Annotated in this window: 53 protein-coding genes and 1 riboswitch (1 of these 54 running past the window's edge); of the genes, 16 read left to right on the plus strand and 37 right to left on the minus strand. The window is 46.8% G+C overall.

The window, feature by feature from the left end; genetic code table 11:
- Positions 1-493: 493 nt before the first annotated feature.
- The 4 genes from HFE01_RS20500 to HFE01_RS20515 form a co-directional block, all read right to left on the minus strand.
- Positions 494-1,864, minus strand: coding sequence for an NCS2 family permease (locus tag HFE01_RS20500; protein WP_016819288.1), 1,371 nt, complete (start codon positions 1,862-1,864; stop codon positions 494-496).
- A 220-nt stretch (positions 1,865-2,084) separates the two neighbouring features.
- A complete protein-coding gene (locus HFE01_RS20505) occupies positions 2,085-2,474 on the minus strand; it encodes a hypothetical protein (RefSeq protein WP_044788118.1) in 390 nt (129 codons plus the stop codon).
- A 37-nt stretch (positions 2,475-2,511) separates the two neighbouring features.
- Positions 2,512-2,985: a MarR family winged helix-turn-helix transcriptional regulator gene (locus HFE01_RS20510; RefSeq protein ID WP_044788119.1), complete on the minus strand. Its 474-nt coding sequence runs from the start codon at positions 2,983-2,985 to the stop codon at positions 2,512-2,514.
- A gap of 186 nt (positions 2,986-3,171) precedes the next feature.
- A complete protein-coding gene (locus HFE01_RS20515) occupies positions 3,172-4,017 on the minus strand; it encodes a LysR family transcriptional regulator (protein ID WP_044788120.1) in 846 nt (281 codons plus the stop codon).
- Positions 4,018-4,146: 129 nt separating this feature from the next.
- Between HFE01_RS20515 and HFE01_RS20520 the strand changes: the two genes are divergently transcribed.
- On the plus strand, positions 4,147-5,277 hold the full coding sequence (locus HFE01_RS20520) for a Gfo/Idh/MocA family protein (RefSeq protein ID WP_151255797.1): 1,131 nt from the start codon (positions 4,147-4,149) through the stop codon (positions 5,275-5,277).
- A 98-nt stretch (positions 5,278-5,375) separates the two neighbouring features.
- Here the strand turns inward: HFE01_RS20520 and HFE01_RS20525 are convergent, their stop codons facing one another.
- Positions 5,376-5,993 (minus strand): Type 1 glutamine amidotransferase-like domain-containing protein, encoded by a 618-nt coding sequence (locus tag HFE01_RS20525; RefSeq protein WP_044788122.1) that lies wholly within the window; start codon positions 5,991-5,993, stop codon positions 5,376-5,378.
- Between the two features lie 469 nt (positions 5,994-6,462).
- Positions 6,463-8,001, minus strand: a complete 1,539-nt coding sequence (gene guaA, locus HFE01_RS20530) for a glutamine-hydrolyzing GMP synthase (RefSeq protein ID WP_016819303.1) — start codon at positions 7,999-8,001, stop codon at positions 6,463-6,465.
- Between the two features lie 145 nt (positions 8,002-8,146).
- Here guaA and HFE01_RS20535 point away from each other — a divergent pair, with 145 nt between their 5' ends.
- The 6 genes from HFE01_RS20535 to HFE01_RS20560 all read left to right on the plus strand — a co-directional run bounded on the left by HFE01_RS20535 (position 8,147) and on the right by HFE01_RS20560 (position 14,580).
- The gene (locus HFE01_RS20535) at positions 8,147-8,803 is read left to right on the plus strand and encodes a DedA family protein (RefSeq protein WP_016819304.1); all 657 of its coding nucleotides are present in this window, start codon (positions 8,147-8,149) and stop codon (positions 8,801-8,803) included.
- Positions 8,804-9,319: 516 nt separating this feature from the next.
- Positions 9,320-10,861 carry a spore germination protein gene (locus HFE01_RS20540; protein ID WP_167438664.1) on the plus strand — a complete coding sequence of 514 codons (1,542 nt, stop codon included), beginning with the start codon at positions 9,320-9,322 and terminating at the stop codon, positions 10,859-10,861.
- Positions 10,858-12,066 carry a Ger(x)C family spore germination protein gene (locus HFE01_RS20545; RefSeq protein ID WP_167438663.1) on the plus strand — a complete coding sequence of 403 codons (1,209 nt, stop codon included), beginning with the start codon at positions 10,858-10,860 and terminating at the stop codon, positions 12,064-12,066. Before HFE01_RS20540 ends, HFE01_RS20545 begins: the two co-directional genes overlap by 4 nt.
- Before the next feature lie 5 nt (positions 12,067-12,071).
- Positions 12,072-13,181, plus strand: coding sequence for a GerAB/ArcD/ProY family transporter (locus HFE01_RS20550; RefSeq protein WP_019686158.1), 1,110 nt, complete (start codon positions 12,072-12,074; stop codon positions 13,179-13,181).
- Positions 13,182-13,212: 31 nt separating this feature from the next.
- On the plus strand, positions 13,213-13,449 hold the full coding sequence (locus tag HFE01_RS20555; protein ID WP_016819308.1) for a hypothetical protein: 237 nt from the start codon (positions 13,213-13,215) through the stop codon (positions 13,447-13,449).
- Positions 13,450-13,464: 15 nt separating this feature from the next.
- Positions 13,465-14,580: a GerAB/ArcD/ProY family transporter gene (locus HFE01_RS20560; protein ID WP_031462880.1), complete on the plus strand. Its 1,116-nt coding sequence runs from the start codon at positions 13,465-13,467 to the stop codon at positions 14,578-14,580.
- 63 nt (positions 14,581-14,643) lie between these two features.
- Here the strand turns inward: HFE01_RS20560 and bcp are convergent, their stop codons facing one another.
- The 4 genes from bcp to HFE01_RS20580 are packed head-to-tail and all read right to left on the minus strand — an operon-like array spanning position 14,644 to position 17,783.
- On the minus strand, positions 14,644-15,120 hold the full coding sequence (bcp, locus tag HFE01_RS20565; protein WP_167438662.1) for a thioredoxin-dependent thiol peroxidase: 477 nt from the start codon (positions 15,118-15,120) through the stop codon (positions 14,644-14,646).
- Positions 15,121-15,162: 42 nt separating this feature from the next.
- Positions 15,163-15,951, minus strand: a complete 789-nt coding sequence (locus HFE01_RS20570) for an ABC transporter permease (protein WP_019686156.1) — start codon at positions 15,949-15,951, stop codon at positions 15,163-15,165.
- Between the two features lie 4 nt (positions 15,952-15,955).
- Positions 15,956-16,750: an ABC transporter permease gene (locus HFE01_RS20575; protein WP_016819311.1), complete on the minus strand. Its 795-nt coding sequence runs from the start codon at positions 16,748-16,750 to the stop codon at positions 15,956-15,958.
- Complete coding sequence (locus HFE01_RS20580; protein WP_016819312.1) at positions 16,743-17,783, minus strand: ABC transporter ATP-binding protein; 1,041 nt, start codon at positions 17,781-17,783, stop codon at positions 16,743-16,745. The genes HFE01_RS20575 and HFE01_RS20580 overlap by 8 nt, the downstream gene beginning before the upstream one ends.
- Positions 17,784-17,886: 103 nt before the next feature.
- Between HFE01_RS20580 and HFE01_RS20585 the strand changes: the two genes are divergently transcribed.
- The 3 genes from HFE01_RS20585 to HFE01_RS20595 all read left to right on the plus strand — a co-directional run bounded on the left by HFE01_RS20585 (position 17,887) and on the right by HFE01_RS20595 (position 21,565).
- Positions 17,887-19,008 (plus strand): LCP family protein, encoded by a 1,122-nt coding sequence (locus tag HFE01_RS20585; RefSeq protein ID WP_167438661.1) that lies wholly within the window; start codon positions 17,887-17,889, stop codon positions 19,006-19,008.
- 82 nt (positions 19,009-19,090) lie between these two features.
- Complete coding sequence (locus HFE01_RS20590) at positions 19,091-20,407, plus strand: glutamate-1-semialdehyde 2,1-aminomutase (protein ID WP_279287982.1); 1,317 nt, start codon at positions 19,091-19,093, stop codon at positions 20,405-20,407.
- A 207-nt stretch (positions 20,408-20,614) separates the two neighbouring features.
- Complete coding sequence (locus tag HFE01_RS20595) at positions 20,615-21,565, plus strand: DMT family transporter (protein ID WP_167438660.1); 951 nt, start codon at positions 20,615-20,617, stop codon at positions 21,563-21,565.
- 102 nt (positions 21,566-21,667) lie between these two features.
- Here the strand turns inward: HFE01_RS20595 and HFE01_RS20600 are convergent, their stop codons facing one another.
- The 14 genes from HFE01_RS20600 to HFE01_RS20665 all read right to left on the minus strand — a co-directional run bounded on the left by HFE01_RS20600 (position 21,668) and on the right by HFE01_RS20665 (position 36,347).
- Positions 21,668-22,069, minus strand: coding sequence for a sensory rhodopsin transducer (locus tag HFE01_RS20600; RefSeq protein ID WP_044788128.1), 402 nt, complete (start codon positions 22,067-22,069; stop codon positions 21,668-21,670).
- A 52-nt stretch (positions 22,070-22,121) separates the two neighbouring features.
- Entirely contained in the window at positions 22,122-23,156 is a 1,035-nt protein-coding gene (locus HFE01_RS20605) for a glycoside hydrolase family 88/105 protein (protein WP_167438668.1), read from the minus strand.
- Between the two features lie 73 nt (positions 23,157-23,229).
- Positions 23,230-24,342, minus strand: coding sequence for a rhamnogalacturonan acetylesterase (locus HFE01_RS20610; protein ID WP_167438659.1), 1,113 nt, complete (start codon positions 24,340-24,342; stop codon positions 23,230-23,232).
- A gap of 116 nt (positions 24,343-24,458) precedes the next feature.
- Positions 24,459-25,298: a carbohydrate ABC transporter permease gene (locus tag HFE01_RS20615; protein ID WP_013369435.1), complete on the minus strand. Its 840-nt coding sequence runs from the start codon at positions 25,296-25,298 to the stop codon at positions 24,459-24,461.
- A gap of 5 nt (positions 25,299-25,303) precedes the next feature.
- Complete coding sequence (locus HFE01_RS20620; protein ID WP_016819319.1) at positions 25,304-26,212, minus strand: carbohydrate ABC transporter permease; 909 nt, start codon at positions 26,210-26,212, stop codon at positions 25,304-25,306.
- A 190-nt stretch (positions 26,213-26,402) separates the two neighbouring features.
- Positions 26,403-27,695 carry an ABC transporter substrate-binding protein gene (locus HFE01_RS20625; RefSeq protein WP_016819320.1) on the minus strand — a complete coding sequence of 431 codons (1,293 nt, stop codon included), beginning with the start codon at positions 27,693-27,695 and terminating at the stop codon, positions 26,403-26,405.
- Positions 27,696-27,869: 174 nt separating this feature from the next.
- On the minus strand, positions 27,870-29,429 hold the full coding sequence (locus HFE01_RS20630) for a response regulator transcription factor (RefSeq protein ID WP_167438658.1): 1,560 nt from the start codon (positions 29,427-29,429) through the stop codon (positions 27,870-27,872).
- On the minus strand, positions 29,407-31,137 hold the full coding sequence (locus HFE01_RS20635) for a sensor histidine kinase (RefSeq protein ID WP_243208228.1): 1,731 nt from the start codon (positions 31,135-31,137) through the stop codon (positions 29,407-29,409). Before HFE01_RS20635 ends, HFE01_RS20630 begins: the two co-directional genes overlap by 23 nt.
- 171 nt (positions 31,138-31,308) lie before the next feature.
- Positions 31,309-31,545, minus strand: coding sequence for a hypothetical protein (locus tag HFE01_RS20640; RefSeq protein ID WP_167438657.1), 237 nt, complete (start codon positions 31,543-31,545; stop codon positions 31,309-31,311).
- 37 nt (positions 31,546-31,582) lie between these two features.
- Positions 31,583-32,449, minus strand: a complete 867-nt coding sequence (locus tag HFE01_RS20645; protein WP_167438656.1) for an inositol monophosphatase family protein — start codon at positions 32,447-32,449, stop codon at positions 31,583-31,585.
- Between the two features lie 173 nt (positions 32,450-32,622).
- A complete protein-coding gene (uvsE, locus tag HFE01_RS20650) occupies positions 32,623-33,624 on the minus strand; it encodes a UV DNA damage repair endonuclease UvsE (protein ID WP_167438655.1) in 1,002 nt (333 codons plus the stop codon).
- A 139-nt stretch (positions 33,625-33,763) separates the two neighbouring features.
- Complete coding sequence (locus HFE01_RS20655; RefSeq protein WP_016819326.1) at positions 33,764-34,087, minus strand: hypothetical protein; 324 nt, start codon at positions 34,085-34,087, stop codon at positions 33,764-33,766.
- A 102-nt stretch (positions 34,088-34,189) separates the two neighbouring features.
- Positions 34,190-35,278, minus strand: coding sequence for a D-alanine--D-alanine ligase (locus HFE01_RS20660; RefSeq protein ID WP_019686144.1), 1,089 nt, complete (start codon positions 35,276-35,278; stop codon positions 34,190-34,192).
- A 73-nt stretch (positions 35,279-35,351) separates the two neighbouring features.
- Positions 35,352-36,347 (minus strand): amidase domain-containing protein, encoded by a 996-nt coding sequence (locus HFE01_RS20665; protein ID WP_117290617.1) that lies wholly within the window; start codon positions 36,345-36,347, stop codon positions 35,352-35,354.
- Positions 36,348-36,768: 421 nt separating this feature from the next.
- Between HFE01_RS20665 and acnA the strand changes: the two genes are divergently transcribed.
- Positions 36,769-39,480, plus strand: coding sequence for an aconitate hydratase AcnA (gene acnA / locus HFE01_RS20670; RefSeq protein WP_167438654.1), 2,712 nt, complete (start codon positions 36,769-36,771; stop codon positions 39,478-39,480).
- Positions 39,481-39,545: 65 nt separating this feature from the next.
- Here the strand turns inward: acnA and HFE01_RS20675 are convergent, their stop codons facing one another.
- Both HFE01_RS20675 and HFE01_RS20680 read right to left on the minus strand, forming a co-directional pair.
- On the minus strand, positions 39,546-39,902 hold the full coding sequence (locus tag HFE01_RS20675; protein ID WP_016819330.1) for a DUF1648 domain-containing protein: 357 nt from the start codon (positions 39,900-39,902) through the stop codon (positions 39,546-39,548).
- 197 nt (positions 39,903-40,099) lie between these two features.
- Positions 40,100-40,936 carry a YitT family protein gene (locus HFE01_RS20680; protein ID WP_167438653.1) on the minus strand — a complete coding sequence of 279 codons (837 nt, stop codon included), beginning with the start codon at positions 40,934-40,936 and terminating at the stop codon, positions 40,100-40,102.
- 506 nt (positions 40,937-41,442) lie between these two features.
- On the opposite strand from HFE01_RS20680, the gene HFE01_RS20685 reads away from it, so the two are divergent.
- Entirely contained in the window at positions 41,443-41,595 is a 153-nt protein-coding gene (locus tag HFE01_RS20685; protein ID WP_010348453.1) for a hypothetical protein, read from the plus strand.
- A gap of 207 nt (positions 41,596-41,802) precedes the next feature.
- Here HFE01_RS20685 and thiC read toward each other — a convergent pair whose 3' ends face one another.
- Complete coding sequence (gene thiC, locus HFE01_RS20690; RefSeq protein ID WP_243208226.1) at positions 41,803-43,647, minus strand: phosphomethylpyrimidine synthase ThiC; 1,845 nt, start codon at positions 43,645-43,647, stop codon at positions 41,803-41,805.
- Positions 43,648-43,834: 187 nt separating this feature from the next.
- A riboswitch (TPP riboswitch) is annotated at positions 43,835-43,946 on the minus strand.
- Positions 43,947-44,063: 117 nt separating this feature from the next.
- Entirely contained in the window at positions 44,064-44,807 is a 744-nt protein-coding gene (locus tag HFE01_RS20695; RefSeq protein WP_167438652.1) for an IclR family transcriptional regulator, read from the minus strand.
- Between the two features lie 298 nt (positions 44,808-45,105).
- Here HFE01_RS20695 and HFE01_RS20700 point away from each other — a divergent pair, with 298 nt between their 5' ends.
- Both HFE01_RS20700 and HFE01_RS20705 read left to right on the plus strand, forming a co-directional pair.
- Entirely contained in the window at positions 45,106-46,143 is a 1,038-nt protein-coding gene (locus tag HFE01_RS20700; protein ID WP_017428436.1) for an alpha/beta hydrolase, read from the plus strand.
- Positions 46,144-46,395: 252 nt separating this feature from the next.
- A complete protein-coding gene (locus tag HFE01_RS20705; RefSeq protein WP_167438651.1) occupies positions 46,396-47,775 on the plus strand; it encodes a Fe-Mn family superoxide dismutase in 1,380 nt (459 codons plus the stop codon).
- Positions 47,776-47,786: 11 nt separating this feature from the next.
- On the opposite strand, the gene HFE01_RS20710 is transcribed toward HFE01_RS20705, so the two are convergent.
- The 7 genes from HFE01_RS20710 to HFE01_RS20740 form a co-directional block, all read right to left on the minus strand.
- On the minus strand, positions 47,787-48,632 hold the full coding sequence (locus HFE01_RS20710; protein ID WP_102999207.1) for a lipoate--protein ligase family protein: 846 nt from the start codon (positions 48,630-48,632) through the stop codon (positions 47,787-47,789).
- 198 nt (positions 48,633-48,830) lie between these two features.
- Positions 48,831-49,424 (minus strand): GTP cyclohydrolase I FolE, encoded by a 594-nt coding sequence (gene folE, locus HFE01_RS20715; protein WP_013369415.1) that lies wholly within the window; start codon positions 49,422-49,424, stop codon positions 48,831-48,833.
- A 54-nt stretch (positions 49,425-49,478) separates the two neighbouring features.
- Complete coding sequence (locus HFE01_RS20720) at positions 49,479-49,733, minus strand: YneF family protein (protein ID WP_013369414.1); 255 nt, start codon at positions 49,731-49,733, stop codon at positions 49,479-49,481.
- A gap of 105 nt (positions 49,734-49,838) precedes the next feature.
- The gene (gene queG / locus HFE01_RS20725) at positions 49,839-51,572 is read right to left on the minus strand and encodes a tRNA epoxyqueuosine(34) reductase QueG (RefSeq protein WP_038978261.1); all 1,734 of its coding nucleotides are present in this window, start codon (positions 51,570-51,572) and stop codon (positions 49,839-49,841) included.
- Positions 51,573-51,668: 96 nt separating this feature from the next.
- Positions 51,669-52,106 (minus strand): ribonuclease HI, encoded by a 438-nt coding sequence (gene rnhA / locus HFE01_RS20730; protein ID WP_016819337.1) that lies wholly within the window; start codon positions 52,104-52,106, stop codon positions 51,669-51,671.
- A gap of 93 nt (positions 52,107-52,199) precedes the next feature.
- Positions 52,200-52,784, minus strand: coding sequence for a signal peptidase I (gene lepB, locus HFE01_RS20735; RefSeq protein ID WP_016819338.1), 585 nt, complete (start codon positions 52,782-52,784; stop codon positions 52,200-52,202).
- Between the two features lie 119 nt (positions 52,785-52,903).
- Positions 52,904-53,329: a GNAT family N-acetyltransferase gene (locus HFE01_RS20740; protein WP_013369410.1), complete on the minus strand. Its 426-nt coding sequence runs from the start codon at positions 53,327-53,329 to the stop codon at positions 52,904-52,906.
- Positions 53,330-53,849: 520 nt separating this feature from the next.
- Between HFE01_RS20740 and HFE01_RS20745 the strand changes: the two genes are divergently transcribed.
- A complete protein-coding gene (locus HFE01_RS20745) occupies positions 53,850-54,464 on the plus strand; it encodes a superoxide dismutase (RefSeq protein WP_107734919.1) in 615 nt (204 codons plus the stop codon).
- A gap of 137 nt (positions 54,465-54,601) precedes the next feature.
- Entirely contained in the window at positions 54,602-55,090 is a 489-nt protein-coding gene (locus tag HFE01_RS20750; RefSeq protein ID WP_017428441.1) for a DinB family protein, read from the plus strand.
- 85 nt (positions 55,091-55,175) lie between these two features.
- On the opposite strand, the gene HFE01_RS20755 is transcribed toward HFE01_RS20750, so the two are convergent.
- A complete protein-coding gene (locus HFE01_RS20755; protein WP_107734920.1) occupies positions 55,176-56,615 on the minus strand; it encodes a PTS transporter subunit EIIC in 1,440 nt (479 codons plus the stop codon).
- A gap of 24 nt (positions 56,616-56,639) precedes the next feature.
- Positions 56,640-57,671, minus strand: partial view of an alpha-galactosidase gene (locus HFE01_RS20760; RefSeq protein ID WP_016819342.1) — the 3' end only. Its footprint extends 1,161 nt past the window's final position; 1,032 of the gene's 2,193 nt are visible here — the last part of the coding sequence; its start codon lies off the right edge, out of view; the stop codon is at positions 56,640-56,642.

The raw sequence follows: 57,671 nt of genomic DNA on the forward strand, positions 1-57,671 counted from the left end.
GAAGAACCAAAGATGAAACAATATAGAAAGAGCGATTAGCTCATTTTGAAACTGACGAGATAAAATATCTCTTTGTTGCTTTCATTTCATACAGCCAGATGGCATGTACCAAAATTTCAGCATTGGATTTTATAAATAAAATCCGTACTCACTCGTTGTTCAGTTTTCAAAGATCAAACTTTATTTCGAATCAGCTTTTCGCTTCATCAACTCTTATATCCTACCACATACCAACCAACTTTGCAAGTTTTTTTTCAAAAGTCTCTTTTGAAACATTCGCTCACAACCTTGTGTTTCTTGGCCGGAATTAGAATATACCATATGTAATTTTAGTTTGCAAGTATTATGTATATAAATTTTCACAACACATATTTATTAATCGTTTTCTTTCATATATTAACTCTTTTGTTTTTACTCGTGCTTAACTATAAAAAAAGAACCTCCTCCCTTTTAAACCAACAGGAAAGAGGTTCTGTATTTTATATCTACTGAATTATTCGGAGCCCATAAAGGCAAAGCGGATTACTACAATTATAGCAAGCACCCACATAAGCCAGTGAATTTTAACTTTATTGCTGGTAAACAGATTACTGAACACAGCCAGCACAACGTAAGACAGAATACCAGCAGAAATACCATTCGCAATTCCACCTGTAAAAGGCATCAAAACAATAGTCAGAAACGCTGGGAATGCCAACAGGAAGTTATCCCAGTCAATATTACGAACCTGACTCATCATCAACACCCCAACGATAATCAGAGCCGGAGCAGTAGCCGCAGAGGGCACAACCAGTGCCAGCGGCGCAATAAAGAGGGCCAACAAGAACAGAACGCCTGTCGTTACAGCAGTGAGACCTGTACGACCACCTTCTTCTACCCCTGCGGAGCTTTCTACAAATGCTGTAATTGTACTTGTACCCAATACCGCACCAGTACTTACGCCAACAGCATCTACCAGCATCGCTTTACCGATAATTTTCTCGCCTTTTTTCTTATCTTTCATTATGCCTGCACGTGTAGCTGTACCTACCAACGTACCGAACGTATCAAACAACTCTACAAATGTGAAGATGAAAATAATATCAAACAAACCAATATGCAAAGCTGCCTTCAGGTCTAGCTGACCTACTGCCAAATTGCTGAAATTTGGAATCCAGTGGCCTGTTGTCAAGCTACTCAGATTCGTTACACCCATCGGAATACCGATTAATGTAGTAGCTACGATTCCAATCAGCAATGCGCCTTTGACCCGAACGACCATCAACGCTGCGATAATGAGCAACCCGATTAGCGCCAGCAGCGCATCCTTTTGATGTACCAGGCTACCCAGAACCAAATTAAAAGCATGACCCGGAACCGGTTGACCAACATCTGTCCCTGGAACAATACTCACCATAACCAGATTACAAAGCTTGAAGCCAACAATTGTGATAAACAAGCCGATACCAACTGTAATAGCGGTTTTTAAATTTTCCGGAACTGCAACAAGCAGCATCTGTCTAACCCGGGTAACAGTTAAAATCAGAAAGACGATACCGGATATAAATACAGCGCCAAGTGCCGCTTGCCAAGTAATCATCCCATTAGAACTCAAGACTACAGTCATAAAATAAGCATTCAAGCCCATCCCTGGTGCCATACCGATCGGCACATTTACAAACAAGCCCATCAGAATGGTTACTAAACCTGCACCTACTGCTGTCGCAAAGAAAACAGCTTCACTAGGCATCCCCGCTCCAGTTGGTCCCAAAAAGGTATTGTTGACCACCAGGATATAAGCCATGGTCATAAAAGTAGTGATCCCCGCAATAATCTCGGTGCGGACGTTCGTGCCATGTTCCTTTAATTTAAAGAAACGCTCCATGAGTCGTAATTCCTCCTACGCAAAGCATACTCGTATTGTTGTCGTTCAATTGCCGTAATATTCGCCTTCATATACGCTATATTACATCCGTTATTTTAGGCTCTCGCCTACGGCTTGTCAACAGAAAAAACGAATGTTACAAATTGAACACATATGTATTGTTCGGAAAATAGATAACCCGCAAGCTATTATACAGCTGGCGGGTTATTATTTAGGATAATCAGATATTTTTATACTTATCAAAGGCATCCGCTGTATCTGGTATATTTTCCAGATAAACGATCTTCCCTTCTGCATTTAGTCGGGCTTTGTCCACTCCAGTAAGTGTATAAACTTCGCCTGTTACTTTTTTACCGCACACTGCCCATTTAGTTTGATAGGTATCAGCTTCTTCGGAAACAAGCTTCCACCCCTCATACATATGCTTGATTTCGAGCGTCCCCTCGAAGAACATGTTCAAAAAGCTTTTCCAACTGTTCATTCCTTGTTTTCGATTACCATTCAATACAAACTCAATCTTCTCGGAAAAAAGGCTGATTAATCGTTCTCTGCTCGTCTCATCATCTTTTGCTAAATCATAGTAGTGAAAATAGTCTTCTAAAATCTTCATCGAGTGGCCTCCGAAATCATTTTGTCCTCGCATATTTTTACATATTCTTCACATTGCTAGACATACGCTGTAGTGAATCTGTTAAAGCCACAATTTCCTCGTCTTGAAAATTGTAGAGAAGTTGTTCCTGAAAGGCTTGTCTTTGCTCTGTCAAAACTTGCAGCTCTTGAATCCCTAATTCGGTTAAACGTATATAAGTTACACGCTTATCCTGCTCTTTTTTACTGCGTAAAATCAGACCTTCCTCTTCCAGCCTTTTTAGATGCCGGGTCACTGCTGCACCATCCAGAACGAGCAGATGTTGAAGCTCCAGCTGACTTAATTCCTGACGATGGTCAATATGATACAAAATTTCGACCTTGGTAAAGCTGGTTTTTAACTGTGCTTCAAAAGCGTTATTCATTTCTTTACACAAAAGATGCATGCGATAAAATAACTGGCTTTTTTCAGAGCAATGTTCGATGACTACCTCGCCTCCTTTTGATACTTGACCCATCAATTGATATATCAAGTATTATACACCCTCACTATAAATAAACAAGCCATGAGACAAGTCTACATATACAAAAAAGTTGGGGCTATGGCTTTTCTCCATCACGCAATTCATATCCAAACGTAATGCTATCGTCCAAAAATACAGCATGGTAGCCTTGGTATTTGCCTTGATTAATTGGCATTTGATGTCTCTCCTATTCTATTAGATCGTATTATTGATTTCGATAAATTTATGTTCAATTGCTGTCATTTTGTGATTGGGACGAGATATTAAATATGTATCCATATAGCCAAAAACCGGAGGAACGGGTAGATAGGATGCTACTTTAAATTGCCGGGCCAGCTTTTTGGACATAAGGGTAATTCCCATTCCCATCAGAGCGAATTCCACCATCGTATCAAATATTCCAACCTCGACAACCTCGCCATGGGTCAATTGCATGTCCTGATACATCTTCTCTAAATGCGTGAGGTACAGGCAGCTATCCGACAATATGATAATAGAAGCTCCTTGTAGTACTTGCTGGAGATCCGAACCTTCGTGTATACCCTTCCCCACCAGCACCAGCTCTTCACGACATATTTTTTGATAATGAATATACGGGTTGGTAGGATATCCTGTAACAAAAGCAATATCAAGCTCTCCGTCGAGGATGAATTGTTCCATTTCTGGGGTGGTTCCCGTTTTTAATGTCACCGAAACCTGCGGATACATCTCATATACCTTCGTTAGCGCCCTTGTTGTTTCGCCTGCTACAATGGACTGCATCGTGCCGACGCGCAGTTTTTCCTCCTGGGGTCTCATTTTCATCTCCGTGTCTTGCCATAGCAGCAAAATTTGCTTGTACTGAGCGTATAAAATTTCGCCTGCGGGTGTCAGTTCCATACCACGAGGCTTTCTGTAAAATAACGCTGTGCCATAATAGGTCTCCAGCTTCTTTATTTTTGCCGTCATATTCGATTGCAGATGATTCAGCTTCTGGGCAGCTTCTGTTAGACTTCTAAGCTCTGCCACCGAAACGAATGCCTGCATATTTTGAATATCCACCGCTTTACCTCCCATCAAATAAAATGATATCTACATCATTAACAAGCATTATTCTTTATGAGTTAAATGTATTATATTGGGCTTAAGCGTTATTTTCTACTCACATTTTAAAATTAGGAGGGATGGCACATGGTTAAACAGAAGATTCGTGCAGGTATCATAGGAGGTTCGATGAATAACAAATGGGCCAGCCAAACGCATATTCCTGCTTTGCTCAAGCACCCGAGCTTAGATATCACGGCCATCGGCACTTCCCGTATGGAGAGTGCACGAAAAAGTGCAGAGGACGTAGGGGCAACATTAGCTTTTGACGATGCCAAAAAGCTCGCAGCTTCCGAGGATGTGGACATGGTCGTGGTGAGCGTAAAAGTTCCCCATCATTATGAGGCGGTGATGGCGGCTATTCAAGAGGGAAAGCATATTTTTTGTGAGTGGCCTCTGGGGGCCAACACTGCGGAAGCTACTGAAATGGCTAAGGCGGCGGAACTGGCGGGCATCCATCATACCGTCGGCTTGCAGGCACGTCAGGATTTTGAGGTGCAAATGATGAGAAAGCTGGTAGAAGACGGAACAATTGGTGAAATAGTATCCTGTCATATGCAAGTAGCTACTCCCGGCAAAGGAGGACGAACAGATCAGGATACGGCTTATCTGCTGAATAGAGCCAGTGGTGCCAACCTATTGACCATTAACGGAGGGCATTCCCTGGATGCGCTGCAATACCTCGTTGGCGAATTCCGTGAGCTATCGGCCATCACATCCTCCCGTTATAATGAGGCCATTATTCATGAAACGGGCGAAGTCATTTCCAAGGATACTGCCGATCAGATTCTGATTCACGGACTAATGGAAAATGGAGCACCGACATCCGTTCACATTCAAGGTGGAGTGAATTCTAAGTTTGAGCTAGAGATTCAGGGGAAAAAGGGCATTTTGCGTTTGTCACAGAATCCTTCGCTTGGGCATATTCAATTTGGGAATCTGACGCTTGAAAAACTGATATATGATCCAAGTAATGAGCAGAGTCATGCGCCTAACGGTGATTTTGAAACAATCAGTATAGCTCATGAACCTGATAGTACCCTGGATTTCCCAAAAGAAGGGGTAACCCTGAATGTAGCCAAAGCTCATCATGTATTTGCCAGGGATATTTTGACGGACACCCGTCTCGCCCCCGATTTCAACCATGCCTTAAAACTACATCAGTTACTGGACCGCATCGAGGAATCGGCTGCAACCGGGAAAAAGATCGTATGGTAAGTTAGAATTAAAAAAAAGAACCTTCAATACCAAGATAGATGTGGATTGAAGGTTCTTTAAAATATTTATTAGTTGAAATTCTCCTTTATTTAAGGAAGTCATGCATTCTCGACTTTTATACTATCACCTTCAACCAAAATAACCTCTTCGTTGCTGATTGGATATAAATTTAATTGGCTGCCATATTCCTCTATGATGTTCTCCACCGCTTTTTTAAACGGGATGTTCGTATGGTGAGGGACTGGATAGAACTCAATTGTCCCAAGTGCAGCAAAGGAATCCAAAGCAGGCGCCTCCTGCACATTGTCCATAAGTCGGGCATATTCGATATTAGGTGATAAAATCATCGAACCTGCCGATTCGCCTATATACAACTTCCCTGCATTAACTTCCTCAGCAATGATTTTGTCAGCTCCGGTTCTTCTTAACTCTTGAAGTAAATAAAATGTGTTGCCTCCGGTCATATAAATATAGTCATTTCCTCTAATTTTACTCTCTATTTCATTCCATGTTGCTGTGCTGATTTCGATTTCATCCACGATTAATCCTAAATTCTCTAATGCTTTTTTCCCTGTATTCACATAAAACTTAACTTTCTCTGGAATACTTGCGGTTGGGATGAAAGTGACTTTTTTTCCTTCCAAGTTTTCATCGGCGAAATGGACTAAGCATGGTGCAACATCCTTAAATGAGGACGACAAAAATAATTTTTTCATCTCTTTATTCTCCTTAGTAGCGTTTAATGAACCGGGATATGTAACACTTTAATCTAGATAAATTATAAAATATATTGGTATCAAAACATGACACCATTAGAGGATGACATGAAAAACAAACGTTTAATTCCATACTTGATTTAAGCTATTTATAGCTTGAAGCTAATAAATTCATATAAAAAAAGGAGACATTACCATTGAATAATATCTCCTTTTTTCAACTTCATATTCTGTTTTGTAATAACAAATGACGTTATATCTCCGTCGCATGAGGCCATGCTGTTTGCCTTTAGCTAAACCTCGTCGATTGAGGTTGCCGTGCAGTAAACTTTCCCGAGCAAAGTTTCGACCTTGCCCCCGTAAAAAAAGACTCCCACCGCATAGCGATATTTTCGCCGATGCAGAGGAGCCTGATGTTGTATTGGTAAATCTCAAAGGGTTCGTGGTTACGATGCGGGAGTCTCCACGCTTATTCCCATTCGATTGTTGCTGGTGGTTTGGAAGTTACGTCGTACACGATACGATTGACGTTGTCCACTTCGTTGACAATACGAACGGAGATTTTCTCCAACACGTCCCAAGGGATACGTGCCCAGTCGGCGGTCATACCGTCGATCGACGTTACTGCGCGAATACCTACAGTGTAGGAATACGTACGGGCATCGCCCATAACGCCAACACTCTTCATATTCGGCAGAGCGGTGAAGTATTGCCAAATCTCCCGATCCAGACCCGCTTTGGCAATCTCCTCGCGCAAAATAAAGTCAGAATCACGGACAATCTTGAGCTTGTCCTCTGTCACTTCGCCCAATACACGGATGGCAAGACCCGGACCTGGGAATGGCTGACGCCATACAATTTCGGCCGGAAGTCCACATTCTTCGCCGACTTTACGCACTTCATCCTTGAACAAAGCATTCAGTGGCTCGATCAGTTTGAACTTCATGTCTTCCGGTAAACCGCCTACGTTATGGTGCGACTTGATAGTTTGTGCCGTTGCTGTTCCGCTCTCTACAATATCTGTGTACAACGTGCCTTGTGCCAGGAAGTCAAAATCATCGAATTTAGCGGATTCTTCTTCAAAGACGTAAATAAACTCGTTACCGATGATTTTACGTTTTTGTTCCGGATCATCCACTCCTGCCAGTTTGGACAGGAAACGCTCACGTGCATCAATTTTGACAACTTTCATATCAAATTTACCAACGAACGTCTCCATTACACTTTCGGCTTCACCTTTGCGCAGCAGTCCGTGATCAATGAACATACATGTCAGTTGGTCGCCGATAGCTCTGTGAATAAGCATGGCTACGACGGAAGAATCCACGCCGCCACTTAAAGCGCACAGTACTTTCTTGTCGCCTACTTGTTGGCGGATTTCACGAATTTGCTCTTCAATGAACGATTCCATGGTCCAGTTGCCTTCACAACCACACACTTCATACAGGAAGTTGTTAATCATCTCATTACCTTGAACAGAATGACGTACCTCTGGATGGAATTGTACCGCATACAGATTCCGCTCCAGGTTACTCATCGCAGCAATCGGAGCACTCTCTGTTCCCGCATCCAGTGTAAAGCCAGTTGGCAGATCTGTAACGTGATCGCCATGGCTCATCCATACCGTTTGACGAGAGTCCAGCCCTTTAGTCAAACGGGCATCCTCATTGAATTGCACGTCTGCTTTGCCATATTCACGCTTGCCCGCACGTTCTACTTTACCGTCCAGTTGGTGGGCCATCAGCTGCATGCCATAACAAATACCAAAGATAGGGATGCCAAGATCATAAATTGCTCGATCCACCTGAGGAGCATTGTCTGTGTATACGCTGGAAGGTCCGCCTGAGAAAACAATTCCTTTCGGCGCCAGCTCTCTCAGCTTCTCCGCAGGCGTATTGTATGGAAGGAGCTCGCTATATACGCCGAGATCCCGAATTCTTCTTGCAATTAACTGGTTGTATTGTCCTCCAAAATCGAGAACTACAACGATTTCATTAGGCTTATTCATTACCGTGCCTCCCTCAATTGTTCGTTTCATTATACGCAACGATAAAACAACACGTCAAGAAATCAACCATAGTTGAGTGGTCATGAAAAGATTGATAAAATAAATTGATTCTAAATTACTTAATCTGCCCGTAGGAGTGTACACGATGGATGTGCTGAAATGGATTGCGCAATTGTTCGAAGAATATGGATACGGCGTCCTTTTTTTCGGCTTGTTGCTGGAGTTTATTGCCTTGCCTTTTCCCGGAGAAACCACAATGGCTTATGCGGGATATCTCTCCTATGCCGGTACTCTGGATTTCAGCAAGCTGGTGCTGTTAGCTTTTTTGGGCACAACCATCGGTATGACCATTACCTACTTTATTGGAAAATGGGCTGGACTTCCCTTTATTCAGAAATACGGCAAATGGGTTTTGTTATCGCCGGACAAGCTACAGAAAACACAAAAATGGTTTCAACGTTATGGATACTGGCTTATTTTCCTTGGATATTTCATCCCAGGTGTCAGGCATTTTACCGGCTATTTTGCTGGAATTATAGCTCTTTCTTTCCGTAAATTTGTCCTGTATGCTTACAGCGGTGCTTTATTCTGGGTCGTCCTCTTTCTAAGCATCGGCAAGCTGTTTGGCCCGCAATGGGATGCCATTTTCCATTTGGTAGAGCTGTACGCACTACGAATCGCAGCAGCGGTTGGATTCGTAATCCTGCTGTATTTTATATATCGGTGGAGAAGCTTCCTGTTTGGATCGCTATACAAATCCAAAAAATCAGTAAAAACCAGCCACAAGGATGACACGGAATAGTTAAACTCCTTCAGCCGAGCCCACATTCGCGGCTCATGATTCGAGCTACCCCTGCTCCAAACATAGACATTCCGATGATACCTTGGTTCTACGTCGTCAGCATACCCAACAATGGACCCTGTAAATACAATGGGGTCTCCTGCATTAATAATGTCTCCAAATATGCGGGTAATAAGCAGACCCTCCGCAGATGACAGGACCAAAAAAGGAATCACCCACTAGACAGTAAGACACCTACGCTAAATCCCGAACCCATAAGCCGTTATATTAAAACCCAACAAAACGATACGGAGAAACGCCCCCCCAATTCCATTAATGTTACCTGCAGCGAATAACTCCCTGTACTGCCAACCTACCATTCTAATCAGTTCTAATACGACAGACTCCATAAATTAAACAAAAATATAATTAACCATTTAGCACTAATCATCAGATTACTTTGCAGTCGTCAAGGCATAAATCCATATATTCAGAGCATACTAAGCCAACAAACTCCAATATCGGAGGATTTTACGTATGCCAAATCAGAATAAAAGTTGTCCACTTACTCATGTATCCTCTAACTTGAAAGATAATGTAAATCATATCGAGAGCTCTTTTGGAAACAGCGGAGATGTAATCATTAAAGAGCTACTATGGATGCAAAAATGGCCAGCGGCTCTGTTTTATATCGATGGTCTGGTCAACACTCAATTACTTCATGATTCCGTCCTGCGTTCATTAATGCGCGTAAACGAACATCATGTACCGGAGGGCACAGAACCATTCGACTATTTGAAGGATCAAATTTTGATTGCAGGTAACTCGGGTAGTGTGGATGAAATGGATGCCTTATTCAATCAGATGCTATCCGGCGGTATTATCATTTTGCTGGACGGATACGCAAAGGGCATATGGATTGATGCGGTCGGTTGGGAGGATCGCAATGTCAGCGAACCCCAATCCCAAACCGTTGTACGGGGTTCCATGGAGGGTTTTACTGAAAATTTACGTACCAATACAGCTCTAATTCGTAGGCGAATCCGTGATCCGCGACTGTGGATGGAAACAAGACAGATCGGTCAAGTGACTCATACCAATGTGTCCGTGATGTATATCAAAGGAATCGCTGACGAAGGAGTTATTCAGGAACTGAGAGATCGTTTGGACCGAATTGATATTGACGGAATCCTGGAAGGGGGTTACATCGAAGAGGAGATTCAGGATGAGACCTTCACTCCATTCCCAACCATTTATAACAGCGAGCGTCCGGATTCAGTCGCTGCCAGCCTGCTGGAAGGGCGAATTGCTATTTTGGTGGACGGAACACCATTTGTTCTGCTGATACCTGCATTGTTCGTTCAATTTTTCCAGTCGGCAGAGGATTATTACCAGCGTGCTGACATCAGCACTTTGCTGCGTATGCTACGCTTCTTTTCTTTTTTTATCGCTATGCTTGCGCCAGCAGTATATATTGCGGTAACTACCTTTCATCAAGAGATGATTCCTACAAACCTTTTGGTCAGTCTCGCTGCACAAAGAGAAGGCGTACCGTTTCCGGCTTTTGTCGAGGCGATGCTCATGGAAATAACTTATGAAATTTTGCGTGAAGCAGGAGTTCGAATTCCCAAGACCGTCGGGCAAGCCGTATCCATTGTAGGTACACTGGTCATTGGACAAGCAGCCGTGGATGCAGGAGTGGTCTCGGCGGCTATGGTTATTGTTGTATCAATCACAGCGATCTCCAGCTATGTTATTCCGGAAAACGGTCTTTCCATTGCGGTTCGTATTGTTCGCTTCGCCTTAATGATGCTAGCGGCAGCCTTTGGACTTCTGGGAATATTGATGGGGTTAATCGTACTTTTGTTGCACTTAACCAGTCTGCGATCGTTCGGAGTATCTTATATGAGCCCGTTTGGTCCCTATGTGGAAAGCGATATAAAAGATACGCTGTTTCGCCTACCTTGGCCTCGCATGAAGACACGGCCTCAATCCATCTCTATCCAAAATACAATTCGTCAAAAAACGAAAAAAAGACGGATTGGCAATAAATCGAAAACCAGAAGGGATCAGCCATGAAACAGACCATACATTTGTTCTTCGTCTGGGGACTGATTGCATTACTATTAGGTGGTTGCTGGGATCGTAAAGAATTAAACGAGCTGGGCATCGCTATTGGGATCGGAGTGGACATGGAAGGAGACCAATATCAGGTGACTGCTCAGGTGGTCATTCCTTCTGCTGTAGCCTCCAAATCCTCACCCAGCTCAGGCTCACCAGTTGTTACTTATGAGGCTACTGCGCCCACGATTCAAGAGGCTATTCAAAAAATGACGGATACAAGCCCGCGATCCATCTATTTATCTCATATTCGTATGCTGATTTTAGGTGAAGAGTACGCGAGAAGAGGAATTTCGGATGCGATTGAAGCCTTGATGCGAGAGCCTTTTACCAGAAGCGACTTTTATATTGCGATAGCTAAAAATAATAAGGCCTCTACGATGTTAAAGATCCCCACTCCACTGGAAAAGTTGCCAGCCAATAAAATGTTTGCTTCATTGGATACGTTAACTAAAACATGGGCTCCTGCCACCAAAGTAACCATGGATCAATTGCTGAGCGACTTGGCCAATCCTGATATCCAGTCCACTCTACCCGCATTGGAAGCTGTGGGGGATATAGAATCGTCCAATGAAAAAGGTGTAGATGCCACCAAAAGCATATCTCCTGGAACCATACTAAGGTTCTCTGGCATTGGTGTATTAGAAAAAGACCGCTTGCTGGGCTGGATCAATGATCAAGACAGCAAAGGGTTCAACTACATTCGGAATACAGTGGAGTCAACTACAGGACATGCCGACTGTCAGGGAGGGGGGAACTTTGCCTTATTAACCTTAAGCAGTAACACCCAAAAAAAAGTGATTATTCGCGATGGAGAGCCTGTTATCTCCATATCCGTTACCAACGACAGCACAGTACGAGAGGTCAATTGCAAGCATATGAAGTTAAGCAGTATGGCTGATATCAAAGAAATTGAAGCTGCAAGCAATGAAAAAATCGTTGAAATTATGAAGCATTCCGTAGAGACTGTTCGACGTGAGTTTAAGTCAGACATATTCGGCTTTGGTCAACTGATCCACCAGTCCAAACCAGAGCTTTGGAAAAGACTAAAAGAAGAAAAAGAAAATCCATTTATGGATTTACAGATTGAATACAAGGCAAAGACTACGATCAAAAAAATTGGTTCCTTGTTTGAATCGTTCCAAAAAGAAATAAAGGAGTGAGCTTGGTGGAGGAGAAAGGGCGTATCAGCATTACAAATATAGCCGTACTCGTTTTTTTGAGTATTATCGGAGACTGTGTATTGGTGTATCCCTCCCTCATTACTAGCATATCCAAGCAGGATGCCTGGATTAGCTCATTACTTAGCATCCCTGCAGGACTGGCTGTACTACTGCTACTCCTGCGGGTACATCAGCTGTATCCTGATCTCACCTTTGTGCAGCTCTGTCAGCAAATTTTGGGTCCGTGGCTAGGCGCCCTCATCTCCATATGGTATTTGTTCCATTTAATGATGAATTCAGCGATTTATTTAAGAGAAGTCGGAGATTTTATGAACAGTCAGACCTATGTGATGACGCCTCTTCCCGTGATCAATTTACTCTTCATCCTTGTGCTGATGTGGGGGATGTATATGGGATTGGAACCCATTGCGCGTACGGCTCAAATCTTATTTCCATTATGCTTGGCTTTCGCTTTGTTTTTAATCCTATGCTTGCTTCCCCAATGTGACAGTCAGCAGCTTAAGCCCATTATGGAGCAAGGTATTCCTAAAATTATGGAGGGCAGCCTATTTGCGCTCTCCTACCCATTCGGTGAACTAGCTTTTTTACTCATGATTTTTCCCTATGTGAGCAAAAAACCGGGTCTAAAAAAATCCGTTTTACTTTCCGGACTTGCTGCCAGTATTCTGTTAAGCGTACTACTCCTAGTTTCTCTCCTGGTGCTGGGCCCTTTTGTAACCGAACATAGCGTGTACACCTCTTATACGCTATCTAAAAAGATCAACATAGGAAATTTCTTGCAGAGAATTGAATCCATGATGAGTACTGCCTGGATTATCACTACCTTTGTTAAAACCATTTTACACTTCTATGCCTTTACCTTAGGAATGACTCAGCTACTGCGATTAAATAATGTTCGGACCTTTCTTGGTCCTAGCTTCATGATCCTGTTTGGTCTGATTATCGTGTCGGCGCCTAATATTACTTACTATCTGGATACGATCGTCCATGCCTGGATTTATTGGGATTTGACGGATTCTGTTGTCCTTCCTTCGCTGCTGCTTATCGTATACAAGTTAAGATCGAAAGGCCGCCACAGCCTGGAACCCAGTTGATCCACACCCTTTAACGGAAGGAGCCTTCACCGTGCTAATCACCACTGTTATTATCTGTATCGGTCTAGCCATTGCTGCCAAAGATTTGCCAGGCTTGTATCGAAAACATCGCTTTAAAGATATGTTCGTGTACATCATTATGCTCGGAATAGGCACATGGCTTAGTGTCCTTGCCGCTAAATCAGAGGTTACGCCAAGCCCGCTGGTGCTGATTGAAATCATCTACAACCCTGTTAACGCTTTTGTATCACATGTATTTGGTTTTTAGAAAGGAGACAGCCACATGTCAAAAAAAGCACGTATTAGCGTTCGGCAAGTGACTGTCCTGATGTTTATGAGTTTAATCGGGGATATGCTCTTAATCTATCCGACTATGATTACACATATTGCTCATCAGGATGCCTGGATCAGCTCCATACTGTCCATCCCGCTGGGCTTAATCATTATTTACGTGCTTATTCGCGTTCATGAACTCCACCCGAATCTTACACTTATTGAAGCGATTCGCAAAATTTTGGGGCCCGTGTTCGGAACCATTATCTCCTGCTGGTATTTGTTTTATTTCTTCATGGGGGTCGTCCTTAATGCGAGAGAGGTAGGTGATTATCTGACTACACAGATATTTGAGGACACTCCTTTGCGCGTTCTACTGGCGATGGAAGTTTTGATGCTTGTGCTTGCTGCATTAGCGGGAATTGAAGCCTTTAGTCGGGTTAGCGAGATTTTGATACCTGTGTATATATTCATTTTTAGTGGCTTGATCCTAGCGCTGCTACCACAAATTCACCTTTCTAATGTACGTCCTGTTTTGGAAAACGGGCTCGCTCCAGTTGCTAAAGGGATGGTTCCAGGCGCGGCAATGCCTTTTGCCGGAATGTCTATCATGCTCATGGTTTTCCCTTTTGTCAACAAAAAAGGTCATTTTAAAAGGGATATGCTGCTCGCATCGCTTCTAGGCGGAGTACTGATTAGCCTCTTTCTGCTGCTCTCCCTGCTTGTGATTGGACCCTTCGTGACCAACTACAGTCCATACATTTCATCTGCCCTTTCAACCAAAATTAATGAGCTGAATTATATTACACGCATTGAATCACTGGTTGCTTTGCTCTGGGCACTAGTCGCTTATTTTAAGGGAGTCATTTTGTTCTTTGCCTTTACTTTCGGTATAACCCAGTTGTTTCGAATTTCTAATGTTCAACCTTTTATTATACCTGCGGGGGCGCTTGTGTATGGAATGACCATTTTGGTAACCCCCAATGTGTTTTATTATGTAAGAACTCTTGTTTATCCCATGGCAGCCTGGCATTATACGAACGGCTTGATCATTCCACTTCTTTTATGGATTGTTTACCTCTGTCGGCGAAAGTGGAAGCAGCGGCAAAACATATCTAAACATTAACAAAAAACCTTCTGAAACCGACGCTTAAAAAGCATAACGCGATTCCAAAAGGTTTTTCATAACTTATGCCATGTCCTGAATGTAAGCCAGCGCAGCATCAATATGCCCTTTGACTCTTAAACCACGCCATTCATGAACTAAAATGCCATTCTCATCAATAAGGAACGTAGAGCGAACAATGCCCATGTACTGCTTGCCGTACATTTGTTTTTGCTGCCATACACCATATGTCTCAGCCACCTGATGCTCTTCATCAGATAACAACTGAAAAGGTAGACCGTACTTGGCAATAAACTTGTCATGCTGCTTAAGTGGATCGGGGCTTATGCCCAGAATCACGGTGTTCAAACCTTCAAACTCCGCATGTTTATCCCGAAAATCACAAGCCTGGGTCGAGCAGCTAGAGGTCAAATCCTTGGGATAAAAGTACAACAATACTCTACTGCCTCGATAATCCGACAGCTTGACACTCTTGCCCTCACTTCCAGGCAGTTCAAAGTCTGGTGCCCCTTCTCCAATAACGGTCAATGTCGTGGACATCTTATCATCTCCTATCTTGTAGGGGTTCTTATATCATCCGCCCTATGAGCCAGCACCCCGGTAACGCCGAATCCCCCAGTTCCAAGCCAGTAAGCCTAGTGTGAGAAAGACAATTCCCATAACAGGAGTTAAGAGCGCCATATGGCGCATGTCCTCTCGTTGAAGGAACAGGGAAGCGGGATATACGCCAACAAAAGCAAAAGGCAGTATCCAAGTCAGCACAACCTGAATGGCACGGTTATAGATCGTTACCGGATAACGTCCGTAGCCCTGAATATTGTACATGAGCGGAATAATTCCTGTGGGCGCATCCGAAAAGAATGAAAGAGAAGTCAATATGGTGTATATACCCGTATAGATCGCCACGGCACTTAAACTCAAAACGATCAACGCTGGTATAAACCACCACTCCATAGCCAAATCCATCTGTGCGCCGCTGATCCCCATAATAATCAGACCAATCACTGAGCCAACCAGCGCGGGTGGGTCCACATTTTCAAGGAAAATCTGGAACAGATTATACGCAGGACGGGTCATTACTCGGTCGAGTTCACCTTTAACAATATAGCGCTCGCTAAAGTTCCAAAGATTAACGAAACAACTAAACAGTCCGTAAGGAACCATAAAAAATCCATAAACGAACACGACCTCATTTTCACTCCAGCCACCCAAGCTGTCTGTATGCATAAATATAACTAAAATAAAAATAAGATTCGTGGCCTGAAAGAGCAGATCCGAAATGACTTCTACCCAAAAATCGGCACGATAGGTGAGCCGTGACTTCATGTAATTTTTCAAATATTCGCTAATGAGACCCAAATAGTACATCATCGGCTTACCCTCCCTGCACGAACAGACGTCTGCGCGCCAGCCGCCAAATGATGATCATCGGCACGAGCAGAACGACCAGCCAAATGATTTGAATACCCAGCACATTCCATATGCCAACGCCTTTTACACGTCCCGTAAATACAGAGCCCGGCAAATAAGTAATTGCCTGAAACGGCATCCATTGGGATATTGTTGCCAGCCAGCCCGGAAACAAGCTAATTGGCAAAATCAACCCTGAAAACAGGTCTACGACTACGCGCTTCATGCGCATCATGCCCTCATTATTTTCGATAAAAAAGGCCGTCAATCCCGTAATAATATTAATCTGAGTGTTGATCAGAAAGCTGAAAAACAGCATGACCAGAAAACCGATCCAGGCTACCGGATCACTAGGCAGCTTCACGGGAAACAGCAGCATCGCAATCGCCATACCTGGAATCATAAATAGGAGGAAGCGAAACATTCCCTCGCCAAGCCCCTGCATAAATTTAACAAGTACATAGTTATAAGGTCGGATCATCTGAATAGCAATGCTACCATCACGAATATCCGTCGATATTTCACGATCCAGATTGTTAAAATAAAAGGCTCTCGCCATCCACGATACGGCTACATAGGTCGTCATCTGAGCAGCAGTAAAACCTCCAATACTACCCGCATCGCCATATATCGCTTTGTATGTGAAATAATACACGCCGATATTCATGGAATAAATAAGTATGCCCGAATAATAGTTCACACGATAAGCAAGCATCGTGAGAAATCGAATACGAATAAAATCGGTATATACGCTAAGCATGAACTTTGGCCTCCACTAGCGGATTGCCTTGGCGTTCTGCCGAGCCAGACTGATAGATACTGCGGACGATATCATCCGTGTTGGTTTCAATGATTTTGATATCCGTAATGTCCGTGCGGCCAACTACGCTAGCCAGCACATCCGATACATTAATATGAAGAGGAATCCACACCTTGGCAGCCAAATCGTTATCCATAGTCCACGTTAATGGCATATCGGCTGTCCATGCCTGCAATTGCTCCAGCACAGTCGTCGTACCAAATTGGAACCGTACTTCCCGACCTGTCCCCCAACGAGCCTTGAGGTCATCCAGTCCACCATCATAAATGATATTCCCATCATCCAACATAATGACGCGCGAGCACAGCGCCTCAATATCCTGTAAATCATGGGTCGTCAACAAAATAGTGGTCCCGTGTTCCCGGTTCATATCCTTCAAAAACTCACGAATTTCGGACTTCACCATAATATCAAGCCCAATGGTCGGCTCGTCCAGAAAAACAATCGACGGATTGTGCAGCAAAGCAGCTACCAGCTCACAACGCATCCGTTGTCCAAGACTAAGTTTACGCACCGGGCGGCTTAGCAAATCCTGCAATTGCAGCCTTTCTACCAGCTCATCCAGCCTGCGTTTGAAGTCCATAGCCGGAACCTGATATACTTTGCGCAGCAGTTGAAAAGACTCGATCACGCCGATGTCCCACCAAAGCTGGCTGCGCTGACCAAAAACAACGCCTATGTTACCTACAAACTTCTCGCGATCCTCATAAGGGACATAGCCCCCCACCTTGAGATGTCCCGATGTTGGCACGAGAATACCTGTCAACATCTTAATCGTGGTGGACTTTCCGGCCCCGTTCTCACCAATATAACCGCATATTTCCCCTTGCGGAATACGGAAGGATATATCTTTGACCGCAGCCACCTCGTTGTATTCGCGGGCGAATAAATCAAGGAAGGCGCCTTTTAAGCCCTCGCGGTTTTTTTGAACCTTAAATGTTTTGCGCAGATCCTGCACATCAATTGCCAGCATGTTATACCTCTCAATCAGGATTTGTAAAATCCATAGTTAAATTGATTGTGCTCCAAAAAGAAATTATAATGTAATGAACTGAAAAGCGAAAGGGAGAGCATCCATGACAAGCAGAACCAAAAGGACGATATGGTCGGTTCTAGCCGTGGTAATCGTCGCGATTGTCGGCTTTGCCGTGTACTATTTTACATCCATTTATAATCAGCTGGATAATCTGCATAAAGAGGGTGCTAACTCCCCCTTCAAAAATGTAAAGCAGGTCGATCAGGTTCGTACACCAGAACCGCCCAAGTGGGAAGGTACCGATATGGTCAACATTTTGCTGATGGGTGTCGATGGTCGTGGCATCCAGAAAGGGGAAGTCCCCCGATCGGACAGCATGATGGTTGTATCGCTGGACCCTGTGAAGAAAAAAATGCACCTGTTCTCTATTTTGCGTGATACGTACGTGGATATTCCCGGCTACGGAAAAAATCGGATCAACACCGCCATTACTCACGGACCCAATACGGCCATGAAGACGGCTGGCGATCTATTGGGCATCCCAGTGCAATATTATGTGTATACGGATTTCCAAGGCTTTATTAAACTAGTGGACGCTGTAGGCGGCATTGATTTTGAAGTGGAAAAGGATATGCATTATACAAGTAATGCGGATAAGCATGAATACGATATTGATTTGAAAAAGGGTATGCAGCATCTGGACGGTAAGACGGCGCTTCAATATGTGCGATTCCGCCACGATGCCATGTCCGACTTCTCCCGTTCCGGACGGCAACGGGCATTTTTGGAGGCTGTAGCCCAGAAAATGCAGACTACGACTTCCATTGCTAATCTGCCAAGCATTTTAGAGCAGGTTAACCCGTACATTGATACGAATCTCAGTGTTAACGATATGTGGAAGCTAGCGAATGTGGGGTACCAAAGCAGCTTTGCAGGCAGCGAACAGGTTCCACCGATGAAGCTGCTTGGCGAAGATAATGTGGGCGGCGCGGCAGTTCTTACCGTCCGTGATCCGGAAGAACTGAAATCTTATGTACAGGATATATTTAATAATCCTCCTACACAAACACAGGAACAAAATAAGGATCAGAACGAAACGAAACAGCCGGATAGTGCATCGTCCTCCAAGACGGATAAAGCTTCCTTTACAGGAGGCAATAAAACCAGTACTGAGGATGCTTCCACACAATCAACAACAAAGACAGGACAAAAAGAGCTATAATGATGTATGCAGGGGCAGCCGTGAACGCTGCCCTTTGGCGTGTGTATACCCTATTTTAATGAACGGAAAGGAAGTTTTGATGATGAAACGGGAAAACTCCGAAGCACTATATAAAGAAGCCCTGGAGCATATTGTCGGGGGCGTTAACAGCCCTTCACGCTCCTTTAAAGCTGTGGGCGGTGGCGCTCCAGTATTCATGAAACGCGCCCAAGGCGCTCATTTCTGGGATGAGGATGATAATCGGTATATCGATTATTTGGCGGCCTACGGCCCTATTATTACCGGACATGCTCACCCCCATATTACCAAGGCCATCAGCGAAGCGGCTGCGAATGGCGTATTGTATGGAACCTCGACGGCATTGGAAATCAAACTGGCCAAGATGCTAAAAGAGGCCATTCCTTCTATGAATAAAGTTCGGTTTGTGAATTCCGGCACAGAAGCGGTCATGACGACGATTCGTGTGGCACGGGCCTATACTGGGCGGAACAAGATCATCAAATTTGCCGGTTGCTACCACGGTCACTCGGATCTGGTACTTGTAGCCGCAGGCTCCGGCCCTTCCACACTGGGCATACCTGACAGCGCAGGCATTACAACCAACATTGCGAGCGAGGTCATTACTGTGCCATTCAATGACCTTGACGCATTGCGCCAAGCTTTGGAGCGCTGGAGCGACGATGTGGCGGCAGTTATGGTGGAACCGATTGTCGGTAATTTCGGCATGGTGATGCCACAGCCAGGCTATCTGGAAGGGCTGTGCTCGATGGCGCGGGCGAACGGCTCCCTTGTCATTTATGACGAGGTCATTACCGCCTTCCGCTTCCACTACGGCTCAACCCAAACGTATGCAGGTCTGGACAATCATGATGCGATTCAGCCGGATTTGACCGCGCTGGGCAAAATCATGGGCGGTGGTCTGCCAATTGGTGCCTACGGCGGCAGCAAGCAGATCATGGAGCAGGTTGCCCCCCTCGGCCCAGCCTATCAGGCAGGTACAATGGCGGGCAACCCGGCTTCGATCTCGTCAGGCATCGCCTGTCTTGAAGTTCTTCAAGGGGAAGGCGTGTATGAAGAGATGGAACGTCTGGCTGTGAGACTGACGGACGGTATTCAGTCTTCCGCTGATCGCTACGGCGTGCCATTGACGATCAACCGCATTCGTGGAGCGTTCTCGACGCATTTCTGTGATCATCCGATCACGAATTACGCGCAGGCGCAGGATACGGATAGCGAAGCGTTCGCCTCCTTCTTCCGTCACATGCTGGATCGCGGTATTCATCTGGCTCCATCCAAGTTCGAAGCCTGGTTCCTCACAACAGCGCATACGGACGAAGATGTGGATGCCACGCTGGAAGCGGCAGACGATTCGTTCCGTGCGATGTCACAAGGTAAATAAGCAGAACAGTAAGCGATAAAATATGAATAGAATGAGAGCTGGAAGTAGTCTTAAAGATGGGTATCCGACATCTGGGACTGCGTTCCAGCTCTTTTTCATTTCACAACTGTACCCGTACAGTTGTGAAATTTATGAATTGTATCTGGTTATACCATCCGGTTATATTGAGAGAACCACAAGTTGAGATCATGATTACGGAGGTTTATTATGCACAGTCGTTCCAGAAATGGGGTCGCCTATCTGGCAGCTCTCAGCTATGCAGCTATACTTGGCTTCTCATTTTTATTTGTAAAACTGACAGTGACGGAGGCAAGCCCACTGGATGTGATCGCCCACCGCTTCGCGTTGTCATTGATTGCTTTGACTATTCCAGTGCTGCTGGGTTGGATTAAAATCAATATCAAGTGGCGTGATGTGCTGCGTATCTTGCCATTGGCGCTGCTTTCACCTTTACTTTTTTTCCCCTTACAAGCGTTCGGGCTGATGAGCACTTCTTCATCGGAAGGTGGAATTATTCAAGCTACCGTTCCTATCTTTACACTTCTGTTAGCCTCCTATTTTCTTAAAGAGCGCACAACAGTGCTTCAAAAGATATCCTTACTACTCTCTGTCTTTGGCGTGGTTTTTATATTTGTGATGAAGAGCGGAGCACCGTTAGCTTCCAATAGCTTTGGCGGCATTGTTCTGCTCGTGCTCTCTGCTATATGCCTATCTGGCTATAACGTGCTGGCTCGTCCATTAACGCAAAAGTACAGTCCGATGGAGTTGACCTACGTTACCTCCATTTTAGGATGTATCGTTTTTAACCTGGCGGCCTTGGGGTATCATGCCATAGACGGCTCTATGAGCGCCTATACCGCGCCGCTGGTAAAGCCAGATTATTGGCTAGCACTGGCTTATCTGGGCATACTGTCTACCCTCGTCACCTCGCTGTTATCGAGCTTTGCCTTGAAGTGGATCGAAGCCTCCAAAATGAGTGTGATCGGTAATTTATCCACCCTTATCTCCATGATTGCCGGTGCTTACATTTTGAAAGAGCAGCTTGCCTACTATCACATTATTGGTGCTGTGGTGATTATTATCGGTGTGGTGGGCACCAATTTCGGAGGACGAAAAAGCTTCGTGCCGATCAAAACAACTTCGGCAAAATCGCAATAATGGACTAAGAGCAGGCACAAATCTTGTCTTAAAAAAGAAATCTCCAAGCTGGGCAATTCCAGCCTGGAGATTTCTTTTTTTATCTTCTTTGCCTTCGTCGGACTAGACCGGGTACGCCATGACACTCATTAATGCCAGCTCCGGCTGTGTGGTGTCCAGTCTACTATATTGTACAATGATAGGCACATCGCTAGTGACCGTAATTGCGTAAGGAACACCTGTCGGAATCCGTTCGCCGGACTTTTCCAGCGAGGCTGTCCGGATATGGCGGGTTCGTCTTCCTTCCACCACCTCGATCATTCCCTCCAACGGCTCGCGGTCTTCAAAATAAATGTCTATGCTCAGCTTTGCCGCACAGTTTCCACAGTTCAGCACACATATACTTTCATGACTGAGCAGCTCTCCCCGGCTTTCCGGTGGAATATACCCGTCAGGAATGACCCAGAATAAGCTTCCTCGCGGCTGATTAGCCGCCTTTTCCTGTGACCGTTCAGTATCTCCCATGCCAATGGCCTCCTTTCAGCTATGAATACTTTTACATCTCTATGCCTCTTTTCTACCCGTACGGATTCTCCTGGGTACGCAGCAGTTCAGCCAGAAAAGCAAGCGCCAAGCCCTGACCCCACCCCTGAATGCGTTTGTAGGGTACGTTTCGGTAGCCATCTATATCATTCATGACAGCAGTTCCAGCGGATACGCCAGTCACTGCTCCGTCCTCCTTAATACGAGAAAGAATGCCGTCGATCGCCTTTTGCGTGTATTTGTTAAACAATCGGCCCTGCATAAGCAAAGCAGTCGCAATTCCTGCCGAACCAGAGGTTTCCAGATAAGAGGTATCATCGTTCAGCACCGTATGCCACAATCCTTCTGGGGATTGCAGCCGCACCAGTGCATTGAGCTGGTCACGCAGCGAGCCGTCAATGATCATATAGGATGGATGCTGGACCTCCACACATTTCAGCGCCTTGGCCATCGTGAGTGCTGCCCATGAATTGCCGCGCGCCCAGTATATGCCCGACATGCGGCTTTGGTTCGCATGATCCCAGCCATGGTAATACAAATTCGAATCCGGGTCCTGCAAAAATTCTTCATGCCCGTGATATTGCCGGATTCCATCCTCCCAATATGTCTTGTTGCCCAGCAAATGACCGATCCGCAGCAAATAATAACCGGCCATAAACATCGTATCCACCCATGCTTGCTGCGGAAATACATCATGTAGTGAATTCACGGTATGCTGGAAAATGCCGTCGGCAAACCGCTCAGCTTTTTTGGTCAAAAATTCTGCCATCTCGATAGCGATATCCAAGTATTTTTGCTCACCTGTAGCCTGATGCAGCGTCAACAAACAATGCCCGACAGAAACGCCGTTCACCGACAGTGGTGGAAGTCCATCCTCAATATTTTCGTCAACCCATTCTTTCAGCTTGGTCAAATACTGTTCATTGCCTGTCGCTTCATAGGCTTCGCATACTCCATAAAAGGCTACTCCACCTGGCCAATCCCAGCTATAGTGCATTTGAAACGTGCGTTCCACTACCCGGTCAATCACCTGTTTAATCTGTTCCTCATCAAAACTCAATGCGGGCATTTCCACGTCTCCTCCCTTGGTAAGCTTCACGCTAGTTGCCCTCCTTGCCACCTGTTCCAAAAAAGGTCATCCGTCAACGTAAGTACATGCGCAGCGGTTGCAAATCCAGTTCCTTCACAGCCGCCGTCACCATATTTGCAATCCGAACCGCGCCATTCTCATGAAAATGTGTATTATCCTCTAAACCGCCGGAAAAGTTCATATATTCCCCAGGCAGCAGCCACATAAAAAGCTCCTTGCTCTCTTCGGGGCCAAGCTCTTCATATAACTCCTGCGTGCGGGCAGACAGATCAATAAGCGGCACGTTCGCTTCTTCGGCCAGCTCGCGAACCGCCGTTATATAGTCGCCATGTGTGTCGGACAACGTACCGTCCACGTTAAAATAGCGACGATGTACAGGCGTAATCAGCACCGGGGTTCCGCCCTTGCTTCTCGCTCCGTCGACATACAGACGCAGATGCTCCTTGTAGGTCGTAAAAGGCTCCGTGGCCCGCTCCAGATCGGGCTTCTGATCATTATGACCGAACTGGATGAACAGGAAGTCTCCTGTCCTCATTTCCTCCAAAATAACGTTCAACCGTCCCTCGTCCACGAAGCTCTTGGAGCTTCGCCCCGATACAGCGTGATTATCCACGCACACATCATGCTTGAACAAGGCCGGCAAAGCCTGACCCCAGCCTGTATAAGGATAGCCGGACAGCCCTTGATCCGTAACCGTAGAGTCTCCGACTAGGAATAGCCGGAGACTCTGCAGTGCGGGTGCAATTTCCAGCGCATTGAGCCGTGGCGCAGTGCCAGATACGGTGAGGCGCAGTCTGCCGCCTCGGACAGGCACCGTAAACATCGCTTCCGTGAACTGGCCCGGCAGCGTGTGTACCGGGGGCAGCATATGCTTGCCCTCGCCAGCCTGGAATCGCGTGAGCGTTTCCGCCAGTGGATCGCCGACCAGTATAGTGACGAGATACAGCCCGTCTGGCACATCTGCAACAAACGAAGCGTTCACTGGAATACAAAAGCTGCTTCGCAGCCGTGTATGTGCATCCTTGGCTGGATTCTGCCTTTGTCGGCCATACACATGCTCCGTAGTCTCGAAGCCATAGCCTTGCTCCGCCGTATATATGCAATCCGGAGATACGGCCTTGTAGCCCTCCGCAGGCTTCCCCGGATCAAAGTCAAACCTCCACATTTTACTCACCCCTCGGCCTTCACCCTTAAATCCTCACCATCAATTGTATGCATATTCAGGTGCATCCCCTTTTTATGTGCACGCTTTATATCCTCACGCTATGCATTTTTTAGGTCTTAGCCCTTCAGGCCACTCGTGCTCATTCCTTCTACGATTTGCTTTTGGAAAGCGAAGAATACAGCGATGACAGGCAGCAGGCTTAGGATGGACATCGCGAACATTCCTCCCCAGTTGGAGGCTGACTCGCTGTCGAGGAACATTTTGAGTGCAATCGATACGGTATATTTTTCTGGCGAGTTCAGATACAGTACCGGGCCTAACAAATCCTCCCACTTCCAGTAGAAAGAGAAGATTGCCGCCGTAGCCAGCGAGGATTTGAGCAAGGGTAAAATAATTCGAAAATACAACCGGAACTTGCCGCATCCGTCAATCGTCGCCGCTTCATCCAGCTCTGCTGGAATCGTCCGTATAAACTGCACCATCAGAAAGATGAAGAACGGCATCCCGAAAAAGGATGGCACCACCAACGGTAAGATCGTATTGATCCATCCAAGCTTGGTGAAAATAATATATTGCGGTACCAGCACTACATCCCCCGGCAGCATCAGCGTCACCATCATCAGAGCAAACCACAAGTTACGCCCTTTGAATTTCAAACGTGCGAAGCCAAATGCGATCAATGAGGAGGAAAGCACAGCGCCAATCGTGGAAATCACTACGATCGTGAGCGAATTCAGAATATATGTGCCAAAGTTATAACCAGTCGTGCCTTTCCAGCCTGTTACATAGTTTTGCCAAATCCATTCTGTAGGGAAAAGTGAGGAGGCCGTGACGAATATCGTCCGACTTTCTTTAAAAGAGCTGAACAGCATCCAGAACACGGGATACAGCATTAGGAGCGCCAGTGCAGCAACCAGAATGTGATAAATTGGCCATTTGAACGTTTTCCATGCCATGGGTATCAGCGCCCCTTTTCCGTTTCATAGAACACCCAGAACTTGGATGTCATAAATAAAATCGCTGTCAGTATCGCAATCATAATGAGCATGACCCAGGCCATAGCTGCCGCATATCCCATATTGCTGAACATAAACGCCTGCCGGAACAGATACAGTGAATGCAGCATCGTTCCATCCATTGGACCACCCTCACCCTTGGAGATAACATAGGCTGGGACGAAGGTCATAAACGCACTGATCGTCTGCATAATCAAGTTAAATAAAATAATCGGACTCAGCAGTGGCAGCGTAATACTGAAAAATTTTCGTACTGGCGTAGCGCCATCTACACTGGATGCCTCGTACATTTCAAGCGGAATGTTTTTCAGCCCTGCTAGAAAAATAAGCATGGATGAACCAAATTGCCATACAGACAAGGTGATCAGCATCATGAGCGAAGCATTCGGATCACCAAACCATTTCACTGGGGTTGCCCCCAAGGCCGAAAGCAAGCTGTTAACAATGCCCTCATTACTGAAAATATTGCGCCACATGATGGACACTGCAACGCTACCCCCGATAATAGAAGGCAGATAATACATCGTCCGATAGGTGCCTACCATGCGTGACTTGGTATTCAAAATCATCGCCACAAACAACGCGAAAATCAGTCGCAACGGTACACCGACCAATACATACGTAAATGTGACCCTGATCGAATTCCAATATTTCGGATCACCTGTGAACATTTTTTCGAAGTTACCCAGACCAATCCATTTGGGCGGGGTGAACAGATTGTAGCTCGTAAAGGACAGATACAGCGAAATAAACATTGGAATTAACGTAAATGCCAGAAAGCCCACAATAAACGGGCTGATAAACGCATATCCGGTCATATTGGCTTTCAAGCTCTGATGATTTCGCAAGCTCATCAAGCCTCCCTTCTGTTGCATTTTAAGAATTTGCGTACGTGTAAATATTAACTATACGTTGTTATATGAATTATTCTGTGATATCTGCAAAGGTTGCTTCTGCAATGGGTTCGTCGGATCAACCGTGCGCAAGTCATGCTTTGCACTACGCACGGTTAACCTAACGAATCGATCCTTCAACCCTGCATTATTACTGCTTGTTATTCGCAAGGATGGTATTCGCATCAGCCCGGAATTTGACCGCTGCGTCTTCAGGCGTCATCTGCCCGAAATTGACCTGCTCAATATAATCGGTCAATGTAGCAATCACTTCCGGCGATCCAACCGGTGGCGGCGGGCTCATTGGAGAAGCTTTTGGCTCCATGGAAGCCACAAATTCAAACACCTGCTTCGTTGCCTCGCTCAACTCCGGCGCTACAGCTTCCTTGATTTTGGCAGAAATCGGTACGCCGCGTTCGCCTTTAATCAATTTATTCGCTTCAACATCGTTCATCCAGAAATCAATAAACTTTGCGGCCTCATCCTTCACCTGTGAACGGGAAGCCACCGCCCAATACATGGTAGGCTGCATATACACGCCTTTTTCCATATTCGGTCCAAACATCGGAGCAAGCGCCATTGGACGATTAACGACCTGTTGTAAGCCCACATACTGATTGGACCACTGCCAAATGCCGATACCTGTTCCTTTTACGATATCCGATTCCTCAAGAATTCCCTTGGTTTGGTTCATGACTTCAGGAGTCGGTGTCGCCCCCTTCTTAATCAGCTCAGCTAAACCACCGAAGAAATCAACAAACAGCTTATCGTCATCATACCCCAATCCTGTTCCTTCCGTATTGTAGAGAGATTTTCCATGTGTCCGCAAATAGTAGTGGAAGAAAATATCCGCAGCCATGGAGCTGTCAAAGTAAACTTTATTGGAGGCTGCCTTCAAAGCCAGCTCTTTGTATTGGTCCCATGTCCAGTCATCAGGAATTTTGTCTATGCCCGCTTTTTTGAGCAGTGCCGGATCGTACTGGAAGCCCAGCACATTGACACCTGTTGGAATACCATATTGCTTTCCGGCAATGATTCCGGTTTTGAGTACATTTTCGTTTACATCAGCGACTTGGATTTTCTGATTCAAGTAAGGCGCCATATCTTCCAGCTGGCCGTTTTTCGCATATTGGCTAATATACGAAATGTCCATCTGCACGATATCCGGCAGTTGGTTTGCTGCCGCCTGCGGTGCGAGCTTCTTCCAGTAGTCATCAAAAGAGGCATATTCCACATCAATCGTTACATTCGGATTTTTTTGCTTATACAAATCGATAACCTTCTGCGTATATTCGTGGCGCGTATCCGATCCCCACCAAGCAATCCGCAACTTTACTTTCCCGTCTGCACTTGTGCCCGAATTGCCTCCACCGTCTGCTCCACTACATGCCGTCGTCAACACAAGCAGCATCGCTATGACCAGAAACCATCCCTTTTTGCCCACCTATCTCTCCCCTTTTCGCTGTTCTAGAAAGGAGCCTTATTACGAGTAACAATGTACTTACGCTTGTTTGATAGCGTTTACATTTGCTCCTGTTGTTATTTTCCCAAAAGCAGAGAAACATTGGAATACACAAATCAGATTTCAAAGGTTTAAAAAACAGAGGGACTCAGCTGCTCATCCCCGTTCGTGTGATTTAATGTACTCGGAGGGTGTCATACCTGCCCATTTTTTGAACACCTGGCTAAAATATTGCGCGTTCCCGCCGAAGCCGAACCATTCCGCCAGCTCAAACACCTTTACGTCTCCCGTCTCCCGAATATGCTCAGCCGCGCGCTCGATCCGGTAACGGTTAACATAGTGTGAAAAGTTTTCCCCCGTCACTTTTTTGAAGATTTTCCCTAAGTAGTCGGAATTCATATAGAGCATTTGACCCGCCACTCCGTTCAGCGAAAGATCGGATTTTCTATAGTTTTGCTCAATAATAGTGATCATTTTATCCACCGTGGAAGATTGACGGTATACATTGCTTTTATAATAAATTGCGGTCATTCGTTCGGCGGCTTCCTGTACAAAAGATTTGAGGCATGCCAATGTTTTTTGCTCTGCCAGCACGACCATTCGACTCGTGAACGCCGCACGCTCTTCTTCAGGACATATACGAATCATGGCAGCATATAGCTGTAGCACATAAGAACGGGTTACGGAAATTTCCAGCTTCATACGGGACAGGATGCCGAACAGCCGATCCACTTCCTGTGCAACTTCCTCCCGATTTCCAGCCTTGATCAGCAGACCGAACTTCTCTTCGTCCAGTTCCAAATCTGCCATCTCCCGGGTGTCATCAGCCGCCAAATCTTCCTTCGTAATGAGGCTGCCCTCCCCGGTGTAAAAGCGATGATTCATACAATGCAATGTCTCCCGGTACATCCCCCGCGAATGCTGCATGCTATCCGACTCGCTAACTGCGACGGTCACCTCTAGCTTATAAAAACGGTGGAACGTCGTACGTACCGCTTCAATCTGTTTCATAAACCCAGACGTGTCATCCGCACTTTCCAGCACAATCAGCAGCTGCCCTTGCATCGTCGTACTGAGCAAGACATGATCCATTAAATCCCCTGCTATATTTTGCAAAGCAAACAAATGCTCCGGCTCGTGGGACTCCTCTACCCGCAGCAGCAGCATTCGAACCTGCTTATCTTGCAACTCCAGACCGAACAAACGCTCATAAAAAGCGATATCACGGCTACCGTAAGTTTTATAGGAAATAAACTCCTTCAAAAAATGCTCCTTCACATGCGGCAGCATACGCTGAAAATCAAGCTTCATCCGGTTCACAAACTGCTTGCGTTCTTCCTGTTCCTCTCGCTCCTGTCCCAGCTCAGTCAGAGCCTCATGAATTTGCCGCTCATTGCAGGGCTTCAACAAGTAGTGTTTTACCCCGTATTGCATGGCCCGACAGGCATAGTCAAAATCTTTGTAGCCAGACAGCAGAATAAAACGAACGTCTGGAAAATGCTCCGTCGTTTTGGCAACGAGTCCGATACCGTCCAGTCCTGGCATGGAAATATCGCTGATCACAAAATCAGGCGGGCTCGCCTGGATCTGATCATATGCCTCAATCCCATTACGCGCCGTACCTACCAGTTGTGTTCCGGCCTTGCCCCAAGCGACCACCTGTGATATGCCTTCCAAAATCATACGCTCATCATCAACCAGTAGCACCTTGTACACGACCCTGATCCCCTTTCACATATGGAATACAGACATGAATTGACGTACCTGTTCCTGACTCGCTGTGCAGTTCTATCCCCCAAGGTGTACCAAATGTCAGGTTAATCCGTTCCTGAATATTCGTAAGTCCAATGCCCCGCCCACGGGTTGTGATCTGACCGCTGCGTAGCTTTTCCAAGAAATCCGGGCTCATTCCAGGTCCGTCATCTTCAACCCGCAGGAACAGCGCTCCCTCGCTTTCTCTGGCCACAATCGTGATCCGACACGGTTCAATACGCGGCTCCAGCGCATAATGGATCGCATTCTCCACCAAGGGCTGAAGCGTTAGCTTCGGAATTTGTGCATCCATCAGCTCTTCCGGGACATCGAGGTGGAAATTGAGGCGCTCATCAAAACGTGTTTTTTGGATCGTTACGTAGCTCCTCACGATATCCAGCTCTTTTTGAAGCGGAATCAACTGCTCTTCAAAACTGACCGTGCTGCGTAGTAGAAAAGCAAGGGCTTCCACCATCTCTGAAATCCGGTCCTGCTTGTTGGCCTTGGCGAGCCAGTTCACAGATTCTAACGTATTGTATAGAAAATGTGGATTAATCTGTGCCTGTAGCGCCTTTAGCTCTGTTTCCCGCAGCAATAGCTGCTTGGCAACATTCTCATTAATAAGCTCGCGGATACGGCGGATCATCTTCTTATACGTCCGATGCAAGAGACCAACCTCATCCTGTGTGGAAAGGGGTACCGCCCCAAGCGCTTCCTCTTCCAGACGGTCGAGGTCGCCTTTTTCTATTTTACGCATGTTCTGGATCAACTGAACGATCGGTTGGGTAATGCTGCCCGATAACCTAGCGCCCAGCGCCAATGCAATAAGTAGCATAATGACAAAAATTGCGCTTACAATTTCTTTGATTATCGTAATACTGCGGAACATATCATCAAAGGGAGTCATATGTAAATACGTCCAGCCCGTATATGAGGATTTGATTTGAGCAGCAAAAAAGGTCCCCCCTGTATAGGTCGCGATTCCGTAAGGTTGCTTCCGCCCAAGCTCTGCCTGAATATCGCTCTCACTCAAAAGCGGTGTTTCGGGATAAATCATCCGTCTTCCGTCTGTAATCATCAACTGTCCGTCACGGCCGGAAGTCTGCACTCGATCCGCTACAATCCGGTCAATTCGTACACGAATCGCAAGCGTGCCGAGCCCGTTCAGCGTAAAATTGGAATCGGTAAAGGATTTGAATTGCCGGGCTGCCAGCAATGAGGAATGACCTGCCGCATACCATGCATGGGAGCCGTCATATTCGTCTGCCAACTCCGACAGGGTGGATCGAAGCTCTTGGGGGATACCTTCGCGGTTGCCCGCACTCATGACCTGTCCCTCTTTGTCGATCACCATCATAGAATAGACATAGGTTTCAGAGCCGGCGAAGGCAATAAGCCTATTCGTTATTTTTTTGCGCAGTACCGTTTTGACATAAGGTGATGTTTCCTTTTCCAATTGGAGCAAATAACGCTGAAGCTGCTCGTCCGTTATTACCTTAAACGTAACTTTTTCAACATCCTTCAGTTCATTTTCAATGCCAATCGAAGAAATATTGAGTACTTCAGATGTCTTTTTATACATTTGATTATCATAAATATGAAATACGTATTTAAGTATGACTGCAACAACCGCAAAGTTAACCAGCATGAGCACCGTAATCAGCAGTACCATCTTATGATGGATTCCAGCATTTTTGTAAGCGCTCTTAAAATAGGTGATCAGTACACGTCGCCTCCTTCGCACGTCCTGCCCGTCCAGCTCAAAATGGAGAAAACTCTATATATTATACAAAATACCCCATGCCTTGGTCATTCGGCAAGAGGTATTTGGGCTTGCTTAGCGTTAATCGGTTGCTTTCGATTTGTCCGCCTTGCTCATATATTCGTCATATCGGTCATCAAGCTCACGTGCCATACTCCGGAATTTACGCGTCTCCTCGACAATAGGGTCCATTTGAGTCTGAACCCGCACCTCATATTTGGGACTGAGTCGTTCCCGTTTTTTGGCCTCATTCTCACGAATTTCGCCTTCCGTCAGCAGTTCACTGAGCTGGCGTTCCAATTCTTCGGACTGGCTCATCGCGATTTCCTCCTTCAGAATGATGGTGTACGTAGTATTATAACCCGGTTGCGTCTGCTTCTTTCAGCACTTGAATAAGTTGAGAATGAATAGCTGTATTCGTAGCTACAATATGCCGTACACTCAGGTCATAAGGTTGGCCCAATGTGTTCGTAATGGTACCTCCTGATTCCTGTACCAGCAAAGCGCCCGCTGCCACATCCCAAGCATTCAAACCGATTTCGCAATAAGCAGACAAACGTCCCGACGCCACATAAGCCAGATGCAACGCTGCCGAGCCGAGCGCCCGAATGCCGCGTACCTGAGGTGTAAGAACCTGCGTAATTTTCATATTCAACGGTTGTGCATACGTACGATCCGGCGGGAAACCGATGCACACCAGGCTATCTCCCAGTGTCTCTTCTCTCGATGCTTGCATGCGATTGCCGTGGACATATGCGCCTTTTCCTTTTTCCGCTACAAACATTTCATCACGGGACGGATCATAAATTACCCCGACAATCACTTCACCACGATGAGCCAAGGCAATAGACACACTGTAGTACGGCAGACTGTGCACGAAATTGGTAGTGCCGTCTACCGGATCAATAATCCATAAATATTCCTCTTCACGCGCAGCTTCTAATGCTCGGGCTGAAGCTTCGGCTCCCGGCTCTACCCCTTCTTCACCCAAGATGGCATGATCGGGAAAATGGGTGAGAATGAGTCTACGAATCATCTGTTCTGCACCTTTATCTACCTCGGTTACTAGATCGGTCGAAGATTGCTTGGTATTCAATTGTTCAACAGTGCCCAGTCTGCTCTTAATCCATTCCCCGGCTTTGGATGCCGCATTAATAGCCACGGCCGTATAGCTTTTTCCTGATACGATATAGGGAACCTTTTCGTTTTCATGTTCGTTCAACGTGTTCACTCTACTTTCTATATCATTGTTACGTGGTTTACGAATCTGCCCTGCAGACAGTCTCTTAACCATCTCTGTTTCAGTACAAGTTTGCTAGTTTACACATTCTAGTATACACAATAAGCTTCATAAAGTTTCTCCATATGGAAGCTTTATCCGCAAAATACTACTTTTTAAGGCGTAATTTCTATGGAAGCCCCATCCAACACTTTGACCCCGTTATCTTCCTGAAGACGCAGTTCATTCATTAATCCGAACAATGCTTCATCCTTAAGTTTGGCTTCAAGCATGACATCAATCCGATCCGTATATCCAGAAATATTACGCAGAAAGGTCAGCAACGGCTCCACCAGAACACCGTCTGCATGACCACGAGGGTCTTTTTCACTTTTAGGACTGGAGGCATGAATTTTGGGCGGCAATGGATGATCGGTAGAAGATCCGGCTTGAGCCAATTCCCCTTTCCAGGTATCCAATATATCCGGCCATAGCTCCCACGGCTTCTCTCCCTCGTTATTGACCCATTGATGATGAATATCGAGAACCATCGGTAAGCCTGTTATTTTGCAAGCTTCCAGTGTTTCCACCGCATTGAACGTTTTATCATCATTTTCCAATGTTAACCGTTGTCTTAATGAAAGCTCCAGGGCATTCACTTGCTCTACAAAACGCTGACCTGAGGTCACCTTATCTCCGTATGCACCACCAATATGAATGTTGTTCTTGGCTTCGGCACTAAGTCCCATGGCCTCCAGCATCGCCACGTGGTACTTCAGATCATTAATGGAGCTCTGCAACACTTCAGGACGGGGAGTGCTCAGCACTGTAAAATGATCGGGGTGAAACGATACCCTCATCTTATTCGCCTTGACATAGTCCCCCACCTCTGCAAAATCAGCGGCAAGCGCCTCAAACGGGTCCCAGTCCCGCAGATCCTGATGGGTCGCAAGCGGAATCAGCTTGGATGAGAAACGATAGACCTGAATATCACTCGCACGATTATGACGCAGCAGCCTCAATGTATTATGGAGATTTTCGGCTGCAATCCGTTCTAGCTTGCGGATCGCCGCTTCTCGGTCTCCGATCTTGTTAAAGCTGGCCATGGTCATGGTTTTAGAAGGGGATGCATTTTGCACGGTGACCGACATGGCAACATAACCGAACCTTACGATCATAGATGTCCTTCCTTTCAGCAGTTCGCAGTAGATGGCAAGGCCGCTTTCATTCTGTGACCTAAACCCCTTTTCTACTGATCATACCCGGAAAAGCACCTGCTGATTCGGTGTATTGCACAAAAATGTAAGAAACAAACAGCTAGGATTGCTGCTGTGCTCCAAAAAACATTTCATCCGCCAATGCGGTCTGAATTCTCGATTCTTCTTCGTTCAGCTTACGAATAAGGGTCATTTCTACCTCGGTCACTTCGTCACCTTGGAAATTGATTTCGGCGATACAGCCCACAATCTGAACGATGGCTACTGCCACGTTGTCCACGCTGTAAGCGATGACCTTCTGTCCTGTCGGAAAAACACGCAGGCCGGATTTAACCATTTTGCCACGTCCATATTCCAGCAGTTCATAAAGTTCTTGTTCACTCTTGAATTTGCACACCGAGTTAAATTCAGTTTGAAAGCCCATGTGTAGCCGCCACCTTTCATATTTAAGGGTTTGGTAAAATGCTCAAGTCTATCAATGTATATGAACAAAAAGGAGAGTGATCAGCTCCCCTTCGTTTTTCGTTTATGAGTTCTCATAGTGCAGTGCCGACCTGCGCTCATAACGCTCCAGTGCAAGAGCAATCATGCGATCCAGCAGACTTACATAGGATACGCCGGTTTCTCTCCACAATAATGGATACATGCTGAACGGTGTAAAGCCAGGCATTGTATTCACTTCATTAATAAGGATATGTCCATCTGAGCGTCTGACGAAGAAATCGGCACGGGAAATCCCGCAACCTTCCAGAGCACGGAAAGCTTGCAATGCGGCTTCACGGATACGATCTGCCACTTCCTCGTCCAGTGGTGCCGGAATGAGCATTTCCGATTGACCATCGGTATATTTGGCAGCATAGTCGTAGTAATCACTCGACGACACAATTTCACCCGGTACCGAGGCAATCGGCTCGTCATTGCCAAGTACGCTGACTTCAATCTCACGGGCATCGACGTACTCCTCCACAATCACCTTCAGGTCAAATTGCAGAGCCAGATCAACAGCCTTTTCCAGTTCTTCCCGGTTACTCGCTTTGGAAATACCAACACTTGATCCCAGATTGGCTGGTTTGACAAAACAAGGATAACCCAACTCAGTCTCTATGTTACGCACCAAGTCATGACCGGTTTGTGCCCACTGTGTACTATTAAAATAGCAGTATTTCACTTGCGGCAATCCTGCATGCTCAAACAGCTTCTTCATGACGCCTTTATCCATACCTGCTGCCGAAGCCAGCACGCCTGCCCCAACATAGGGCATATCAGCCATTTCGAACAGACCCTGAATCGTTCCGTCCTCGCCAAAGGTGCCGTGCAGCAGCGGAAACAGTACATCCAGCGTCTGCTCTCCATACAGCTTACCGAACAACGTATCTAATGCCGCCTTGGTGCCACCCTCAGCGTGCTCCAGCTTCAATTGGTCTACTGTAGTCAGAGGCGCACTTAACAGCGTCCCCCTACGCCAATCGCCAGCCTTCGTAATATAAAAAGGAATAATCTCGTATTTCTCATAGTTAAAAGCGTTCATTACCGCATACGCCGTTTGCAGCGATACCTCATGTTCGCCCGATTTACCACCGTACACCAGCCCTACGGTCAATTTTTGATTTGCCATGCCTATCCTCCGCTTTCCTGCTTTCGTCATTGTGCCTGATTTGCTTCACTGTACCTGTTATCCATCATCTCATTTAAAAATAGTCGGCGATGTGATAAAAGCGATATACCGTATTGTCCGTCCACGCATACGAATTTTTATAGTCCCAATAACGATGTCTGGAGCTTACCGTATGTGCATTGACTAGCGGCATGCCGCCAGCATCAAAGGCCGTTACCACCGTGCTGTGCTGGAAAGTTCCGTCACCATCCCAATCATAAAAAATGACGTCCCCCAGCATGAGCTGCTCCGGTCGACTCACCTGCTCTGCGGTCAACCCCCAGGAGCTGGAGCCCAAATACCGCTCCAGACTGTTGGAAACCGCCCAGCTATAGCTCCACAGCTCACGTCCGGCGACCCGTCCTTTATACCACCAGCCCGATTCTCTTTTACCAGTATAGTGGATCGGTGCACCACCTGCAAAGAGGCACTGCGAGATATAATTGGTGCAATCCACGTCAAACGCCTCAAACTCCGGGTTAAAGCTATCCCACCACTGATCTGCATAGGCCGCTGCTTCTTCACGACGATATCGACTGGGGCGTGCTGATGAGCCGAAGCCCAGCACACCACGATTCAGCAGCGGCAGACTTCCTCCCTGATTAAACGACGCTTGTTCAAAAGGAACCTCTCCTCCCGCCGGCTTTCTTTCTGCCGGATCGCGCTCGATCCTCGTCACCTGCCAGGCTTCGCCCTCGCGTGTAAACGTTAGACGCTCCCGTTCAATCCGATCCTCCCGGTGCGTCATCCCGCCCTTCTCATAAAAGAGCCTCACATGCAGTTGTACATCGACCACTGCCTCATCCGGGTTATCCTGCACTATTCGTAGCGGCTTGGCGCGTGTCTCGCTGCGCAGGGGAACAGCGTCCCGTTCGTTGTACCACTGCTCCAATCTGGCCGCACGTGCCGCCCGCTCCATTCGCTGGCCCACCTCCAGGTACTCATCCGGCTGTGGTACACCATTTACCTCACTGCGATTGTACTGATTCACATAAGCAAAAAGGGCCTGTTTCCATTCCCGCTCCCCCATCCCTATCCCTCCATTTTTCGTCTCGCTATCCTTATTCGGGGATAACCACGCTGATATATAACTTCCTTCTTTCCTCTCTGGTCGGATATGCTCTCTATCTATAAGTATGAATCTCTAAAGCTTGGTATGAACATCGAAACGCGGGGGAACGGAACGTTTTATTTTCCAGTCTGAACACGCATAATTTAGGTCAAAAAAACTTTACGGAACCGTCTGAAAACGGTATACTTAATCCAAAAGCAATCATTTTGAAATCATGTTTCATCTAATGAAACGAATTACATTCATCTCAACCTCTTAACTTACGATGCACCACTGAAGATGAAATTGAGAACGCAACCAATTAAAACCAAATGTGCAAGACGCCGAAAAAAGACATCCCTATTTTCCCGCAAGCATCCACTTCAAGGAGGTAATACTTATGTCAGGAAAAGATCAATTCTCCATTGCCCGTAGTTTGGAAGTTAACGGGAAGCCTTATCGCTACTACAGTCTTAAGGCACTGGAGGAACAAGGAAAAAGCGGTGTTGCCAAGCTGCCTTTCTCCATTAAAGTGTTGCTGGAAGCAGCGGTTCGCCAGTTTGACGGACGCGCCATTACGGAAGAACACGTGCAGCAGCTGACAGGCTGGGCTGAGGATCGTGACACCAACAAGGAAATTCCGTTCATTCCTGCACGTATCGTGCTTCAGGATTTTACTGGTGTCCCGGTGGTTGTCGATTTGGCGGCCATGCGTGATACGGTGAAAAAAGCGGGCGGCGATCCGAAACAAATCAACCCGCTCGTTCCCGTCGATCTCGTAATCGACCACTCGGTCATGGTTGATGCCTTCGGTACCAGTGACGCGCTGGACTACAATATTAATGTAGAGTTTGAACGTAACGAAGAACGGTATCGTTTTTTGCGCTGGGCGCAAACGGCATTCAATAACTTCCGTGCGGTGCCGCCGTCCACCGGTATCGTTCATCAGGTTAATCTAGAGTATCTCGCTTCCGTGGCTGCCACCAAAACCATCGACGGCGAAACGGTTGTCTTCCCGGATTCCCTTGTGGGAACGGACTCCCATACGACGATGATTAACGGACTCGGTGTCGTAGGCTGGGGTGTCGGCGGGATCGAGGCAGAGGCGGGTATGCTGGGGCAGCCGCTGTATTTTGTCACTCCCGATGTGATCGGCTTCAAGCTGACAGGTAGCCTGTCGGAAGGAGCTACCGCTACCGACCTGGCGCTGACAGTCACGCAAATGCTGCGTAAAAAAGGCGTGGTCGGCAAATTCGTAGAATTTTACGGCCCAGGTCTGGCCAACATTAGCTTGGCTGACCGTGCGACCGTGGCCAACATGGCACCGGAATACGGCGCAACGATCGGCTTTTTCCCGGTTGATGCCGAAACGCTAGCTTACCTGCGCAGCACTGGACGTTCCGATGAGCAAGTCAGCCTCGTAGAGGAATATTACAAAGCTCAAGGCATGTTCCGCACATCCGATACCCCAGACCCTGTGTTCAGCGATACGCTTGAGCTAGACCTGGCTTCGGTTGTACCGAGTCTCGCAGGACCCAAACGTCCGCAGGACCGTGTTGAGCTAAGCCGCATGAAAGAAACTTTCGAAGGCATTATCCGTACCCCGGTAGACAAAGGCGGCTATGGACTGAGCGATGAAAAGATCGCACAGAAGGTTCCACTGACCCATCCGGACGGCTCCACCAGTGAACTGGGTACTGGCTCAGTCGTGATTGCAGCGATTACAAGCTGCACGAACACCTCCAACCCAAGCGTTATGCTAGGCGCGGGCTTGCTCGCCAAAAAGGCAGTACAACGCGGGCTCAAAAAGCCAGGCTATGTTAAAACAAGCTTGACACCAGGTTCCCTTGTTGTAACGGAATACCTGCAAAAAGCCGGGCTGATCGAACCACTCGAAGCCCTCGGCTTCCATGTTGCAGGCTACGGCTGCGCGACCTGTATCGGTAACTCCGGTCCACTTCCTGACGAAGTGAGCCAGGCCATTACAGACCATGATCTGACCGTTGGCGCAGTCATTTCCGGTAACCGGAACTTTGAAGGACGTGTGCATGCGCAGGTCAAAGCCAACTATCTTGGTTCGCCGCCACTGGTTGTCGCTTACGCGCTGGCAGGTACGGTGAACATTGATTTGACGAATGACCCGCTTGGTTATGATCAGGACAATCAGCCTGTCTACCTGAAAGATATCTGGCCTTCTTCCGAAGAAATCAAAGAAGCGATCAGCCTGTCTCTCAGCCCGGATATGTTCCGCCGCAAATACGAAAATGTATTTACAGCCAACGAGAAATGGAATTCCATTCCGGTTCCTGAAGGCGAATTGTATGAGTGGGATGAAAACTCAACTTATATTCAAAATCCGCCGTTCTTTGAAGGGCTTCAGGATGGCGTGCAGGATATTAAGGAAATCCGTAATGCCCGTGTACTTGCCTTGCTGAATGATTCGGTCACGACTGACCACATCTCGCCAGCAGGCAACATCGCCCCTTCCAGCCCGGCTGGACTGTACTTGAAGGAGCATGGTGTTGAACGCAAGGACTTCAACTCCTACGGCTCTCGTCGCGGTAACCATGAAGTCATGATGCGCGGTACATTCGCCAACATCCGTATCCGCAATAATGTAGCTCCAGGCACCGAGGGCGGTGTGACCAAGTACTTGCCAACAGATGAGGAAATGTCCATCTATGATGCGTCCATGAAATATCAGGCAGCCGATCAGAACCTGATCGTCATCGCCGGCAAGGAATACGGCACAGGCAGCTCCCGTGACTGGGCGGCCAAAGGTACGCTTTTGCTAGGTGTTAAAGCCGTCATTGCTGAAAGCTTCGAGCGGATTCACCGCAGTAACCTGGTCGGTATGGGTGTATTGCCGCTGCAATTCCAGGAAGGCTATGGCTGGTCCAGCTTGGGCCTGAACGGTCGCGAAACCTTCGACATTCTCGGCATTGACAATGACGTGAAACCAGGTCAAGAACTTACGGTTGTAGCCAAACGCGAGGATGGCACCAAGTTCGAATTCCCGGTCACTGCCCGTCTGGACAGCACCGTCGACATCGACTACTACCACAACGGTGGTATCTTGCAAACCGTACTGCGTCAAATGATTCAAGCGTAATGATCGAGTGAATAATGAAAATCCCCTCTCCAATGCGGTGTAAACTGCAATGGAGAGGGGATTTTTTACATGCCCGAAGCATTCAGAAGAAAACACATGCCTATGGTCGAGAATACAACAGATATAAGAACTGTAATGAGACCAGGCAGGCTTTTCAACATTTCAGAGCCTTCTTGGCTCTTGAATCGACGTCTGAGAATAGGCTGAAGCAAAAGCATAATCATAAATGATATGAGGCTAAGTCCACATAACAACCATACCTCAGGAGAGGATTTGTCAACAAAACGGTCAGCCACCCCATTAAAACCGTAGTGGATTGCTACCTTTCTGGGCATTGTCGGATACATGAAAAGGTAGATGACGAAAGGCAAAGCGGACACAAGAAAGGACAACACATTAAAAATATTTAATCTATTTCGCATGGAAGTTCTCCTTTTAGAGCTGATTCAATTCATATTATACACATATCAGCAATTTATATTTTTATATCCACGGCTAAGTAAAAGAGAAATTATGCGATTAGCAAAAGACATTCTCACTGCTAAATGCAAAAAAGCCGATCCTCTCAGGACCGGCTTGCCACTGTATTCTCTTATATCCTTGCCTTCGCATTGCTAAACTACTTCGAAATATCCAAAAAGCCCTCTCCGAATACATCCCGTACGTCATGAATGGTGATAAATGCTGCTGTATCGATAGCTTTTACAATCTTTTTAAGCGCCGACACCTCTTGTTTGCTAATGACGATATATAGGACCTCTTTTGGATTTTTGGTGTAATATCCGTGGCCTGACAGGACGGTAACTCCACGGTCCATCTGCGTAATGACCATCTCAGCAATTTTGTCTTGATGCTCCGAAATGATCATGACCGCTTTTTTCGGATTCAATCCTTCAATCATGAAATCCATAACTTTCGTACCGACGTACAAAATAACGATAGTTAGCATTAATTTTTCCGGGCCAATAATAAAGTAGGAAGAGAAGGCGACAATCAGATCAAAAAACAACAAGGCATAGCTGATATTCCAATCCAGATACTTGTTGGCAATCCGGGCTAAAATGACTGTTCCTGCCGTTGTACCACCAACCCGTACAATTAAGCCAATGCCGACCCCTACCAAAACTCCGGCAAATACGGCATTAATCGTCGGCTCATGCGAATCAATCCGCCAGTTGACTGTTAAATGTAAAAACAGCGAGTTAAAAGCGACCGCAACTATAGTATACAGAGTCGTTCTCTTGTCCAAAAATTTATATCCGACAATCAGCAGCAAGCCATTAATGACCAGATTGACGATCGAGGGAGACCACTGAAACAGGTAGTACAAGATGATCGTGACCCCTGTAACGCCCCCCTCGCCAAATTCATTCGGGATCACATACAGATTAACAGCCAGCGCGAAAAAAAACGCACCCAGAATAATAAATACGATATCTGCAATACTTTTTTTCATATATGCTCTAATCCTCTCTCTAACATTTCAACGGATGAATTGCCAGATGGATTGGCTGACTCTTCTTGCCAAAATACGCTGACAACCAGTTCATGGTATCCACTACCCAACATAAAGTCAATACAACTTTGACACTTTAATTCGCCACCAGACTGCCTTAGTCCAACCTTAGAATTCCGCAAAATTCCGCTAATACAAGGTTATTCGACAAAAAAACACAATCCCGACTACTAAACTGAGAAAACGGGCCTCTAGCCCTTGTTTAGGCCCTAGGCACATTTTCCCCTAAAATGACCATCCTCCTAATACACATTTTGGACACATACGACCATCTTCCTGTTTTATGTCAAAAGCGTTTTACTTTGGATAAATGCGGGTATAATGATTGAAACATTACCAAGCAACCTACACGGCATTACAACATCAAGTACATATACATAGTCCTATACAGACGTCCTAAGCAACTCAATCTGAATTTGACAAAATGGAATTGGAGGAATGACCACATGAATACAATGAACTTAACTGTCCACACCCTGATGCCTTTTCACCACCAATACCAACGTGCCAACGCGGTAAGTATGCAGAAGAAAGAAGATAGCTCGGAGAAGAAGCTCAGCTTTCAGGACATTTTGAATGAAAAAATGGGTAAAAAATAAAGCTCCGTTAATCCGGTAGCATGATCCCGCTTTACATAAGCTGAAAAGCCGTAGTTTTCTACATCGACTGTAGAGAACCACGGCTTTTTGTTACTCACGCGTTTCTAACCCTTGCTCATACGTTTATGGAAATAAACCTCTGACGAGCTTAACTGTACTTTTCGTTGAGGCTTCCCAGTTGATTGACTTTTGTATCGCTACCGATTTTTACTGCCCAGCTTCCCGATACTGCTCTGCCTTCTCTCGCATCCCGGCGGCAACGGCTTCCTCAGTATTCAGTCCCTTATCGGCCGCATAGGCACGAATGTCCTGCGTGATACGCATACTGCAAAACTTGGGACCGCACATCGAGCAAAAGTGGGCTTCCTTGGCCCCCTCTGCTGGTAGCGTTTCATCATGGTAGGACAATGCCCGCTCAGGGTCAAGCGAGAGATTGAACTGATCGCGCCAGCGGAATTCAAAACGCGCCTTGGACAAAGCATCGTCCCGCTGCTGTGCCCGCGGATGACCCTTCGCCAGATCGGCAGCATGTGCGGCAATTTTGTAGGTAATAACTCCTTCGCGGACATCATCTTTGTTCGGCAGACCCAAGTGCTCCTTCGGCGTAACGTAGCACAGCATGGACGTCCCGAACCAACCGATCATGGCTGCCCCGATAGCTGAGGTAATATGATCATATCCTGGTGCGATATCCGTCGTCAGCGGCCCTAAAGTATAAAAGGGGGCTTCCTTACAAATCTCCATTTGTAAATCCACATTCTCCTTGATTTTGTGCATAGGGACATGTCCTGGCCCTTCAATCATGACCTGGACATCATGCTTCCATGCAATTTGCGTGAGCTCGCCCAACGTCTCCAGCTCTGCAAATTGTGCTTCATCATTCGCATCATAGATACTCCCTGGACGCAGACCATCCCCGAGAGAAAAGGCCACATCGTAGGCTTTCATAATTTCACAGATTTCTTCAAAATGCGTATACAAAAAATTCTCCTGATGGTGCGCGAGGCACCAGGCTGCCATGATCGACCCGCCCCGGGATACAATTCCCGTCATTCTATTCGCCGTCATCGGTATATATCGCAGCAATACACCCGCATGGATCGTAAAATAGTCCACTCCCTGCTCCGCCTGCTCAATCAGCGTGTCTCGATACAGCTCCCACGTCAGCTTCTCAGCTTCGCCGTTCACCTTTTCCAGTGCCTGATATAGCGGCACCGTTCCAATCGGTACGGGAGAATTCCTGATGATCCATTCGCGCGTTGTATGAATATTCCGACCTGTAGACAGGTCCATGACGGTGTCTGAGCCCCAGCGCACAGCCCAGGTCATCTTCTCCACTTCTTCCTCGATGGAGGACGTAACTGCGGAATTCCCAATGTTCGCATTGATCTTCACGTGAAATTGGCGTCCAATGACCATGGGTTCGCTTTCCGGGTGATTGATATTTGAAGGTAAAATAGCTCGTCCAGCCGCCAGCTCCTGTCGTACAAACTCGGGCTCTACGCCTTCGCGGATCGCCGCAAATTCCATTTCAGGCGTAATGATCCCTTGCCGCGCATAGTGCATTTGCGTCACAGTACGCCCTTGCGAAGCCCGTAGCGGACGGTTGGTCACGCCGGGAAATTCCACTGTCTCCCGTTTGGAGCCGGGTTTCAGTCCATTATCCTCCGGCTTGACGGCGCAGCCCTCATAAGCCTCCACATCCCCCCGTTCCAGTGCCCAAGCTCGCCGTAATGGTGGCAATCCCTGACGGATATCGACCTGGTAGGCTTCGTCCGTCATCGGACCGCTGGTATCATACACACGCAGTGGCTCATGATGCTCGGTGCCCTGAGGCGTATGTGTGGGTTGTAGCGCGATTTCACGCTCAGGCACAGCAATATCCGGCCGAGAACCTTGAATATACACCTTACGGCTCCCCGGAAAGGGCTTTAGCCCACTGGCTTGCTCCGCTTTGGCCTTCTCTCCCTCTACTTCTATTATTCCCGCCAATCCTGCATCTGCTGATTTCATTCCTGTTTCTTTTGTTCCTTTTGTTTCTGTCGGTTTCATGATCCATTCCTCCCGTATCGTTGAAATGACACACCGATCCGGAACCATTCCCAGGGTGGCGCTGATCTATGCAAAAAAGCCGGTTCCCTAGGGAACCGGCTAATCAAACGAGACAGCTATCCAAACCGATCGCACGTGGAATAATCATATTCCAATGCGCGGCCGTAGACAGCAGCTGCGTATACATTTCAATGGCCGATTACTTCCCTACGCTGGTACGATCCAGATCAGGTGCAAAGGGTCCGGAATCTTGCCTGATTCCATCTCAGCCCGCATTACAGGCTCCCCCAGTAACTGTGATACTTTCTATTCACATGAATTGACGGCTATAACAAACATCCCGCCATCTCTATCAGACTACTTTAAATTTATAGCTTTGGCAACCCTTGTATAATTTCCTTTTGTATTGATTACTGTCACGGAAGCATAAGCCCCATTTCCTTGGCTGCTTCGATCAAAATCGGTGCAAACTCATGCAGCGTCTCGGGCGCAAGTCGACTGACCGGGCCGGATACAGATAAAGCCGCCGTGACCTGTCCCTTTCGGTTCACAATAGGCGCGGCCACAGCCGCAGCTCCTGGCTCACGTTCTTCATAGCTGGTCGCATAGCCCTTCTCACGAATGTCCTGCAGCTGGGCTTTATAAACCTCCGGGTCTACCGAAGGTGGCCATTCTTCACTGCTTAGCAATACATCCAGCTCCTGCGGTGGCATAAAGGCCGCCAGCACCTTGCTGGAGGCTCCCACAGCCAGCGGCATACGCGCACCCACAGGCGCAACCCTGCGGATTGCCTGATTGCTCTGCACGGCTTGTATGCGAATACGCATGCTTCCATCCCGCAGGTACAAGCTGACCGTTTCCCCTAAGCGATCACGCAGTCCTTCCATTGCAGGCTGTAACAACACCGCCGGCTCATCGCTTTGGGACAGATGCGTGGACAGCTCCCATATGCGAAAACCAAGCCTATATTTTTCCGTTTCGGCATTCCGAACGACAAATCCCCGATCCTCCAGCGTAGTCAAAAGACGATGAACAGTGCTTTTATGTAGACCAATTTGGGAGGCAATCTCCGTTAGACCAAGATCAGATTCTGCGGTAAAACACAGCAGTATATCAAGTGCACGCTCTACAGCGCGGACGGTTAATTTACGGTCTTCCATCGTGAACCGCTCCTCTTGTATCCATATTCGTTTCACACTATGAAACATGGTTACATAAATTATATAGAATAGTCGCGGCTACTGTAAACCGATGTTTTTGTGACAACCATATTACAGAACAAGAACAAACATCGACAATTCTTTGCATCATTTTTACTTTTCCGGTTCAGGCGTTGACTTTGGATAATAGCCATCATACGATAATAGGTATCTATACGGACATACCCTACTATTTTCAAGTGGAATTATACCTAAATTTTATGATTCGAAGATCAATTTTATATAAGGAGGCTCTTACATGATTTCGACATCCCAGCGCAACGCTCAGCTACAGACCGCTGTTCAGGAGCCGTCCACCCCACTCTTTAATCCCCGTATGCTGCGGTTCAAGCACGTTGTGATTGCTCTGCTGCTGTCGGTCGTATTTTTTCTGTTGTTTTGCTTTATTGCCTTGCATGCTTACATCGCCTGGGTGCTTACGAATCCCACCGTCGCACCCTTGTACTCTAATCCGATGCAGGCCAAAGGCATGCCTTATGAAGATGTCAGCTTCCCAGCCAAGGATGGTAGCCGCATCGTACAAGGCTGGTATATCCCGGCGGATCAATCGCGGAAAACCATTATTTTCAGTCATGGTTACGGGGCTAATCGCGAAGAAAGCTGGATTCCCATGTATGATCTGGCGCATTATGCCCACAGTCTGAACTTTAATGTGGTCATGTTTGATTATGGATTCGCGTCACAAAACAGCAAGGCCGTCGCAACCGGAGGTAAGGCGGAATCCCAGCAGCTTCTTGGAGCGATTCAGCTTGCGAAGCAACGCGGCTCGTCGGAAATTATCGTATGGGGCTTTTCTATGGGAGCAGGAACCGCTCTTCAGGCGGGCTTGCAAACCAAGGATGTGGACGCAATGATTTTGGACAGTACCTTCCTGCTGGAGCCAGATACACTGTACCATAACATTCACAATCAAATTAATCTGCCGAGACATCCGTCTTTGGAAATTTTGGAGTTGCTGTTTCCAGTCTTAAACGGCACCAGCTTGCATCAGATTCCATATCAAGAGGTTAAAAAGGAGAACTATCCGTTTCCAATCATGTTTGTGCATGGTACACAGGATGAAAAGGCTCCTTACCCCATTGCGGAAAAGCTTGCTGCCAATCAAACCAACCCGCTTTCCAGTGTATGGATTGTCAAAAACGGGATACATGAGCTTATTTTCAGAGAGCATCCTCGTGAATATTTGCGACGGGTATCGACATTTCTAAGCAGTGTGCAGGAGCTGGAGGACAAGAAAACCACTGCTGCTGCCCATAAACAAACGACTACGAAGTAAGAAATTATTTTCAAAACAAGTAATCATCGTCTTAAAGAAGCCTGCCTATGGACACTTAACCCGTGCCGTAGACGGGCTTCTTTTTTTATTTTCCATGAGTAATTATTGTTCTGCGCAACAGGTATAACCTGATGAAGGAAGTTCATAGACATATTCACGGTGAGACGGCGAATATACTGGGTACATATGCATCCAGGACAGATCTGCTAGATCTGCCGGATAGCCATAGCGGGATACGGGAGGTAAAAACGAATGCTGAGTACTTATGGGTCTTTCCTGCCCTTACGTGTGCTGGAGGAAATTCGTCATTGGAAGCAGCAGGAAAGTTGGCACGTGGAAGTGATTAAATCTGCTACTGAAGGGCTAGAGCCTGCTTATGTGCGGCTGCTGGATGATTGGCGAACCGTATTTGAACAAACGGAACGCACCGCCATCGAGCTGCTCGAAGAGCAACGGAGCTCGCTTGATCCGGCAGAACAGGCATGGCAACATCAATGGAAAAAAGAGTCGGCTGTTCCTCAAGCACATACACACCAGCTGGATGAATCATCAGCACATTCAAGGGGATCAGACGCATCAGCGACTGGAGAGAAATCGTTGTCTGAATCAGGCTTGAATTCACAGCCTGCCTCACAGGAATTAAATCGTCGACTGGACGATTTGCTGCAAACCGCGAACCGTCAATCACAAGAATATGTACGGCAGCTAGGTTTGCTGACTGAGCACAGTCATGCATTGCGTCAGCAGCCAAAATCCGCTGGAGTTGTAATACACGCAGCACATGAAAGTCAATATTTCCTGATCTCAACAACTCCCTTTCAAGAGCCCGGCTCCATCGCGCGAGCCGCTGGGTTGTATCATGTAGCGGCAGAGGGTGAGGATTACCCGGAGCAAGCGTTTCGAGAGCGGCATGCCGGCATGAGAGGAGAGGGTTCTGGGGCTACTAAAGGCGTCCAGTCCGGCCAGGCTCAACCTTCGCCAGCAGAAAAGTCCTTAATCGGTCGCCCGGTCCCTATTGGCGGACATCGGCTCCCTCCGCTTCCTTACCCTTATAATGCGCTTGAACCGTACATTGATGAAAAAACGATGCGTATTCACCATGACAAGCATCATTTGAGCTATGTGAATGATCTGAATAAAGCGGAAAAGAAACTGGAAGAAGCCCGAAAAACAGGTGATTTTGGCCTCGTAAAGCATTGGGAACGTGAACTGGCATTTAATGGTGCAGGTCATTATCTGCATACTCTTTTTTGGACGATCATGAGCCCTCAAGGCGGTGGAAATCCAAGCGGACCGCTGGCTGAACAGATTAAAAAGGATTTTGGCAGCTACGATGCCTTCAAAAAGCAATTTAGTTCAGCAGCCGAAAAGGTCGAAGGCGGCGGCTGGGCCATTCTGGTGTGGAGTCCGCGCGCCGGGCGGCTTGAAATTTTGCAGGCCGAAAAGCACCAGAACCTGACTCAATGGGAGTCTATTCCGCTTCTGGCGATCGATGTGTGGGAACATGCATATTACTTAAAACATCAGGCTGAACGCAATAAATACATCGAAGATTGGTGGCATGTCGTCAACTGGCCTGAGGTGGAAGCGCGCTACGCTCAAGCCTCCAAGCTGAGATGGCAACCATTCTAAGCTAAAATAAACTACACCTGCAAATCGTACCGCTCTCTGAGCGCTGCCATCTGTTCTGCCAATCCTTCCAGTTGCACCAGCGAGCCATCGGCAGGCAAAATGGCCGCCCGACTCTCGACTACACGGCGTAGCGATGCTGTGTACGCCTCGACAGACGGCACTCCGGCCAGCTCTGCCAGGCTGCCCATCGTTGCCGGATTAACCCGGGGATAATCCGGCTGCTGCACGCCTGCCGGTGTATCCCCGGCTGCCTCCCGATAAAACTGCTGCACCGCCTGTGCGCGCTCTGCTCCGTGGCCCTCAATCATCACAAAGGCCGTGATGATATACGCCTTGGCTTGACGCCGCTGTGCAATGCCGCAAAACTTGCGTCCTCGGACGCTCACATCGTAATCCCCGGGACAGAAGGACCCGATGATCTCTCCAGTCTGCGCCTCGGCAGACCACGGGGCCAGCGCATCGGCAATCAGCCCTGCCATGAGCCGAAAATCCTCATGCAGGCTGATGGCCCGCTGCGGATTCGGCAGGATCAAGGACAGGTTCAGTACCCCCCTGTCCAGCATGACAGCTGCTCCACCTGAAGGACGCACGCATACCCACGTTCCTGAACTACGCACTCGCTCCATCGCCTGTGGAGCGTTGGGAAGCCTGCGGTCCCGGTGACCAATCACAAGCGCTGCCGGATGCCGCCATACATGCAAAATGGGCGCAGCTCCTTTCCCTACTTGCCGACAAGCCAGCTCCTCCCAAGCCAGCGGAAACAATACGTCTTCCTGAGTAGTCATCAGTGGCGCTTCCAACCATTGCAACTCAGGCAATGCTGTTGTTATTTCTGTTGAGCTATGTATATGGTCCATACGTTATCCCCTATCTTAAAAATAACTTTTATCCATAGGCTAATCGTAATTTTCAAGGCAGCATGCTGCTATTTTTTTATTTCATCTTCTTCACAGTAGCTATCCCATTGTCACTATTACCGATGTTAACAAAAAAAGGCGGCTACGCCTATGCGTAAACCACCCTTTTTTTATCACTAACCATTGCATTCTGTTCAATTATTCCTTGATCAGGGACAAGAACTCTGCGCGTTGTGCTGCATTATCACGGAACGTACCGCGTACGGCAGATGTTACCGTTTTGCTGCCAGGCTTTTTGACACCTCTGGCACACATGCACAAGTGTTCGCCTTCCACGACCACCATAACTCCGTGAGCGGAGACCGCTTCATTTAAAATATCAGCGATCTGCGATGTAATACGCTCCTGTACCTGCAATCGGCGGGTCACCGCCTCCACCAAACGGGCTAGCTTGCTTAGTCCTACAATTTTACCGCTGGGTACATAGCCGATATGCACTTTTCCGAAGAAAGGAGCCATATGGTGTTCACACTGACTGTAGTAGACAATATCCTTCACGATTACAAGCTCCTCGTGATTCTCGTCAAATGTCACACCCAGCGCATCTCGTGGATCAACCTCATAACCCGCAAATATTTCCTCATACATGCGCGCAACGCGTGCTGGTGTTTCCAACAAACCTTCACGCTTGGGGTCCTCACCGATCAGTTTTAAAATCTGCTCCACATGGTACTCGATTTTATCCCGGTTATCCGCAGCTTTGCGGTTAATATAATCTTTTACGCCAGCCACAGTAATCCTCCTCTATGCAGCAACCTCATGCGGCATCCGTACTCACGTTGCTCATTATTTCCGACGGCCCTGATTTTTACGCGCACCAGGCTGATTTTTGGAGAACTGTTGGTTCTTCATCATCTGCTGGGCTTTTTGCATCTGTTTCCCATTCAGGTTGTAGCCCATCTGTTTGGCCATTTTTTGCAGCGTTTCAGGGTCGTTCTGCATCTTTTCAAGCTGTTTGCGAAGATAATAAGCACCGATGAAAAATCCCCCGACCAAGCCAACAATCAGGGTAATAATCGGAATGACAATATTCCACACCACGAAGTCGTCACCTCTGTATATTTATATGAGACATCTTGAATTACACGAACCTATCATAGCAAAACATGGGACAGCTAGCAAATTACTTTTTGCAAACATATGTCCTTATTCCTTCTCCAAATCCAGCAGCTTCATTTTGACTGGCAAGCCTCCGGCATAGCCAACCAAACTACCGTTTGCACCCGATACACGGTGGCATGGAAACAGGATAGGCAATGGATTTTTGTTATTGGCTTCGCCGACAGCACGTATCGCCTTGGCTCGTCCAATCGATTCTGCAATATCTTGATAGGACACACTTTGTCCGTACGGAATATTTTGCAGTGCGCGCCATACCTGCTCTTGAAAAGGAGTGCCTCTCAAATCATAGGCTATACTGAATTCCCGTCGTTCTCCCGCAAAATATTCACGCAGTTGTTCTGCAGCTTCGCGCAGCTTTTCCGGCTCCTGTACATAGACATATTCCCCGACCCATGTCCGGGCCCATTGCTGAAGCAATGCTTCCTTCGCATAAAAAGAGCTATAGTCAATTCGGCATAGACCTCGATCCGTAGCACACAGCGTCAGAGTGCCCACAGGCGTCTCCATTTCGTCATAATAAATCTTAGTTGGACCCTGTGAATCCTCCGTCTTTAATTCAGCAGAAGTTTGCTGCTCTGCCTGCTCTTGTTCCGCTAGCTTGGAATGCGCCTGCGCGATCATTTCGCGTACTTGCTCATGTTGTTCCTTCTCTGATGCTTGCTTGATCGCTGTCATAGCGTTTTCCCCTCCTATTCGACTTAAAGCCCACGCCGCCGTGCCTCGCAGCTCGGGACGCGGATCATCCAATAAAACCTCCGTCAATTTGGGCACCGCGCTAACATCCTTGAAATTGCCAAGACCAATGACTGCATTACGTTGAATCGGCTTCTTCCCCCGCCAAGCCGCCGCACTTTGACCAAACCGGTCTTTGAATTCACGATTGCTCAAATCCAGTAACGGTAACAGCAACGGCTTCACAATTTCAGGATCGGGTGTAAGCTCGGGATGATGATCCCAGTTGAGGCCTCGATTTTTGGGACATACGATTTGGCACGTATCACATCCATACAGCCGATTCCCTATTTTCAGCATAAACTCCTCGTCCAAAAAGCCCTTGGTTTGCGTCAAAAAGGACACACACCGCTGGGCATTCAGCTGTCCCGGACCTACAAGCGCACCGGTAGGACATGCATCCAAACATTTGGTGCACTCTCCGCAACCATCCGTAACCGGTTCATCGGGCTGGAAGGGAATGTTCGTCAACAGCTCCCCGAGATAAATCCATGACCCCAGTGTCGGTGATATCATCATCGTATTTTTGCCGCTAAAGCCAATCCCTGCGCGTTCCGCAACGGCTCGGTCCGACAATTCTCCAGTATCCACCATGTTTTTCAACAGTGCATCAGGTACCCGCTCACTTATAAAAGCCTCCAGCTTTTCCATCGCTTCCCGCAGTACCAGATGATAATCTTTGCCCCAGGCTGAACGCGCCATAATACCACGGTATTTTCCCTTGTCCGACTTCGGCGGGTCCTTCATTTTCGAAGGATACGCCACCGCAATGGCAATCAGGGATGCGGGCTGCGAGCCATACAGCTCTGGATAGATACGCTTATCAATATCGGGCTCCTCAAAGCCGGATTCATAGCCTTTAGCACGGTGCTCTTCCAATATAGCTTTCAGAGACAGAAAGGGATCGGCGGATGCGAACCCGATGGAATCAATCCCCAGCCCTGGAGCTGCCTCAATAATTTCCTGCTTGAGCGAAGCCCAAGTCGAAGCCGTTCCGGTCGCCGTCCGAGTTAGTTCGCGTTGCATCCGATACTCACCTCTCATTCACAATTCTTCGTGACAGATAGGAGAATGATGTATCATTCTCCTATCTCAAATTTCAACAGAAAATAGCAGCAGATGCTACCGTAAATTTTTAACAGCACTCGTCGCCAGAAAATCACAGCGATTATTCAGTTCGTTGTCACTGTGGCCCTTCACCTTCACATATTCAACCTCATGCTTACCCATTAGTGCCCATAGTTCTTCCCAAAGTTCCTTGTTCTCCACTGGCTGATTTTTACTGTTGCGCCAGCCATTACGGAGCCAATTCTTAATCCAGCCTTGTTTGAAGCAATTGACGACATAGGCAGAGTCACTGTGTACTTTTACACGGCACGGCTCCTTGAGCAGCTTCAGCGCTTCAATCACCGACTTGATCTCCATGCGGTTGTTTGTCGTCATCTTTTCGGCACCCGACAGCTCCTTACGATGCTCTCCATACAGCAAAACAATCCCCCAGCCCCCTGGGCCCGGGTTCCCCGAACAAGCACCGTCGGTATAAACCATCACTTCTTTCATCGTCCTCTTCCTTTCCTGATTGGGAATCGCTGATCCGTTGTAGCTCTGATCGGGTCGCACGTATTCCGCATTGATTTCAGACTCATAACTGCTCTATAGCCACTTCCACTCCGAGATCGGCCAAAATATAAACTCTGCACGTCCCAGTAAATCTTCAGACTTAACGCTGCCAAAGTACCGGCTATCCTTGCTTGCAGCCGTATGGCGATTATCTCCCATGACAAAGAAGTGTTCTGGCTCCACCGTAAAAGGACCGTAATCACCATCCTCCACGTCCGAGTTGGTGTACGGTTCATTTAGCAGCTCACCGTTTACATATAAATGATTATGCTCAATCCGAATGACATCTCCGGGAATACCTATGACTCTTTTCACTAAAAATCTTGGGCTGGACAGTTTGGAATCGGGATCTTTTAAAATCACAATGTCCCCTCTTCCCGGATCATGAAAATTATAAACCAGCTTGTTAACGAACAAATGCTGGCTTTCCATTAGCGTCGGCTGCATCGAATGTCCTCTGACCGTAGACAAGTTAAATACAAACAGGTTCAGAAGCAGCAAGACAACCATCGCGATCAGCAGAGTGACTAACCAATCGCGTATGTAACCAGAGCGACCTGCCTGTTTGGACGTTTCCGGTGAAGGAAGCGGGTCTGACGAAGGAGCCAAAGCGTCCATAATTAACCTCCTCAACCCTGTTATAAATAGAAAAGCATATCCCGTACCCGATTGCAACGGTTACTCAGATATGCTCTAAATGTAAATATTATACTTCGTTTCTGTATATCGAATACCGATTAATGAGGTGCCAAAATACTCAGCTTCTGAAACGCCTGTAAAATCTGGCTTGCTCCGTAGCCCATAGCTTCGTACAACGGCATGGCCGCACTGTTATGCTTGTCCCCTGCTACCCAAATACGGCTAACCTTACGTTGCTGAAAACGCTGCTCCATGGACTCCACAAGCGATTTCCCGATTCCCATCCGACGATGATCCGGGTGAATAGCAATACGATAATAACAACCATGATTCTGATCAATCGTGCCAATCAGGGCACCAACGATCTCTCCCTCTTCTTCGGCAACGACGATCAAACCGGAATCCCACGAAAGCTGACGGGCAAAAGCACCCACCGTCTCTTTGTAGCACTCCTCCGACAAGGCAATTTGCATGAGCTCCGTTACTGAATTCACATCACTTAATTGAAAGGAACGAACGTGCATAGTAATATCTCCCTTTTCGTAAGCATAATAAATAAATTGAGACAGCACCGTCATTTTTACATAAATCCATAAAGCGCTTATCATGGTGTTAATCACAAGGCATTATGATAAAAATGCATACGATCTGCTATATATGAAATGAAGAACAGGAAAAGGGTGTATGCCCTCAAGTTTGTCGTGTCATAGACATGACAGTTTATAGCAGACGACAAAAAAGCCCAAAATTCTGCTTCCTTGACCATTAAACCATACTTTTTGACGGAATACATCCCTTTTTCTCATGTAAGCGCTGTATATAAAGCGTTTACATTTTAATGTTCACAATTTACCTCTTATTACCTATGTATTATGTATTCCAATCGTGTTTTTGGACATGCTAGCTACCAGGCCCAATTGCCCAGTTTGGTATTTTACAAACAAAAATGTTGAAAAAATAGGCTGAATGCGGTTTAATATAACTATCGAGGGTATTATTACATAGGAACACTTACCCAACCATATAACCAGGAGGGATTTTATTATGGCATTTCAATTACCTGAACTTCCTTACGCAAAAGACGCACTGGAACCACATTTTGATGCACTGACAATGGAAATTCACCATGATCGTCACCATAACACATATGTTACGAACTTAAATGCAGCTCTGGAAAGCGCTCCTGAACTGCAAAGCAAAAGCCTGGAGGATCTGATCTCCAATCTGGACAGCGTTCCTGAAAGCATCCGCACTGCGGTTCGCAATAACGGTGGTGGACACCACAACCACAGCCTGTTCTGGGAAGTTATCGGTCCTAACGGCGGTGGACAGCCAACAGGTGCAATTGCTGAAGCCATCAACAACGAACTGGGCGGCTATGACAAATTTAAAGAAGACTTCACTAAAGCAGCTACAACTCGTTTTGGTAGCGGCTGGGCTTGGCTGGTTGTCGGCAAAGACGGCAAATTGGCGATCACTAGCACTCCAAACCAAGATAGCCCGCTGTTCGAGGGTCTGACTCCGGTTCTTGGACTGGACGTTTGGGAGCATTCTTACTACCTGAAATATCAAAACAAACGCCCAGACTACATTGCAGCTTTCTACAATGTAATCAACTGGGATGAAGTCAACAAACGTTACGCGGCTGCAAAGAAATAAGCCAGTAACAACATTCTTATCCTAAATCATGAAGGGCTGTCTCTAAAGTAGATTTTCTACGAATGAGACAGCCCTTTTGGCATTCTGTGGTAAACTGGTGGAAATCATTCTTTATTACAGTCCCTGGAGGGTAATGGATGCAGACTTTTTTTCGTTACAATTGGATGGTTCGGGAACAATGGTACCGCTGGTGTGAAGAGGTGCCGCAGGAGGAACTGCTGAAAGAACGCATCGGCGGGGTTGGCGGCATTCTAAAAACGCTCTTTCATATCGTTGATGTAGAATGGAGCTGGATTCAAATCATTCAAGGCAAACCTGATTTTCAGGAAGACTTCTCTCAGTATAATACGCTGAATAAAGTCCGCGAGCTGGATGCAAAGTTTCGACTTGATGTAGAGCCGTTCGTACTCGCCTGGCATGAAGGTCTGGAACGAAAAAGGTTTGAAGATCACCTCCCGGACGGCAGAATTGCGATTGATGCCTGGGGTGAGGTAATGCGCCATGTCATTGCCCACCAGATTCATCATATCGGGCAGTTATCCGTATGGTCGCGCGAGCTTGGCAAGCCTCCGGTATCAGCCAATGTGATCGGCAAAGGGCTGATTGAGAGCGATCCCTCCATATAGGTACGATATCCGTAACTAAAAAGGAGTAGAAAAGAGCCTTTAAGCTCCTCCTACTCCTTTTTATTCATAAACTTCGATTCATTCCTTAAGATATTACTTTTGACCTCTTGCTCTTGATCATACCGTAAGCCAATGTAAATAATGCTCCGCATAACAGGGCAATCAGATGAGCAACAAGATAATTGATATGACCGTGGTTATCTGATGCTGCAATTGCAAAGCCAGGAAGAGCCGTGGTTCCGAATCCTATGGCTGTCAGCTTGCTTAAATATACATATGCCCCTGCAACCATTCCTCCAAGGCAACCAGCAATTAAAGGGAATTTATACTTTAAAGTGACCCCGAAGATGGCTGGTTCCGAGATTCCAAAAAGTACAGACCCGAATGCAGAGTAACCCAGTTCTTTAACCTTGGTGTCTTTGCGATTCAAAAGAACATACCCCAAAACGGCGCCCCCTTGAGCCATCAAAGCTACCGATGCCAATGGATTAATAAAATTTCTGCCTGTATCGGTTAACAACTGTGCTTCTACCGCGCCCATAACATGGTGCAAACCCGTAATAACGATGATCTGCTGAATACCTGCAAAAAACATAAATCCAAATATCCCCAGGTTTTGCGTCATCCAAAGCAACGAAACAGTCACCAGACTGGCCAACTCTCGCCCAAGAGGGCCGATAATGGTAAACAGAAGCAGGGAAGAAACAATGACCGTCAGCAAAGGGGCCAAAAATAGTTTAATCATGTCTGGAACCTTTTTGTTAAAAAACTGATCCAACTTGGCTACCACATATCCCATCATTAGAGCAATAATAATACCGCCCTGAAAGCCAACCAACTGTACGGGAAGCCCGAAAAGACTGATCGATTCCGGATTTTGGCTTCCTTTAGCTACCTCAAAAGCATCCGCCAAGGCCGGATGAAGCATAATCGCACCTAGCACAAGCCCGAGAATTGGACGACCACCGTATCTCTTGGTTGCAGAATACACAACAAGCAGCGGCAGGATGGTGAAAATCCCTGTGGAAACGATCTGAACAAAGCGATTGATCCCTTGGAAAATTGGATACATCTCCACAATCGATTTAGGGCCGAATAGCCCCTTTTGACCTAGCAGCCCGGTGATCCCCATTAACAATGCGGCGGCAAGAATTCCAGGCATGATCTCAATGAAGACATCTGACAGCGATTTAATCGCTTTCTGAAAAGGATTTTGCTTTTGTGCGGACTTCGATTTGACATCACTTAATGACATATCTTCCGTTCCAGTCAGTTTGGAGAACACAGCATAGATATTATTGACCAACCCTGCTCCAAAAATGATCTGCAGTTGATCCCCTGCTATGAAAACACCTTTAACCAGATCAATATCCTCAATCTTCTTTAATTCCGCTTTTTCATTGTCCTCAAGGACAATTCTTAGTCTTGTGGCACAATGGGCCACACCGATAATGTTCTCTTCACCACCGATATATTTTAAAATTTCTTGAGATATTTGCTTATAATGCTTTTCTTTTGCTTCCATCTAGTAAAACCTCCTCTAGCTGAATCAGATGTCCTCTTTAACAAATCTCCAGAACATGCCTAAAAAGTCCTGCTTCACCCTGGCAAGCGTTATGCCAACATGCATTAATTCATCACCACCGAACAGCTCACCCGTTTCTATATTTCTGTAAACGTAGTCTGGATTCAGACCTTTGAATTTTAACGTTTTAATCGCAGCAGCCGGTTGGGATAAAACCTTGAAATAGCTGGCCGCCATTTCCGTTTGATCCTCTGACACAAAGCTCCATGCGGCTTCATTTTCATCAAATGGATTAATAATTCTGTAAAACTTTCCAAACTGAATGAGCGATCTCATTTCTTTATACAGAGCTATCTGTTGTTTTACCACTTCTTTTTCTTCAACGGTTAATGCCGTCAGATCCAGCTCATATCCTAAATTCCCGGCCATGGCGACATAACCTCTGGTCTCCAATGGAGTTATTCTGCCCACTTGATGGTTAGGTACCGTGGAGACGTGTGCGCCCATCGTAATCGGAGGGTAGACAAGACTTGTTCCCCATTGAATTTTCAGTCGGCAAATGGCATCCGTATTATCACTTGTCCAAGTCTGAGGCATGTAATAGAGCATACCGGCATCAAAACGGCCTCCTCCACTAGAGCAGCTCTCGAATAAGACATGAGGAAACTTCGATGTAAGCTCTTCCATAACACTGTAGAGCCCCAGAATATAACGATGCGCCGTCTCCCTTTGTCTTTCAGGTGGTAAAGCAGCCGAACCCACATCTGTCATGTGACGATTCATGTCCCATTTCACATAAGTAATTGGAACATCCGATAAAATGTCGGAAACCGACTTAACGATGTACTCACACACTTCCTTCCTCGATAAATCCAACATAAGCTGATTTCTGCCCAACGTATACGGACGATCAGGGACATGGATACACCAATCGGGATGCTTTCTGTATAAATCGCTGTCTATGGATACCATTTCAGGTTCAAACCACAAGCCAAACTCCATACCCAGATTTCGAATGCGGTTGGCAAGATCCGGCAAGCCATCTGGAAGTTTGCG

The sequence above is a fragment of the Paenibacillus sp. EKM10P genome (assembly GCF_011800655.1).
In the GTDB taxonomy this organism is placed as follows: Bacteria; Bacillota; Bacilli; order Paenibacillales; family Paenibacillaceae; genus Paenibacillus; species Paenibacillus polymyxa.

What these genes read in the sequence shown, in the direction of transcription:
- guaA (WP_016819303.1), bottom strand. Translation starts at nt 8,001, where the DNA reads ATGAATAAGCCTAATGAAATCGTTGTAGTTCTCGATTTTGGAGGACAA.
- HFE01_RS20750 (WP_017428441.1), top strand. Translation starts at nt 54,602, where the DNA reads ATGCAGACTTTTTTTCGTTACAATTGGATGGTTCGGGAACAATGGTAC.
- HFE01_RS20755 (WP_107734920.1), bottom strand. Translation starts at nt 56,615, where the DNA reads ATGGAAGCAAAAGAAAAGCATTATAAGCAAATATCTCAAGAAATTTTA.
- HFE01_RS20610 (WP_167438659.1), bottom strand. Translation starts at nt 24,342, where the DNA reads ATGTGGAGGTTTGACTTTGATCCGGGGAAGCCTGCGGAGGGCTACAAG.
- lepB (WP_016819338.1), bottom strand. Translation starts at nt 52,784, where the DNA reads ATGGACGCTTTGGCTCCTTCGTCAGACCCGCTTCCTTCACCGGAAACG.
- HFE01_RS20675 (WP_016819330.1), bottom strand. Translation starts at nt 39,902, where the DNA reads ATGCGAAATAGATTAAATATTTTTAATGTGTTGTCCTTTCTTGTGTCC.
- HFE01_RS20685 (WP_010348453.1), top strand. Translation starts at nt 41,443, where the DNA reads ATGAATACAATGAACTTAACTGTCCACACCCTGATGCCTTTTCACCAC.
- HFE01_RS20695 (WP_167438652.1), bottom strand. Translation starts at nt 44,807, where the DNA reads ATGGAAGACCGTAAATTAACCGTCCGCGCTGTAGAGCGTGCACTTGAT.
- HFE01_RS20700 (WP_017428436.1), top strand. Translation starts at nt 45,106, where the DNA reads ATGATTTCGACATCCCAGCGCAACGCTCAGCTACAGACCGCTGTTCAG.
- HFE01_RS20745 (WP_107734919.1), top strand. Translation starts at nt 53,850, where the DNA reads ATGGCATTTCAATTACCTGAACTTCCTTACGCAAAAGACGCACTGGAA.
- thiC (WP_243208226.1), bottom strand. Translation starts at nt 43,647, where the DNA reads ATGAAACCGACAGAAACAAAAGGAACAAAAGAAACAGGAATGAAATCA.
- HFE01_RS20665 (WP_117290617.1), bottom strand. Translation starts at nt 36,347, where the DNA reads ATGGGGGAGCGGGAATGGAAACAGGCCCTTTTTGCTTATGTGAATCAG.
- HFE01_RS20585 (WP_167438661.1), top strand. Translation starts at nt 17,887, where the DNA reads ATGACAAGCAGAACCAAAAGGACGATATGGTCGGTTCTAGCCGTGGTA.
- HFE01_RS20545 (WP_167438663.1), top strand. Translation starts at nt 10,858, where the DNA reads ATGAAACAGACCATACATTTGTTCTTCGTCTGGGGACTGATTGCATTA.
- HFE01_RS20500 (WP_016819288.1), bottom strand. Translation starts at nt 1,864, where the DNA reads ATGGAGCGTTTCTTTAAATTAAAGGAACATGGCACGAACGTCCGCACC.
- HFE01_RS20605 (WP_167438668.1), bottom strand. Translation starts at nt 23,156, where the DNA reads ATGCCCGCATTGAGTTTTGATGAGGAACAGATTAAACAGGTGATTGAC.
- HFE01_RS20640 (WP_167438657.1), bottom strand. Translation starts at nt 31,545, where the DNA reads ATGAGCCAGTCCGAAGAATTGGAACGCCAGCTCAGTGAACTGCTGACG.
- HFE01_RS20660 (WP_019686144.1), bottom strand. Translation starts at nt 35,278, where the DNA reads ATGGCAAATCAAAAATTGACCGTAGGGCTGGTGTACGGTGGTAAATCG.
- HFE01_RS20540 (WP_167438664.1), top strand. Translation starts at nt 9,320, where the DNA reads ATGCCAAATCAGAATAAAAGTTGTCCACTTACTCATGTATCCTCTAAC.
- rnhA (WP_016819337.1), bottom strand. Translation starts at nt 52,106, where the DNA reads ATGAAAGAAGTGATGGTTTATACCGACGGTGCTTGTTCGGGGAACCCG.
- HFE01_RS20575 (WP_016819311.1), bottom strand. Translation starts at nt 16,750, where the DNA reads ATGCTTAGCGTATATACCGATTTTATTCGTATTCGATTTCTCACGATG.
- HFE01_RS20635 (WP_243208228.1), bottom strand. Translation starts at nt 31,137, where the DNA reads ATGGTACTGCTGATTACGGTGCTCATGCTGGTTAACTTTGCGGTTGTT.
- uvsE (WP_167438655.1), bottom strand. Translation starts at nt 33,624, where the DNA reads ATGATCGTAAGGTTCGGTTATGTTGCCATGTCGGTCACCGTGCAAAAT.
- queG (WP_038978261.1), bottom strand. Translation starts at nt 51,572, where the DNA reads ATGCAACGCGAACTAACTCGGACGGCGACCGGAACGGCTTCGACTTGG.
- bcp (WP_167438662.1), bottom strand. Translation starts at nt 15,120, where the DNA reads ATGTCCACGACATTGACCGTTATTGGAGAAGGGGCACCAGACTTTGAA.
- HFE01_RS20655 (WP_016819326.1), bottom strand. Translation starts at nt 34,087, where the DNA reads ATGGGCTTTCAAACTGAATTTAACTCGGTGTGCAAATTCAAGAGTGAA.
- acnA (WP_167438654.1), top strand. Translation starts at nt 36,769, where the DNA reads ATGTCAGGAAAAGATCAATTCTCCATTGCCCGTAGTTTGGAAGTTAAC.
- HFE01_RS20590 (WP_279287982.1), top strand. Translation starts at nt 19,091, where the DNA reads ATGAAACGGGAAAACTCCGAAGCACTATATAAAGAAGCCCTGGAGCAT.
- HFE01_RS20600 (WP_044788128.1), bottom strand. Translation starts at nt 22,069, where the DNA reads ATGGGAGATACTGAACGGTCACAGGAAAAGGCGGCTAATCAGCCGCGA.
- HFE01_RS20615 (WP_013369435.1), bottom strand. Translation starts at nt 25,298, where the DNA reads ATGGCATGGAAAACGTTCAAATGGCCAATTTATCACATTCTGGTTGCT.
- HFE01_RS20620 (WP_016819319.1), bottom strand. Translation starts at nt 26,212, where the DNA reads ATGAGCTTGCGAAATCATCAGAGCTTGAAAGCCAATATGACCGGATAT.
- HFE01_RS20710 (WP_102999207.1), bottom strand. Translation starts at nt 48,632, where the DNA reads ATGGACCATATACATAGCTCAACAGAAATAACAACAGCATTGCCTGAG.
- HFE01_RS20525 (WP_044788122.1), bottom strand. Translation starts at nt 5,993, where the DNA reads ATGAAAAAATTATTTTTGTCGTCCTCATTTAAGGATGTTGCACCATGC.
- HFE01_RS20570 (WP_019686156.1), bottom strand. Translation starts at nt 15,951, where the DNA reads ATGATGTACTATTTGGGTCTCATTAGCGAATATTTGAAAAATTACATG.
- HFE01_RS20680 (WP_167438653.1), bottom strand. Translation starts at nt 40,936, where the DNA reads ATGAAAAAAAGTATTGCAGATATCGTATTTATTATTCTGGGTGCGTTT.
- HFE01_RS20595 (WP_167438660.1), top strand. Translation starts at nt 20,615, where the DNA reads ATGCACAGTCGTTCCAGAAATGGGGTCGCCTATCTGGCAGCTCTCAGC.
- HFE01_RS20705 (WP_167438651.1), top strand. Translation starts at nt 46,396, where the DNA reads ATGCTGAGTACTTATGGGTCTTTCCTGCCCTTACGTGTGCTGGAGGAA.
- HFE01_RS20520 (WP_151255797.1), top strand. Translation starts at nt 4,147, where the DNA reads ATGGTTAAACAGAAGATTCGTGCAGGTATCATAGGAGGTTCGATGAAT.
- HFE01_RS20580 (WP_016819312.1), bottom strand. Translation starts at nt 17,783, where the DNA reads ATGCTGGCAATTGATGTGCAGGATCTGCGCAAAACATTTAAGGTTCAA.
- HFE01_RS20505 (WP_044788118.1), bottom strand. Translation starts at nt 2,474, where the DNA reads ATGAAGATTTTAGAAGACTATTTTCACTACTATGATTTAGCAAAAGAT.
- HFE01_RS20740 (WP_013369410.1), bottom strand. Translation starts at nt 53,329, where the DNA reads ATGCACGTTCGTTCCTTTCAATTAAGTGATGTGAATTCAGTAACGGAG.
- HFE01_RS20560 (WP_031462880.1), top strand. Translation starts at nt 13,465, where the DNA reads ATGTCAAAAAAAGCACGTATTAGCGTTCGGCAAGTGACTGTCCTGATG.
- HFE01_RS20535 (WP_016819304.1), top strand. Translation starts at nt 8,147, where the DNA reads ATGGATGTGCTGAAATGGATTGCGCAATTGTTCGAAGAATATGGATAC.